General features: G+C 68.5%; 38 protein-coding genes and 12 pseudogenes. 30 read left to right on the top strand and 20 right to left on the bottom strand.

The features are described 5' to 3' along the window. Positions 1-544 precede the first annotated feature (544 nt). Together ACFVU3_RS37590 and ACFVU3_RS37585 are read left to right on the top strand one after the other, a co-directional pair. A pseudogene (locus ACFVU3_RS37590) lies at positions 545-787 on the top strand (transposase); the annotation flags it as partial. Positions 788-924: 137 nt separating this feature from the next. Continuing rightward, positions 925-1674 (top strand): transposase family protein, encoded by a 750-nt coding sequence (locus ACFVU3_RS37585; protein ID WP_390073276.1) that lies wholly within the window; start codon positions 925-927, stop codon positions 1672-1674. A 77-nt stretch (positions 1675-1751) separates the two neighbouring features. Here ACFVU3_RS37585 and ACFVU3_RS37580 read toward each other — a convergent pair whose 3' ends face one another. Continuing rightward, positions 1752-2078 (bottom strand): hypothetical protein, encoded by a 327-nt coding sequence (locus ACFVU3_RS37580; protein ID WP_390073275.1) that lies wholly within the window; start codon positions 2076-2078, stop codon positions 1752-1754. Positions 2079-2214: 136 nt separating this feature from the next. Here ACFVU3_RS37580 and ACFVU3_RS37575 point away from each other — a divergent pair, with 136 nt between their 5' ends. The 4 genes from ACFVU3_RS37575 to ACFVU3_RS37560 all read left to right on the top strand — a co-directional run bounded on the left by ACFVU3_RS37575 (position 2215) and on the right by ACFVU3_RS37560 (position 4910). Beyond that, complete coding sequence (locus ACFVU3_RS37575; protein ID WP_390073279.1) at positions 2215-2337, top strand: ATP-binding protein; 123 nt, start codon at positions 2215-2217, stop codon at positions 2335-2337. Positions 2338-2421: 84 nt separating this feature from the next. Next, positions 2422-2967: a putative immunity protein gene (locus ACFVU3_RS37570; RefSeq protein WP_390073274.1), complete on the top strand. Its 546-nt coding sequence runs from the start codon at positions 2422-2424 to the stop codon at positions 2965-2967. A gap of 232 nt (positions 2968-3199) precedes the next feature. After that, entirely contained in the window at positions 3200-4117 is a 918-nt protein-coding gene (locus ACFVU3_RS37565) for a hypothetical protein (protein WP_390073273.1), read from the top strand. A 358-nt stretch (positions 4118-4475) separates the two neighbouring features. After that, positions 4476-4910 carry an SMI1/KNR4 family protein gene (locus ACFVU3_RS37560; protein ID WP_390073272.1) on the top strand — a complete coding sequence of 145 codons (435 nt, stop codon included), beginning with the start codon at positions 4476-4478 and terminating at the stop codon, positions 4908-4910. A 116-nt stretch (positions 4911-5026) separates the two neighbouring features. On the opposite strand, the gene ACFVU3_RS37555 is transcribed toward ACFVU3_RS37560, so the two are convergent. The 4 genes and pseudogenes from ACFVU3_RS37555 to ACFVU3_RS37540 all read right to left on the bottom strand — a co-directional run. Beyond that, entirely contained in the window at positions 5027-5311 is a 285-nt protein-coding gene (locus tag ACFVU3_RS37555; protein ID WP_390073278.1) for a transposase, read from the bottom strand. A gap of 291 nt (positions 5312-5602) precedes the next feature. Further along, positions 5603-5940 (bottom strand): annotated as a pseudogene (locus ACFVU3_RS37550) (transposase family protein); the annotation flags it as partial. A gap of 791 nt (positions 5941-6731) precedes the next feature. Then, the gene (locus ACFVU3_RS37545; protein ID WP_390073271.1) at positions 6732-7601 is read right to left on the bottom strand and encodes a DUF1963 domain-containing protein; all 870 of its coding nucleotides are present in this window, start codon (positions 7599-7601) and stop codon (positions 6732-6734) included. Between the two features lie 876 nt (positions 7602-8477). Next, a pseudogene (locus ACFVU3_RS37540) lies at positions 8478-9237 on the bottom strand (DNA polymerase III subunit alpha); the annotation flags it as partial. Between the two features lie 82 nt (positions 9238-9319). On the opposite strand from ACFVU3_RS37540, the gene ACFVU3_RS37535 reads away from it, so the two are divergent. Continuing rightward, complete coding sequence (locus tag ACFVU3_RS37535; RefSeq protein WP_390073270.1) at positions 9320-9556, top strand: hypothetical protein; 237 nt, start codon at positions 9320-9322, stop codon at positions 9554-9556. Between the two features lie 17 nt (positions 9557-9573). Here the strand turns inward: ACFVU3_RS37535 and ACFVU3_RS37530 are convergent, their stop codons facing one another. The 3 genes and pseudogenes from ACFVU3_RS37530 to ACFVU3_RS37520 all read right to left on the bottom strand — a co-directional run. Then, the gene (locus ACFVU3_RS37530; RefSeq protein ID WP_390073269.1) at positions 9574-10773 is read right to left on the bottom strand and encodes an IS110 family transposase; all 1200 of its coding nucleotides are present in this window, start codon (positions 10771-10773) and stop codon (positions 9574-9576) included. 158 nt (positions 10774-10931) lie between these two features. Next, a pseudogene (locus ACFVU3_RS37525) lies at positions 10932-11666 on the bottom strand (DNA polymerase III subunit alpha); the annotation flags it as partial. Positions 11667-11680: 14 nt separating this feature from the next. Continuing rightward, positions 11681-12559, bottom strand: a pseudogene (locus tag ACFVU3_RS37520) (IS701 family transposase); the annotation flags it as partial. Between the two features lie 248 nt (positions 12560-12807). Between ACFVU3_RS37520 and ACFVU3_RS37515 the strand changes: the two are divergent. Then, positions 12808-13395: a hypothetical protein gene (locus tag ACFVU3_RS37515; RefSeq protein ID WP_390073268.1), complete on the top strand. Its 588-nt coding sequence runs from the start codon at positions 12808-12810 to the stop codon at positions 13393-13395. A 222-nt stretch (positions 13396-13617) separates the two neighbouring features. On the opposite strand, the pseudogene ACFVU3_RS37510 reads toward ACFVU3_RS37515, so the two are convergent. After that, positions 13618-14361: pseudogene (locus ACFVU3_RS37510) on the bottom strand (transposase family protein). Between the two features lie 497 nt (positions 14362-14858). Between ACFVU3_RS37510 and ACFVU3_RS37505 the strand changes: the two are divergent. Continuing rightward, positions 14859-15410: a hypothetical protein gene (locus tag ACFVU3_RS37505; RefSeq protein WP_390073267.1), complete on the top strand. Its 552-nt coding sequence runs from the start codon at positions 14859-14861 to the stop codon at positions 15408-15410. An 8-nt stretch (positions 15411-15418) separates the two neighbouring features. Continuing rightward, a complete protein-coding gene (locus tag ACFVU3_RS37500; protein ID WP_390073266.1) occupies positions 15419-18259 on the top strand; it encodes a M56 family metallopeptidase in 2841 nt (946 codons plus the stop codon). Positions 18260-18424: 165 nt separating this feature from the next. Here the strand turns inward: ACFVU3_RS37500 and ACFVU3_RS37495 are convergent, their stop codons facing one another. Then, positions 18425-18817, bottom strand: coding sequence for a hypothetical protein (locus tag ACFVU3_RS37495; protein ID WP_390073265.1), 393 nt, complete (start codon positions 18815-18817; stop codon positions 18425-18427). Between the two features lie 163 nt (positions 18818-18980). Next, positions 18981-19883, bottom strand: coding sequence for a hypothetical protein (locus ACFVU3_RS37490; protein ID WP_390073264.1), 903 nt, complete (start codon positions 19881-19883; stop codon positions 18981-18983). A gap of 137 nt (positions 19884-20020) precedes the next feature. On the opposite strand from ACFVU3_RS37490, the pseudogene ACFVU3_RS37485 reads away from it, so the two are divergent. Further along, a pseudogene (locus ACFVU3_RS37485) lies at positions 20021-20548 on the top strand (transposase family protein); the annotation flags it as partial. 604 nt (positions 20549-21152) lie between these two features. Beyond that, entirely contained in the window at positions 21153-21437 is a 285-nt protein-coding gene (locus ACFVU3_RS37480; protein ID WP_390073263.1) for a hypothetical protein, read from the top strand. Between the two features lie 209 nt (positions 21438-21646). On the opposite strand, the gene ACFVU3_RS37475 is transcribed toward ACFVU3_RS37480, so the two are convergent. Then, complete coding sequence (locus tag ACFVU3_RS37475; RefSeq protein WP_390073262.1) at positions 21647-22738, bottom strand: HEAT repeat domain-containing protein; 1092 nt, start codon at positions 22736-22738, stop codon at positions 21647-21649. Positions 22739-23156: 418 nt separating this feature from the next. On the opposite strand from ACFVU3_RS37475, the gene ACFVU3_RS37470 reads away from it, so the two are divergent. The 11 genes and pseudogenes from ACFVU3_RS37470 (at position 23157) to tpg (ending at position 30198) form a co-directional block, all read left to right on the top strand. Then, entirely contained in the window at positions 23157-23483 is a 327-nt protein-coding gene (locus ACFVU3_RS37470; RefSeq protein WP_390073261.1) for a PadR family transcriptional regulator, read from the top strand. 144 nt (positions 23484-23627) lie between these two features. Continuing rightward, positions 23628-23888: a hypothetical protein gene (locus tag ACFVU3_RS37465; protein WP_390073260.1), complete on the top strand. Its 261-nt coding sequence runs from the start codon at positions 23628-23630 to the stop codon at positions 23886-23888. Then, complete coding sequence (locus tag ACFVU3_RS37460; protein WP_390073259.1) at positions 23888-24370, top strand: hypothetical protein; 483 nt, start codon at positions 23888-23890, stop codon at positions 24368-24370. The genes ACFVU3_RS37465 and ACFVU3_RS37460 overlap by 1 nt, the downstream gene beginning before the upstream one ends. Positions 24371-24512: 142 nt before the next feature. Further along, complete coding sequence (locus ACFVU3_RS37455) at positions 24513-24752, top strand: hypothetical protein (protein WP_390073258.1); 240 nt, start codon at positions 24513-24515, stop codon at positions 24750-24752. A gap of 344 nt (positions 24753-25096) precedes the next feature. After that, positions 25097-25906 (top strand): annotated as a pseudogene (locus ACFVU3_RS37450) (IS5 family transposase). A 47-nt stretch (positions 25907-25953) separates the two neighbouring features. Beyond that, complete coding sequence (locus ACFVU3_RS37445) at positions 25954-26451, top strand: DinB family protein (RefSeq protein WP_390073257.1); 498 nt, start codon at positions 25954-25956, stop codon at positions 26449-26451. 209 nt (positions 26452-26660) lie between these two features. Next, positions 26661-26990, top strand: coding sequence for a hypothetical protein (locus tag ACFVU3_RS37440; RefSeq protein WP_390073256.1), 330 nt, complete (start codon positions 26661-26663; stop codon positions 26988-26990). Positions 26991-27606: 616 nt separating this feature from the next. Continuing rightward, on the top strand, positions 27607-28098 hold the full coding sequence (locus ACFVU3_RS37435; RefSeq protein ID WP_390073255.1) for a hypothetical protein: 492 nt from the start codon (positions 27607-27609) through the stop codon (positions 28096-28098). Between the two features lie 194 nt (positions 28099-28292). After that, positions 28293-28518, top strand: a pseudogene (locus tag ACFVU3_RS37430) (IS5/IS1182 family transposase); the annotation flags it as partial. Between the two features lie 184 nt (positions 28519-28702). Next, the gene (locus ACFVU3_RS37425; RefSeq protein ID WP_390073254.1) at positions 28703-29686 is read left to right on the top strand and encodes a hypothetical protein; all 984 of its coding nucleotides are present in this window, start codon (positions 28703-28705) and stop codon (positions 29684-29686) included. Between the two features lie 7 nt (positions 29687-29693). After that, a pseudogene (gene tpg / locus ACFVU3_RS37420) lies at positions 29694-30198 on the top strand (telomere-protecting terminal protein Tpg). Positions 30199-30360: 162 nt separating this feature from the next. Here tpg and ACFVU3_RS37415 read toward each other — a convergent pair. From ACFVU3_RS37415 to ACFVU3_RS37395, 5 genes are all read right to left on the bottom strand, one after another. Next, positions 30361-30807 carry a DUF4259 domain-containing protein gene (locus ACFVU3_RS37415; RefSeq protein WP_390073253.1) on the bottom strand — a complete coding sequence of 149 codons (447 nt, stop codon included), beginning with the start codon at positions 30805-30807 and terminating at the stop codon, positions 30361-30363. A gap of 150 nt (positions 30808-30957) precedes the next feature. Further along, complete coding sequence (locus tag ACFVU3_RS37410) at positions 30958-31461, bottom strand: SMI1/KNR4 family protein (protein ID WP_390073252.1); 504 nt, start codon at positions 31459-31461, stop codon at positions 30958-30960. A 60-nt stretch (positions 31462-31521) separates the two neighbouring features. After that, a complete protein-coding gene (locus ACFVU3_RS37405; protein WP_390073251.1) occupies positions 31522-32172 on the bottom strand; it encodes a transposase in 651 nt (216 codons plus the stop codon). Next, positions 32169-33116, bottom strand: coding sequence for an ISL3 family transposase (locus tag ACFVU3_RS37400; RefSeq protein WP_390073277.1), 948 nt, complete (start codon positions 33114-33116; stop codon positions 32169-32171). Before ACFVU3_RS37400 ends, ACFVU3_RS37405 begins: the two co-directional genes overlap by 4 nt. Positions 33117-33485: 369 nt before the next feature. Then, positions 33486-34061, bottom strand: a complete 576-nt coding sequence (locus ACFVU3_RS37395) for a hypothetical protein (protein WP_390073250.1) — start codon at positions 34059-34061, stop codon at positions 33486-33488. Positions 34062-35612: 1551 nt separating this feature from the next. On the opposite strand from ACFVU3_RS37395, the gene ACFVU3_RS37390 reads away from it, so the two are divergent. The 5 genes from ACFVU3_RS37390 to ACFVU3_RS37370 all read left to right on the top strand — a co-directional run bounded on the left by ACFVU3_RS37390 (position 35613) and on the right by ACFVU3_RS37370 (position 41430). Beyond that, a complete protein-coding gene (locus ACFVU3_RS37390) occupies positions 35613-37811 on the top strand; it encodes a protein kinase (RefSeq protein ID WP_390073249.1) in 2199 nt (732 codons plus the stop codon). Positions 37812-38954: 1143 nt separating this feature from the next. Beyond that, the gene (locus tag ACFVU3_RS37385) at positions 38955-39227 is read left to right on the top strand and encodes a hypothetical protein (protein ID WP_390073248.1); all 273 of its coding nucleotides are present in this window, start codon (positions 38955-38957) and stop codon (positions 39225-39227) included. Between the two features lie 97 nt (positions 39228-39324). After that, on the top strand, positions 39325-39528 hold the full coding sequence (locus tag ACFVU3_RS37380) for a hypothetical protein (RefSeq protein WP_390073247.1): 204 nt from the start codon (positions 39325-39327) through the stop codon (positions 39526-39528). Between the two features lie 217 nt (positions 39529-39745). Beyond that, positions 39746-40255: a hypothetical protein gene (locus ACFVU3_RS37375; RefSeq protein ID WP_390073246.1), complete on the top strand. Its 510-nt coding sequence runs from the start codon at positions 39746-39748 to the stop codon at positions 40253-40255. Between the two features lie 488 nt (positions 40256-40743). Then, positions 40744-41430: a hypothetical protein gene (locus tag ACFVU3_RS37370; protein WP_390073245.1), complete on the top strand. Its 687-nt coding sequence runs from the start codon at positions 40744-40746 to the stop codon at positions 41428-41430. 737 nt (positions 41431-42167) lie between these two features. Here the strand turns inward: ACFVU3_RS37370 and ACFVU3_RS37365 are convergent. After that, a pseudogene (locus ACFVU3_RS37365) lies at positions 42168-42479 on the bottom strand (SMI1/KNR4 family protein); the annotation flags it as partial. A 209-nt stretch (positions 42480-42688) separates the two neighbouring features. Between ACFVU3_RS37365 and ACFVU3_RS37360 the strand changes: the two are divergent. After that, positions 42689-43645 (top strand): annotated as a pseudogene (locus ACFVU3_RS37360) (site-specific integrase). A gap of 134 nt (positions 43646-43779) precedes the next feature. On the opposite strand, the gene ACFVU3_RS37355 reads toward ACFVU3_RS37360, so the two are convergent. Beyond that, complete coding sequence (locus ACFVU3_RS37355; protein ID WP_390073244.1) at positions 43780-44274, bottom strand: hypothetical protein; 495 nt, start codon at positions 44272-44274, stop codon at positions 43780-43782. Between the two features lie 329 nt (positions 44275-44603). On the opposite strand from ACFVU3_RS37355, the gene ACFVU3_RS37350 reads away from it, so the two are divergent. Further along, entirely contained in the window at positions 44604-44927 is a 324-nt protein-coding gene (locus ACFVU3_RS37350) for a hypothetical protein (RefSeq protein WP_390073243.1), read from the top strand. 611 nt (positions 44928-45538) lie between these two features. Here the strand turns inward: ACFVU3_RS37350 and ACFVU3_RS37345 are convergent. Beyond that, positions 45539-46033, bottom strand: a complete 495-nt coding sequence (locus tag ACFVU3_RS37345) for a hypothetical protein (RefSeq protein ID WP_390073242.1) — start codon at positions 46031-46033, stop codon at positions 45539-45541. Positions 46034-46153 lie beyond the last annotated feature (120 nt).

The following is a 46153-nucleotide window of genomic DNA, read 5'->3' as shown; positions in this document are numbered from 1 at the left end:
CACGATCCACGGCCGCGACTGACGTTTCCCCACGGCTGGACCAACGACCAGCCGAACCGAAAGTCACATGATCAACAGCTTCTGTTAGGACCTCTTAGGGCTGACGAAGTCCTCGCTGCGCCTGCCCCTGGTCACCGGGCTGCTCGTCATCGGCGTCCCCACGCTGCTCATCGGGGGCTGGGCCTCCGCGGTGTTCGGTAGTTCGGACGAAGTGCTGCAGGCTGAATCGGCCCCTGGCCGCGGCGACCGTCAGCTGGTCGTGGTGGCGCGGAATGGCTCTCTTGACCCTGTCTGGTGCGTCTTTGTCCACCAGGGGAACCCGCCGCTGGAACGCCGCTGGAGTGTCGGCTGCTTCAACGGCGACTCCGAAGACAACGCACTCAGCGAGACCGTCTGGACGGCCCCAGACCGGATTCGTATGACCACCGAGGGGGGCGCGGTCCACAAAGTGACCATCACTTCGGATGGCCGTCCCGACCGGGTTGTCTCCGTCGGCTGGCGACCTGATTTGAAGTCACAAGAGCACTTCTGACACACGGCCTAGGACTACGACAAGTACCGGCGCATCCTCAGAGCCCGCGGCATCACACCCAGGATCGCCCGACGAGGCGTGCCGCACGGATCAGGTCTGGGCAAGACACGCTGGGTCGCCGAGCGGACCTTCGCCTGGCTCCACCAGTTCAAACGCCTCCGGATCCGCTATGAGATACGCGCCGACCTTCACCTCGGTCTGCTCCAACTCGCCTGCAGCATGATCTGCTTGCGACGCCTACGAACCTCACTCTGAAACGATCAGTGAGCTCTTTCAGCGTGGCCACCGATCGGGTGACTGCGGCGAGCCCGAGGTGAGGGCCGCAACGCACAAGGCTCCCGTGCCGTTGGGGGAGGTGTTCGAAGTCTCAACCCACCGGCACAGGAGCCTCGTTGGTTCCCCATCCTGCCGCACTCGACCTCCCGCATGCCCTGGTCGAGTGGGTCACCATGCTCATCGTCACCCGCGAGGGTGACCGCAGGTGCAAGCTCCCGCCCCACCAGCGTGCGCTCGTCGCTCTGGTGTACCTGCGCCGCCACGACACACTCACCCGGATCGCGGCCGGCTTCGGGATATCCGTCGGCACCGCCCACGCATACGTCACCGCCGTCACCGGCCTGCTCGCCGACCGGGCGCCGGGCCTGCTCAAGACTCTGCGCGAGCACGATCCGGACTTCGTCCTCCTGGACGGGACCCTCGCCGAGTGCGACCGCGTCGGCGACAGCCGGGCCGACTACTCGGCCAAGCACCGCCGGCACGGCGTGAACGTCCAGGTCGTCACCGACCCCGCGGGCGAGATCCTGTGGATCTCGCCCGCGCTGCCCGGCCGCACCCACGATCTGACCGCGGCCCGCACCCATCGCATCATCCAGACCTGCGAGCGTCAGGGCGTCCCGGTCCTCGCCGACCGCGCGTACCAGGGCGCCGGCCCCTGGGTCACCACCGGACTCAAACGACCACCGGGCGGTGAGCTCACCCTCACCCAGCGCACCGTCAACCGGGCTCTGGCCGCAGCCCGGGCACCAGTCGAACGCGGCATGGCACGGCTGAAGTCCTGGCAGATCTTCCGCAGATCCCGCATCAGCCCGAACCGCATGACCGTCATCACCAAAGCCGTCCTCACCCTGGAGAGACAACGCTGAAAACGCTCAGTAAGGGATGACACTCCGGAGTCGGTGGCAGCGTAGCGAACTCGGTCTCCTGCCCTTGCGGGCTGTCCTCAGGTGAGGTCGAAGGTGACGTTGCCGGACCCGTCCCAGTCCGATGCCTCCGTGAGCCTGAGGGTTCCGTCCCCTGCCTCGACGACTAGCACCATGATCCCGCCGCGGTCCTCACCGGGAAACACAATGGAGAAGTGGGGGTCCATCTCCATAAGGAAGTCCCAGCCGTCGCGCTGGATCGTGTCAAGGGCTTTGGCATGACGCCCGGTTGCCTGCCACTGGCCGACCACGTCGACAGTGACGGTGATGTCGATGTCGTACTCCCCAAGGCACGTCGCGTGATTGGCCCACCATTCGAGGCGGGCCTGACCCGCGAATCGATCCATGAGCACACTATGCACGGCGCCCGGACCGGACGGGCGAGTCTGTGCGGCTGCCGCCCGCCGTGGGGGCAGGCTACGAGTCAGAGCCGCAGGGGCAGGCCCTCGCCGCCTCCGGATCTCATTCTGAAAACAGCAGACCATTACCGACCCCCGACTCTGCACTGCGATCGTCGACCGGGTCACCTTCAACGCGCACATCGTCGAGACCGGCACCGAGTCCTACCGGTTCACCCAGACCCAGCGCAGGCGGCGCCGCAACTGACTCTTGACTTGGTCCTCGGCACGGATGTGTCCCGGAGTCTGCGTCTGCGACCGCCGGTGACCGCCCGATGGGAGGATCGCGTCCATGACGATCGGATCTGGGGACTTTGAACTGACCATGGACGAATTGCGCGTCGTCACGCACTACGTGCTGGAGAGCGCTGAGGAGGTTCTTCCTGTGTTCGAGGATGCCAACCCCAGCGATCCTCGGCCTCGTGCAGCCATCGACGCCGCACGGGAGTTCGTGAACGGCGCCAGAAGGACCAAACTTCAACGCGTCACCTCCTTGGATGCCCACCGGGCGGCAAAGGAAGCGCCCACGGAAGCCTCACGGCTAGCTGCACGCGCTGCCGGAGACGCCGCCTCAGCGGCCTACCTCCATCCGATCGCGAAAGCCACTCAAGTGGGTCACATCCTCAGAGCCGCCGCGAGCGCCGCGCGCGTTGGAGAATTGAACGCGGACGGTGATTTCGGCGTCGGACTTCGACTGATCGAGGAGGCTCGACAGCGCGCTACACCCGTTCTGATCGATGTTCTGAACAGGTACCCGCTTGCGCCGGCCGGGAAGAGCCGTGCTGCACAGCTCATGACCATCCTGGACGCGTCCTTGCGCATGCCCCGCCAGGGTTAGCTACGGCACCATAGCTAACCCTCGTCGACAACTGCGGCCGGCCTCCCTGACGGGAGGCCGGCCGCTGGGCCGGGAGTTTTTCGTCCGGTTCTGTTGCGGTCTGTTCTGATTGTGGTGTCGACTTCCCATGGCGGTTGAAGTGTCTGGTCATCGTCTCGGTACGCTCGTCGTCGTGTGTGCCGGGGCGGTGTCGTACGTTCACGGCGGGAGATGACGAGAACGCGGGGAGCCGATGCCGGACGCCGGGAACGACGTGGACGCCGCCGAGCCCTGGGACGCCCCGGGGCCGCTCGAACCCCGCGTCCTGCCGGAGGGCGCCCAGAACGATCTGGTGGCGGCGGCACTGTTGATGCTGTGCCGCTATGGTGCCCTGCTCGAGCCGCCGGTCGCCTCGCCCTGGTACGGGTCGGTGCGCGACGCGCTGTGCAGGGCCCGGCAGACGGCCGGCGCCATGCTGCGCTTCGGGTACGGGGAGGGCGAGGATCAGGTCGAGCCGTACCAGGTCGGGTTCGTGCGTCAGGACCTCGCGGACGCGCTCGGGGAATTCGCCGGGGTTGCGCACCCGCAGGAGGAGAGCGTCGCACTCGTCCTGAGCCTGGCGAGGGCCGTGTACGACTTCGCGGCCGCCCCCGGGGAGCCGGCGCTGTTCGACGCTGCCTGCGCCCTGGCCGAGCGGCTCGGGGGCGAGCCGGAGGGCGCGGCGCGGTCGAGGGACCTGGCCGAGCTGGCCGCCGCCCGCGCGGCAGGCCGTACGGCGGATACGGAGGCCATGCGGGAGCGCGACGAGGCGTACGCGCGGGCCTTCGCGGACCGGGCTGTGAATGCCCTGCGGGCCTGCGGCCACCGCTTCGGCGCTGTGCTCGCCGGGCTCCCGGTACCTGTTTCCGGGGACGGCCTCGGCTTGATGCGGGAGATCGCCGCGGCGATGGGCAGCCGCTTCGGTATCGCCGACGAGGAGGCGGCGGCCCGCCTCGCGCACTACTTCGCGGACTGGGACCTCACGGACGAGTCCGAAGCAGGGGCCCTCGACTACATCGGCCACCAGAAGCCCGGGGAATGGGCTGGCAGCATCTACCTGGGCCTGGACTTCCACCAGGTCCAGCCGGGTGCCGACCTCAGCGGCCACGCGCCCCGGCCGCTGCCCGAGTAGCCCCCGGAAACAGGCGGAAGGGCTTCGCTCCCCGAGGGGTGACTGTCCTTCGCCGTGATTCAGCGGCGCCCGATCAGAAGATCTGGACGGGGCCGCAGGAGCGTCCCGGTCCGGGGAGCGCTCGACGCCTTTGGTGGACGGGTTCTGTGCGCCGGTGAACTCGCCGCCGACGCAGATCGCCACGTGGCGTTCTTGTATGTGGACCGCACCGGCATCCAGTGGCGCTACTGAATCTGAACTCGTGATGTCGGTGTGTAGGCGGGCGGAGTATCCGACTGGCGATGGTCCGTCTCGGCTCGGCGAGTGGGCCAGGCACCTTCGTTCAGGACCCGGTCGGCCCCTGGGTAGTCTTCGGTTCATGTGGAGAGAAGCGGCTCTTGAGGCATTTCCCGAGGCAGAGTTCCGGAGTCCTGCTCAGGTGGCGGCCCTTGCCGACGCAGAGCACAGTCTCGGACGCGAGCTGCCTGCAGAGCTGAGGCAGTTGCTCCTCGAGAGCAACGGAATCATCGGCCGTGCCGCGGTGGACACCGTCTGGCCCGTTGAACAGATCGTCAAGCAGAACCTTCTCTTCTGTTCCGACACCGCCTTCGCCCAGCTGTACATGCCCTTCGATGCTCTGCTCTTCTTCGGAGACAATGGGGGTGGAGACCAGTTCGCGTTCGTGCAGACACCCCAGCGCCCGGACATCTTCGTCTGGGAGCACGAGACCGACAGTCGCCGATGGGCGGCACGAGACCTCAGGGACTACCTGGGCCGTTCACTCGCCGAGGGCGGCGACGACTGGTACCAATAGGCCGTCAGTGTGGCTCGGGATCTGCCCGGGCGGCTCGCGAGCACAACCTCGAAGACAAGGAGCTGGTCGGCGAGCAGGCTCATGGAGCCGCTCTGGGCTTGAGTTTGTGTCGCCGGTCAGCCGTCCATGATCTGGCCGGTGCCCGTGAGGCAACCGTCGACGAGGTGGGGGCGGTACTGGATCTGCTTGAGCTTGAGCTTGGCCGCTCTCGTCAGCTGTCCGAGGTCGGCGGCGGCGAGGTTGCCGAGGTCGCGCTTGACCAGCGACCAGACGCCTTCCTGCGGGTTGAGGTCCGGCGCGTAGGTGGGCAGCTGGAAGACGATGAGCCAGTGGGAGTTGGCCTCGAAGAACGTCTTGAGCGGCGGCACGAGGTGGGTGCGGGCGTTGTCCCAGACGAGCACGATCGGTCCGCCGAGCTGGATGCGGGCGCGGACGATCAGATCCCGGAAGTCACGCCAGGTGAAGCCCTCCGGCTCGCTCTTGCGGCTCGATACTCGCGGATCGTGTAGATCAGCCGGGAGCGTTCCCCCGGTTTGTAGCAGGCCATACCCGCCATCGAAACCCGACCCGCTCCCGGCCGCGCACGCGAACGATCGGTGTGTGCCACCGGAGCTTAGGGAGGGCGTCGAGCATTTTGTGCCGGTACTGCAGCCAGTGATGGCGCTGAGGGCCGGTTTCGGAGGGGGCGACGGCTCGCGGTGATGGTAATAGGGGTTCGGAAGGTGGCGCCGGCGACCTGATGGGCCCGGTCCGCGAGAACGAGGATCTGCCGGGTCAGGCACGCCTGGACGATGCCATTGGCCCGGGCCGAGGTCAGATCGTGGGTCCTGCCTGGTGTCGCGCGAGAGAACCAGAGCGGTGTGCCGTCGGGGCGGGCGATGACCTGCACGTTCATGCCGTGCTTGCGGTGCTTCATCGAGTAGTACGGCTCGTCCGCGCCGATCCGGTCGATCGGGATGAGAGTGCCGTCAACGATGACGTGGTCGCCTTCACCGAGCCCGGTGAGCGCTTCGTGGAAGCCAGGCGCCCAGGCATCCCCTGCACTTCGCCGGCATCCAGCCCGGCGGAAGAAGCCGAGCGCTTCCATCACGCGGCGCTCCTCGGGCAGGTAGGGGAACTGCTCGAGGTCGTAGGGCTTCACGAAGCGGGAAGCGATCATGCTGAAGAGCTGGCCGAACTGGGCGGCCGACTCGACCGGCTCGAAGCGGCCTACGAAACAGGCCGGTACGACGACGACCTCATGCAGGACAGCTACTTCCGCAGCCTGCTCAGCATCACCGGTCAGATCAAGCAACTGGAGGCCACCCCGTCCCGCCCGGCGCGCACTTGGTTCGAAGCCACCCGCCGCACCGTCGGACAGGCGTGGGACGCCATGGACACACCCCCCACCGGCGCGAGTACCTGAACGACGTCGGCGTTCGCGTCGTCCTGTGGAAGTCGGGTCACGACCCAGACCGGGCCGGGATCGCCGTCCGTCTCGGCGAGATCAGCGCCATGGCCGAGGGCCTCCGCGGCCTGCCCCCTCGGAGCATCCGCGGCCGACCCCGATCGCCGCCCTCAAGAACGTGACCCGCCCGATGTACCTCGCCGCCGCGAAGGCCGGGCGCCTTGACGTCGCGCCGGCGAGGATCCGTCTGTGAGCGGGGGAGCGCCGTGGTCCTCGAACATCATTGTGGCCACGTCCTCCTCGGAGAGGGCACCCTCCTTGTACGCCTCGTGCGTGGCCTCCATACACATCACGCGCCACAGCGGGAACAGCCGTTCGTACAGGCCGCGTTCCTTTGTGATGCGCTCCGCCGCCTGCTCGTCTAAGAACCCTGGTCACGGGGAGTCGGAAATGGTCACGGATAGTGCTTTGTCCCACCGAGCGGTGGCCAGGTCGTCGTGGCGAATCATAAATTTCGTGTAGTACTCCCCGTAAACCCGGGATTCACTGGCGAGTGGTATCCATTCGCTCGCCAGCCGGAGCGCGTCCTCGTCCAGATAGGAAAGCCATTCTCCCTCCGGGAGGGTCTTCGCCGTAATACTGTCGACCGTCATCTCGTCATCGGCGTACCCGCCGATGACGAGATGAGCGCCGGACGACCAGAGGCCGTAGGCCAGGGACCGAAGCTCGGTCAGGTGCGGTATTTCACGCTCGATGTACCGGGCCAACTGCTGCTGGAAGGGTGACATGTCGTCCCACTCGAGATCCTCCCAGAACTCGTGCCAGTCCTCGTCCTCGTCGCCCTCCTTGAGCCAAAGGGGCAGATCGGCACTGAGCTCTGCGCAGACATCGATCCGCTCGCCGACACACGCGGAGTTGGGGGGTTCCGCGACCGCGGTTTCGGTGCCGTCCGGCACGTACACAACTCGCGCGTATTGGCCCGGATCGGCCCGCGATTTGCCGAAGTCCATCTCTTGGTGAACGAAGAAAAGCAGCGTCCCGTCCGCCGGCAGGTCGAAGCCCTCGACCCTCGGCAGCGCCCCACAATCGACGGAAAGGAGCAATGGCAACGGAATGTCCCCGGTGGAAGGCCACTCCATTCCCACCGGCAGCCGGGGCAACCCGCCGATGTGCCCGACCGGAGAACCGTCGCCGCCCCCGGACAGTCCGATCGCCAAACGAAGGTGCTGGCCAAACCTGCTGATCTCGTCGTCCGGGATGCCCAACTCAAGCGCTGCCCGGCGAAACTCTCCCTGATGATCCATACCCGAGAAGGTAAACCCTATCTAACCCTGCTGTACTACCAGGGTGTTGACGGGCATGGGTTGTACGTGGTGGATGCGAGCGGTCGATCACTTTGGATCAACCCAGTGGATCCGCCTCCAGGAAGCCGCGCAGTGGCCCTCGTCCTGAACCTGGGCGGTGCTGAGGCATTCCTCGCCGGTCAAACGGGGGAGGAGCCGGCGGGGGCGTTCCGGTCGCCCAGCCTTCTTGGCGCGCAGGTAGTCCCCGTACGTCACGGTGTTTACCGCCTCCCTCCGATTGAGCACTGCTTCATCGCGCTGCCCGTGAACTTCAGCAGCAGCTCCACCATGACCAGGCTCTTCCAGTGCCGCAGTTCCGCCTCGTTCAGCAGCTCCGGGCCGCCGGCCTCCATCATGTCGACGAGCCGTTCACGGGCCCGTCACTCCCGGCCGCGACGCCACTGGCTCCCGCCCGGCCGGTTCAGGTCCCGCAGTTTGCGGATCTGGTCCACGATCTGCGTCTCCTGCTCGGGTGCCCGCTACGGCATGGCCGCCAACCACACCGAGACCCTCAGCCGGGTTCAGACGCGCGGCATCCTCGCCGAGGGGGTCAACGCCGCGTGCCTGGTCGATCCAGGGCTGAGCTCGGCCTCGACTGAGCCGGACGGCTACACGAATTTCCGCCGTCGCGTGCCGTCTTCTTCGCCGCGGCCTTTTCGGCTGTCCAAGCTGTCGATGTACTCGACCAGGGGGGGCCGATGTCCTGTGCCGAAGCAGCCCATCGGGACCTCTGCGTGAACTCTGCGTTCTGCAGGCTGGGCTCGACGTGGAAGCGGATGTGGGCGATCGCTCGCCTTCGGGCGGCCGGAGCGGAGGCTGGGCTGACGCTGTTGGTGTTCATCCGGCGCTCCCGGGGGAGCGGTGGGCGAGGCGGGTGAGGTCGGCGGAGCGGGTGCCGGCGCTCTGGAGGTCGGCGTAGGGGTGGAGGGGGGCGCCGGCGGTGCCGTCAGCCAGGGTCCGTGCCGGTGGTGCCGCGGGCGGGGCGGAGGCGAGAGTCTGGCCGAGGAGGTCGAGGACGGCCTGCGGGCCGTGGGGGGAGCGGGCGATGGCGAGGGCGTCGAGGTCCCAGGCCATCTCGCCGACGACGGTTCCGCGGACCAGGAGGAGGCCGTGGTGGAAGACGGTGTGCGCGGGCATGACTCGTGGGAGTGTTCGAAGAACGCGATGTCGATCAGCCCGGAGCCGTCTTCGAGGGTGACGAAGATGATCCGTTTGCCCGAGGCGATGGGCGGGGTCTGCGTGGAGGCGCGGACACCAGCGACGAGGACCTTCTGCCCCGGATGCATCGCCTTGGGATGGGCGGCGTCCGTCGCCCCGATCTCCCGTAGGAGCCGGTGGTGGTCCTCCATCAGATGCCGCGACACATCGATCTTCAGTACGCTGAGCTCCGCGCCTCCAGCTGCTCACGGGCCGTCATCTCCTGGAGCCCGGCCGGGGCAGGGGCGATGAGGCGGGTGTCGAGGGGGAGCTGTCCAGTGCCGGGCCGGGCGCGGGTGTGGCGGTGGAGCTCGGTTGCCTGGAGCAGCAGGTGGCGACGTGTCGCTCCACCTTTCAGCGGGTCGAGCGCGCCGATGCGGATCAGGCGTTCGGCGGTGGGGGGGTGCCCCTATGTGTTTGGTCAAGGTCGAGGACCAGTAGGTTCGTGCGGTCGAGGGTGGGGCCGAGCCGGAGGGGTGTGCATGGGTGATAGCCAGGTCACGATCAAGCTGACGAGTGACGAGGCGCTGGTGTTGTCGGACTGGCTGGAGAAGCTGCAGATGACGGACCTGAGCCGGGTTGTCGACGATCCGGCGGTCTGGGCGCCGATCCATCGCATCGCCGGGACGCTGGACAAGTCACTTGCGGGGCTGTTCGCGCCTGACTATGACCGGCGGCTTGAGGCAGCTCGCCGACGGCTTCGGCCGGAGGAGGACTGACCGGTGAGTCTGAACCGTCACCTGGCCCCTGCGGGTTGGGGTTCGTAGAAGGTTCCGTCGCGGAGCATCGCGAAGAGGACGTCTGCTCGTCGCCGTGCGAGGCAGAGCAGGGCCTGGGTGTGGTGCTTGCCCTGGGCGATTTTCTTGTCGTAGTAGGCCCGCGAGGTCGGGTCGCCCAGGGCAGCGAACGCGGAGAGGAAGAAAGCCCGTTTGAGCTGCTTGTTTCCCCTCCGGGACGGCTGTTCACCGCGGATCGATGAACCCGAGCTCCGAGTCGCCGGGGCGAGGCCGGCGTAGGCGGCGAGGTGGCCGGCGGTCGGGAATGTGCCGCCGTCACCGACCTCGATCAGGATCCTGGCTCCGGTCCTGACGCCGATGCCCGGCATCGACGTCAGGACTTTCGAAAGAGGGTGATCCTCCAGCAGTTCCTCGATCCGCCCGGCCAGCAGCTTGCGCTGATCGAGCACGGCGAGCGATCCGGCCAGGCTCGGGACGATCAGAGCGGCTGCCTCGGTCCCCGGAACGGTGACGGTCTGCTCGTCCAGCGCGGCGAAGACCTCCTTGACCAGCCGCTCGGCCATCCGCGGAGCCTTCGGCCGCAGCAGCGTCACCAGCCGCCGACGGCCCGCCTTGCGTATCTGAGCCGCGGACCCGAACCGTTCCAGCAAGGCGAGGACGGCCGGGTGCTGCAACCGCGGTCCCAGCACCCGTTCCAGAGACGGATGGATCTGGGTCAGCAGACCGTGCAGCCGGTTCGCGACCCTGGTCGCCTCGCCGGCCAGATCGTCGTCGAATCCCACGATCATCTCCAGCTCGGCGATCGTCTCGTCCTCGCCGTCGATCGCCCGCAGCGTGTGAGGCATCGCCCGGGCCGCGTCCGCGATGATGAACGCGTCCCTCGCGTCCGTCTTGGCCTCGCCCGGGTAGAGGTCGGCGATCCGCCGCATGGTCAGCCCCGGCAGGTAGGTGACCGGGCAGCCCATGTCCCGGGCCACGGCCAGCGGCAGGGCGCCGATCGAGGCCGGCTGATCGACCACGACCAGTACGGTTCCGTGCTTGGCCTGGAGTTTCGCGAACAGCTCGCGGAGCTTCGGCTCGGTGTTGGGCAGTCGTTTGTCGAACGCCTTCTTCCCGGCCGGGGTGACGGCGGTGGCGTGGTGCTCGCCCTTGCCGACGTCCAGGCCGAGGAAGACGTCGATGTCGCCGGTGTCGATCACGCGCAGGCCCCTCCATCACGCTTTCGTCCGGCCTGGCACGGCACCGAGCTGCCACATCCACGTCCCGGTGACACCACCCCCCGGATCATCAACAACAAGGCAGGAAGTCATGCCGGACCCGAAGGCCGGAGGCTCCATTGCGGAGCGACGAAAAAGGTAACGGGGGGGGTGGGGCGGGTGCGTGACCAGAAGGCGTGGAGGCTGTCGTAGTGCTGGCCGGCGGTGATCCGGGCGACCTCGTCCTCGGAGATCCCGTGCACGGACGCAAGTGACATGCGTACGCCCCAGCCGTGCTCGGTCTCCTCGACCGAGTAGTGGGGGCGGGAGAGGTTGATGTCGACCGACAGGACGGGGACGTCGTGGCGGCTCGCGTCGGCGACGATCAGCCTCAGCGGCGACATCCCCCGATCATGCTCAAGCAGACCTGCATACAGGGCGGCTGGGGGGTGAGCTTTCAGCCAGGCGGACTGCAGGGCGGGCACGGCGAAGGCGACGGCGTGCGCGCGGCAGAAGCCGTAGGCGCCGAAGCTGGCAACGATGTTCCAGACCTCGTCCAGGACTTTCGCCGAGTAGCCGCGGCCGCCGGCGAGCGTGCAGTACCAGGTTTCGATCGTCGGCAGCCGCTGCTCGTCGGCGAGCGTGCGGTCGCAGCCGGTCATCACGGCGAGGACGGCGATGATCGGCTCATGCCAGATCGTCACCCCGTAGGTGTCGCGCAGGACGGGCTCGAGGTCGGGGTGGGGGTAGGTGGGGGCGGCGCCGTGGCGGGCGGCTATGTACATGGCGGGCATGCCGCCCTGGACGGGACCGGGGCGGAAGAGGCTGATGTCGGCGATGACGTCCTGGGGGTCGCGGGGCTGGAGCCGGCCGACGAGGTCCTGCTGCCCGGGTGATGGGCGGCGGTGACGAGGGTGACGTGCCGGTGCCGGCCGGCGAACGAACAGCCCTCGAAGTGGTCCAGGCCCAGGGCTGTTTTCAGCTCGCGGTAGTCGTGCTCGATCCGCCAGCGGGCTTTCGCCGGCCGGACCAGATCCCTGGCGGGGATATCGGGTGGCAGGTTCGAGATCCAGTACTGCACCTGTTCGCGCTCGCCCTCGGGCAACCGGGCGATCAGCCAGGACGAACCGATCGTGCCGTCGGCGGCCGGGTTCGGCCGACGACCCGCGAGCCGGACACGCAGGAACACGAAGTACGAGCTCTTCGCCGCTTTCGATCCCATGCGCCAGGTCACGGCCCGGCCGTGTCCGCGACCCGCGGCCAGCACGTGCTCGCGCCATGACATGGGCCGGGTCCGATAGCGGGGCAGCGGCCTGGGGCCGAGCCCGCCGTATTCGGGCTGGTGCGGCACCGCGTCCTGGCCGTGGGCGGTCATCTCGCCCTTGGCCTGCAGCACCCAGGCCAGGCCGCCTTCGTCCAGGCCGTGGCGGAAGCCGGCGTTCGTGCCGTAGCCGGTGTCGGCGACCAGGGCTGCGGGCCGCAGCCCGGAGCGGGCGAGTTCGTCGAGCATGTCCAGGGCGAGCTGCCACTTGGGCCGGTGGCCCTCGTCGTCGGGGATCCGGCAGGGCCGCCCGCGGGCCTGGGCGTCGGGACCGTCCCAGGCGGCAGGCAGGAACAGACGCCAGGACAACGGGCACGAAGCCTCCTCGGAGGCGGCGTGGACACTGACACCGATCTGGCAGTTCCCGACCTTGCCCAGGGTCCCCGAGTACTGCCGGGCCACCCCGGGCGAAGAACGGGCCGTCGGGTGCGAAGGGGCGTTTCGTGGCGACGCCGTAGGCCGCCTGATCCTCGACGGCCTCGACCCCGGACCTGGGCAGAGCTGATGAAAGGCGGGCAGTGGCGTTCGAGTCGATCACCACCCGGGATCACGGCCGCGGCCGAACTGGTTCTGGTCCTGGCGCCCATGGTGAGGGCTCCACGTCGGTGCGGGCCCGGCGCGGGCTCGCGCGCGGCGCCGCGGGATGCGCTCTGCCCCCGGTCTGACCGGCTGAAACGTGGTGGCGTGGGCTCCCGGGTGCGTGTGAGGGTACGGGCATGGGCGACTCCACGGCGTATGCCGTCTTCCGTACTGGCGACGCCGTCACCGCGTACGCCAAGGCCAAGCAACTGTGCGCGCTGTTGTCGTACCCCGAGGACCGGATCTGGCTGTTCACCGAGCTGTTGACCGTGGAGGATGTCCGGCGGATGGCGACGGTCCTGCCCGAGGCGAGGTTCGAGTACACGGGGATGCGCACCGGGCCTGAGGGCGAGGACCTGTGGTTCGACCTCGACGTCACGACGGCGGATGACCACGTCCTGGAACCACACCTGCCCCTGGAGATCCAGGTGGAGCCCTTTCCGGCGGAGGTGGCGGACCCGTTCGTGGCGGCCCTGGGCCGGGGCATGGCCGCCATCGAGTGGCACGGCTCGTGGCCGGACGAACCGGAGGCAGGCCGGTACGGGAACCCGAAGCACGACGGGGTCCAGGTCATCTTCCACGGCGACAACCCCGGTCTGGACTCGCCGGCCCGTGATCACACCGTCTTCGTCCACCTTGGCAGAGCCGACTACCTGCCCCGGGCCCGTGACCTGGCCACCCATATCGGCGGCCAAGTCCTCGGCGGGCCGCAGCACGGCTGGTGACAGAACCCGGTCCGCCGAATCGGAGCAGACAGCGGCCCGGGGGCCGTTCGGTCTGCCGGGACCCGGAAGCGACGGCCTGCCAGGCGTTGATCGTCGCGCACCAACCTCCGCTTTAGGTGCCAGATGTTCTGCGACTGCGGGCCGGTGACTATCTCAAACGATCTGGCTCTCGAGGAAGGGACGAGGGCGCCAGGTGGCCCGTTCGTAGTCAGCGAGCCCTTTTCATCCTGAATAGTTGCAGGTCGGCAGTATGTGGACGGCCTGTACGGCGGTGCCAATGCGGCGGGTGGAGCATCTGGCCCGTCGGAGCGGTCGTCAGGGCTTCAGCTGGGCGAAGGCGCGTTTGCCGGGCGCTCTCGGACGGGCGTGGTCGCGGGTGAACTGCCGGTAGTGATCGGGCTGTTCGCGGTGGTGGTAGTACGGGGTGCGGATGGTGGCGCCGGCGCCCTGGTGGGCGGTCCGCGAGGATGAGGATCTGCCGGGTGAGGCAGGCGTGGACGATGCCGTGGGCGCGGGCTGCGGTCAGGTCGTGGGTGTGTCCCGGTGTGGCCCGGGAGAACCAGAGCGGTGTGCCGTCCGGCCGGTCGATGACCTGGATGTGCTTGCCGTGCTGTTTGTGCTTTTGGGAGTGGTACGGATCGTCCGCGGCGACGCGATCGGTGGGGGCCTGAGTGCCGTCGAAGATGACGAACTCGCCCTTACCCAGCCCGGTCAGGGCTCGTGCAGGCCCGGCGCCCACGTCGCGAGGACGTTCAGGGTCTCGTCGAGGTAGCGCCAGGCCGTCGCGGTCGAGACGCCGAACCCTGCTGCGAGCTGGGCAAGCGTCTCGTTCTTCCGCAGGTGGGCCAGAACGAGCAGGGCCTGTCTGAAGCAGCTGAGTCGTCGCCAGGGCCAGTTCAGTTCACGCCTTCGGGCGTAGATGCGCCGGGAGACATGCTCGACGAGCTCGTACGGGACGTCGAGCATGGAAGGGTACGGAAACCTTCAGGGCCCCTCGGTCGCCGGTGTGACGAGTGAGATCACCACGCCAACGACCAGGGGCCCTGCCCTGTCACACCCCCGTCCACCAGCCCGTTTCACCCTCACGGCACAGGATGAAAAAGGTCTACTGAGCCTCTTCCATCCTGAGGTTCCGAGAGTGAAGATCACGCCCTGTTACGAGCCGAAGGAGCCCCCGTCCCTGCACGCCGGCAACCGAGGGGATTACTGATCGATACGGAGCCACCGCTGTGTGACGCGACGGCCGGGCGGCCAGAGACATGGGCAGCACCAGGTCGGCCGAAAGCGTTCATGGCGTGGGGCCCTAACCACTATCGTCGAGTGTTGGACCTGTTCGGCCCACAACCTGGGCGTACCTCACACCGTGGGTACGGTCCCGGGCCTTGGCTTTGACGGGGAGGGGAGCCTCCGGTCTCCTTCCCTGTCCTGATGACACGGTGTGTGACTGACTCAAGGGGGGCGTCATGGAATCGGAAACAAACTTATCCGGCATCGGCATGAGCGGATCGGGACAGCTCAGGGTACGTTCTGTGGTCCGCGAGGTGGTCGCGGAGGTCGCCCCGGCGGAACTGGTCCTGGTGGACGGCCTAGCCCAGTTCGACGACGCAACGGCCGTACGGCGCCTGGGCGGCAGCGGGGGGCGACGGGAGCCGCTCGGGTTCGGCCTGGGCGAGTTGGCGGCGCTGGTCACACCCGTGGTGTGGCTGGTGCTCGACCAGACCGCGAGAAAGCTTGCGGAGTCCGCCGTCGACAGCTCCCTCAGCGGCACACGGAGCTGGTTGCGCAGGATGCGGCGCAGAACGGAGGAGCCGCTCGCCATCCCCCCTCTGACCACCGAGCAGCTCGCCGAGGTGCGCACACGCGTCGTTGAGACCGCGTCGCGACGCGGTCTGTCCGCGGAGGAGGCCGAGGCCGTCGCCGACGCGGTGGTGGCCAGGCTGGCGATCGCAGCCACGGAATCGCCCCCGGCGCGACGGGAGGGCCCGGCCGGCGAAGACTCCTCGGGCGAGAGCTGAGGGAGACGATGGCCGCCGAAGGGCTGCTCCGGGCACGTCTGGCGGATCGCCCCATTCCTGCCGGCACGACCATGCGCTTCGGGCTGCTGGTCGTTCTGATGCTCGCGAGCGGCGTCTGGCTCGTGCCCATGGCGCTGACCGCCGCCGGACTCAACCGCGGCGTCGACTGCTTGCGCGCGGCTGGTGTCGGCTCGGGGGAGGCGCCCGGCGACGACGTTCTGCGCAGCGCCGCCTACCGGGCCTGCGCTGACGAGTACGGGGTGGTGCACTGGTGGGTGGGGCCCGCCATGTCCGCTGTTCTGGTGGTCCTGGCCTGCGGACTCTTCTTCGTCCTGCCCTGGTGGAAGGCGCGCAGGAACCGGGTCGTCCCCCTGGAGGTGCTGGATCACGACGGTCAGATCCTTCATCAGTTGAGCCGACTGGCGCAGGTGACAGGGATCAAGCGGATGCCACGGGTCGTCGTGGATCCGTTCGCCACCTCGACAGGCGCCGCGGTCTTCGGACGCACCGGCCGTCCGACGATGTGCCTCCACGGTGGTCTCCTCGCCCGCAGAGCAGCAGCGCCGGAGGACTTCGAGGCCGTGCTGCTGCACGAACTGGCTCACATCCGCAATCGCGACGTCACTCTCACCTACGCCACGGTCGCGCTGTGGAGAACGTTCATCGCGGTCGTACTCGCCCCCTACGCGGTGGGCTTCGGACTCCTCCTCTTCAACTCGTACGCCCCGGAGACACCGCCGTACGAAGTGAGCCTCCCCGTCTGGCGTGCCATCGCGCTCCCCGTGTTCATGACGGCGATTGTCTATCTCGCACGGTCGGACGTGCTGCGCAGCCGGGAACTCCACGCCGACCTCACCGCCGCCCGCTGGGGTGCGCACCCGCGCGTCTGGGGCTTCACCGAACCGGCTCCGCCCGTGCGAGTGCTGCCCCGGGCGCTGCGCTCGTTCACGGAGCTGTGGCGTACGCACCCAAGGTGGGACTTCCGGCGAGAGACCCTGGCCGACTCCACCCCGCTGTTCGAGGCGCCCGGTCTGCTGATGTTCCTGACGGGGGCCGCCGTCAGCCTGGTCAACAGTCAACTGTGGGGGTTCGGCGCGCAATTCGGCGGTGAGGGGCAGTGGAAGTGGCACCTGGTGGCGGCGCTTCTCTGCGCCGTGCTGGTCACGGGAATCGCGGGTACCGTCCTTTGGCGCTCCACGATGCACCGGCTGCTCAACGGGCGTCGCAGACTGACCGGGGCGTGGGCCGGCCTGTGGCTCGGCGCGGGAATGATGGTCGCCGAACTGCTCGGGAACCGAATCGCGATCTTCAAATGGCTGCCCGGCGAACCCGTGGTGGTGTTGCTCCTCATCCTGGCGGGGCTGACGTTCACCTGGTGGGTGACTCAGTGCTCCCATCTCTGGGTCACGGCCTCACGGGGCCGAGCGATCCGCTCGCCGATGATGCTGACCCTGGCGGGAGGGTGCCTGGCCCTGTGCACATGGTTCTGGTGGTGGCAGAGCTCCGGCGTAATCCTCGCGAACGTACCTGGACTCCTCGGCGACCCGCTCGGAGCCGGGCACGACGGACCGTCGACGGACGCGACCGGGCAACACGCCACCATTCTCCGCGCGTCCGAACAAGCCGTGGCACTGCTGAGCACCACGGTCGCCATCCCGATCGCGCTGCCGGCGGTCGCCGTGCTGTGCATCGTGCCGCTGCTGGCCTGGACGGTCCGCCCACTTCTCCCTGCCCGCCGGCAAAGCGCCGTGGCGGGCATCGAGGAGCGGGTGATCCCCGCTGTGCCACTGCCGCGCCTTCGCCGCGTCGTGACGGCCGGACTGATCGGCGGAGCAGTGTGCTGCGCCAGCGCGGTGGCGGTCAAGGCGTACATGCACGCAGGACAGCCGACGAACCGGCTCCAGTGGCTCTCCCGAGCCCTGCTGTTCCAGGACGGGATGAGCATCTCCCTCCTGGCCGGAGCCGGAGTCGCGGCTGTTACCGCAAGCCTGCTCGCGGACCGCTACCGGCTGCTCGCCGGGATTGTCGGCGCCAACATCGCCGCGGCCGTCGGCTATGTTGGCATATGGCTCCTTACCGCTTCGGACGGCTGTGTCCCGGGCATCAGCACGTTCCTGTCCGCCTGCGACTGGCGGCCGGTCGTGGCCTGGAAGTCGTTCCAGCACCTCCTGGGCATCCTCCTTGTCCTCGCCGCCATCGAAGGCATCGTCTCGGCCGCAGCCGTCTCTGCCGTACGACGGGCATGCCGGCGGCCGACCCGCCCCCCGGCCTCCGCCCAGGAGGGACAGGAGCACCGAGGACTGCGCCCTCGCCGCCTGGCTGTGGGAGGGCTGTGCGCGGGAGCCATCGGGATGTCCGGCGCGGTTCTGTTGCTCCCGGGTCCCTCGGGCAACGCCTCCGCCTTGTCGCCAGCGCGCACCATCACGCATCCGCGCTTCACCGCCCTGGAAGCGATGCTTCAGGCAGAAGCCTGGTATGGCCTGGGTGGCCGGGACCTTCTGGTCCGCTACGGCGAGAACCTCGACAGGCTCCTGGCTCTGGGGCCGGAGGCGCAGCGGTCTTCGAACGGTGACGCACTCATCAGGTCGCGGCTTCCCGCCATCTGCGCTGAGTTCGGGAAGATCGCCGAGGAGGCCGAAGCATACTTCCCTGTCCCAGCCCCACAGATCCTGCCGAGCTGGATGACGTTCACGACGAGGGCAACCCAAGGCAGTGAGAACTGCCTGACCGGACTCAGCCAGAACGATGCCGCCCGTCTCACCGCCGGAATCAAGGAGCTCAACCAGGCGACACACGCCGCCGACACGATCAAGGCATGGGTGACCGCCGGCCGTACGGCCCGCCCCTGACCCGGCACACGGACGGAGGCCGCGCGGCAGGGGTGAGGCACCGGGCGTGTCTGGGAACAGTGGGCCATTTCCAACCTCAGGTCGAGGCGTGGTGATGGACGAGCGCGGTCTTCACGAGGCCGCTCCCGGTGGCCCGCACCAGGGATGGGCCCCTCGTCCGTTCGTTCAGGAAGCACGGATCGCCCGATCGATCTCTGCGCCGGTGCGGGCCACGACGACGGGCCACTCGTCCCTGAGAGCGGCAGGCAGACGGTAACGGTCCTCGTCCCGCTGAATCATGGTTGGTCCGCCCGGGACGACGAGCACGGCGTCCAGCCGACGCAGCAGGACGGCCAAGAGGTCCATGATTCCGCCACCCCCGAAGCGGTTGAAGGTGATGTTGCCCGGGCTGGAAAAGAACACACCCGCCTCCTCCATCTCCGCCGTACGCACCTGCAGGAAGTTCGTCCGGGGGTCCCGTGCCACCACATAGGGGTCGAGGACCTCGTGCGCAGCACTCATGTCCAACGGCGTCGGCTCACCGTTCTCGAACCGGCACACGAAGATGTCGAAACTCATGGAGCCCTTTCCAACCTCCTGCCCGTGTTGTTCATCGGCCTGCCGGCGATTGAACGCGCCGATCTGTAGTGAGGTCGTGATGAGTGGATCCGCAGTCGGTTCCCGCGGCGCGGACATTTCGCGGAGGATGGTCAGGGGCGCTGAGAGCCGGGTGGGGAAGGGCTCAGTGTTCCGGCGGCTCCCGTGGAGCGAACCAGTGGGGGAACGGTCCGGCGGAGGGCGGGAAGCCGAACGGCGGGGTGCGGTCGGTGAGCAGGCGCAGCACGAATTCACCGGTGCCGCAGTCGAAGCGTTGCCACTCGCCGCCCACGTACTGCACGAGGACCGGCCAGTCGTCGGGATCGGCCGGTCCGGTCAGCCAGTGGAACGTGAGCTCCTGCTCGGAGATCCCCCATGTGAGCACGCCGCCGGGCGCGGGGTGGACCGGGTACGGCCGGTACAGGTCGGCGTACTGCGCCATGTCCTGGCCCCAGGAGACCAGATCCGTGCCCAGCGCACCCGGCACCAGCAGGTCCAGGTACTCGTCGAAGCTGCCCGGGCCGAAGGCGTCGACGATGTCTTTGTAGTCGCTGGGCAGCGCGGTGCCCAGCGCGGCCTCCGTCGCGGCCCAGTCGACGCCGCACCGGTCGGGCTTCGTCCATCCGGTGGTCTCCCGCAGCAACGCCACCCATCTGTCACCGGGCGGAGGGGTGAACGCGCGCTGGGCGAGGATCACGATGCGGCGCGGGCCTTCGGCGGTGGCCGTCACGCCGTATCCGAACCAGTGCTCGGCCAGCACCCACCCCCGCAGCTCCAGCAGCCCGCCTTCCCCGCCGATGGGGAGCCCGCCCTCCCCGCCCACCGGCGGACCGTCGGGCACCCCTGCGGCCCTACCCCCGACGACCCACGCGCGCACGGGCAGACTCGCCCCGTCGATCACGTCCGCAGCAACGCGCTCCAGCTCGGCCAGATCCTCCGCGTCGCTGGGCACACAGACATGCCCTGCCCCGTGAGTGGGCAGTGGGCAGTGCAGTTCGGGCGCGCGCCGGGCGTCGTTCAGACGGGTGCGCAGAGCTGGGGCGTCCATGCGGCCAAGTGAACAGCACGGCACTGACATTGAGCCTTTCGTCCTGCATCAGCAGTACGCCGTTGGGCCGGCAGCAGGGTAAGACCCCTGGTGGATGGGTTTTCGACCAAGAGAACCGGCTCCACCAGAGGCTTTACGTGCTTGTCTGCCTATCGGGCGCCGACGTGTCCAGTTCCGCCCTCCGCTTCCTCACGCAGCAGTTGCGGCGCCACCGCCGCACGATTGGCTTCCGGTGGCGGCGCCTGAACGCCGGCCGTCAGGCCCTGCTCACCCTCGCCCATCTGTGGGTGGGACACACGTACGCCCAGCTCGCGGCCGGATTCGGTGTCGGCAGCACGACTGCCTTCCGTCATGTCTCCGAAGCGGTCGACCTCCTGGCCGCTCTCGTCCCGAGCCTGGCCGATGCGGTGCGGACCGCTTCGGTGGAGGCGTATCTGATCCTGGACGGCACGCTCCTGCCCGTCGACCGCATCGCCGCGGACCGGCCGTTCTGCTCCGGGAAGCACAAGAAGCACGGGATGAACGTGCAGGTCATCGCTGATCCCTTCGGCCGGCTGCTATGAGCCTCACCGGCCCCGCCCGGAGCCGTCCAGGACCTTCGCGCGGCCCGCGAGCGCGGGCATCCTCGACGCGCTGCCGAAGCTGGCATGGGCCGAGGCGTTGATGGGGTGGTGGCCTGCTGTGACGGCACTTGCTCTTGCGGGGTCTCGTGGCCGGCGCCGAGTGGGTGGTGTCGAGCAGGCGTGAGAACGCCGCGAGAGCACGGCGTCTGTCGGTTCTGTGGTTCAGGCTGGCGGAGCTCGACGCAATGGACGACTGGCAGTTCGAGTTCGCGTTGCGGGACCTGTTGATCCGGGACGGCTGGCCTGACCGACTCCGCAGGCTGCCTGTCACTGTCGGTCCTGTCCACGACGAGACCCTCGGTTCCTGTCTCCACCGCCTGGCCGTCGTCAACGACCGTCCCGCGAGCTTCCCCGCCCGTCTCCTGGGCCCGCTGCCGCCTGAGTTCTCCCCGCTCAGCAACACCACCACCGGCTGGAATTCTCACTCACCCGACCGTCTGGCGCCCCACTCGCCAGGGCCCTGCCCGTGCTTGCCGAATTCCTCAGCCCTCACGGTCCCGGGCAGCGAACGGAACGGCTGATCAGCTGTCCCTGCCGCTGCTGCACAGCCCGCCGCAGCCCCACCGCTTCCGTGGTCATCACTCTCTCGCCCGCCCGCGTCCACCTCTGCCCGCGGCATCAGCTCTGGGTCCGCTCCACTCACGGCATGCTTCTCGCCGCTCTGCCCGAAGGCATCCAGGCCCGGCGTCGGCCCGGCCGGCTCGCCCGCCGGCACCGGCAGACCGGACGAGTCCTCGGCCTGGCGCGAAGAATCGTCGAGGACCGGTCCGCTTCCGGAGTGCTGATCGACCTCGGGAAGGAGTGGACCGATCGCCTCGGCCGCGTCGGAGTTCTCGCCGTCAGCAAGAAGATCTCGGCTGAGGACCGCAGTCACCTCGCGGCGTTACCTGTGCTCGTGGTGCTGACGCACCTGATCCTGGACCCGCCCTGATCCGCCCCCAGCCCCAAGCTGCTCTGCCTGGCACGACCGCTGAGCTGAGCCGACGATTCGTTTGGAGCTGCACCACCCTCGGAACCCAGGACTTCCTCTGCCGAAGACTCTGCCTCTCTCGAGACCACGGCTTCATGGGTGATTCACACAACGCTCCAGGCCCGCGGACAGGTCTTGTTCTGGGACCGGATCAGCCTATGGCCGTGTGATCAGAGCAGGGCTCGGATGGCGTCGCGCTGCTCCGGCAGGCCGGCTTTCCTGAGCCAGCGGAATTTGTTGCCGATGTTTCCCCAGCATTCGTCATTGGCGGTGACGGCTTGCAGAAGCTCCCGTTGCGCGGCCGACAGTGGCAGGCCAGGGCTGTAGCCGGTGGGGAAGGCTTTGACGAGCAGCGGACCCCAGTCGCGGTCGACGGTGTAGTCGCTGGCGAGCGGAATCAAGGCCATGGCTGCCGGGGCCAGGTCTTCGAAGGCGTCGACGCGGTCAAGGACGGCCTTCATGAGGGTGAAGCGGAGCCAGCCGTCGATCTGAGGGAGGGGGTCGGGGAACCAGTGGTCTGCCTCGGCCGGGTTCTGCAGGGCTTCGAGCAGGACGGCGGTGGCACGGGGCAGGTGCGCGCATCCGGTGGCCAGAGCGGCGCAAGCGCGCACCGCTGGGTCAGGATCGTCGAGGAGGCCGGTGGTGTCCTGGCCCCAGGCGCCCAACGCCAGAGCTGCGGAGGAGCGTTCTCGGCGACTGCCGTCTGCTTCGAGAACGCTACGCAGGCGGTGGGCGGCGCGGGGGATGAGTTCGGCGAGTTCGGGTGCCTTCAGAAGCTGGGTGACTGTTCCGAGGGCTGCCTCTCGGGTGTGCGGATGAGGATCGTCGAGGAACGGTTCGACCGCGTCGTAGAGCTCGGGTCGGATGGTCCGGCATGCGCGGATCGCTTCGAGCTCGTCTTCGTCCTCGCACTCCTCCTCGTACTCGCCCTCGCTGCCAGGGTCCTCGCCGTAGGAGGCCGATTCGACGACCTGGCCGAGCCAGTCGAGTAGCGCGGCCCGCAGGGGCCGGGTCCGGTCGTCCCAGGGGAAGAAACTCTCGTGCTCGGCCAAAGTCCGGGGGTGAGTCAAGATCGCTGCCACGAACCGTGCGGTCGGCGGGGTGGAGCTGTAGAGCGACCCTTGATGCAGCACGGACATATCCAGCATTCCCAGCGCCCCGGCCTGCACCTCGGGGTCCTCGTTCAGGAGTTGGCCCAGGCACGACGGGGTGTCCTCTGCGCTCCCATATGCATGCTGCAGGGCATCCCATTCGGTCGCCATGAGCAGTTCTCTGGCAGCCGGAGGCAGCCCAGACCAGTTGGGGGCGCCACGATCCTCGTCTCGATTCGTCACATGCACACCCTGCCCAACAGCACTGACAACCGGTTGCACCGGCGTGCTGCCGGGGAGTTCCGCACGTACGCCCTACCTGCTGCCGGCTTCGGCGTGGTCCGCCGGGGCCGTCCGGAGCCGGGAGAGTGGCGCCCGGCCTTCGTGCGGGAGTGTCTGCCGCCGGGCCGGTGTCCGGCCCGGCGGAGTCTTTGCGGAGTGCTTTACCGGCGGGGTGGTCGTGTCTGGCCTGCGCGGATGCTCCCGGCCGAACGCCGTGCTTGTGCACGGCGTGTGACGGTCACTCGGGAGGGCATTGCGCCGCAGGTGGGCGCCATATTAGAGTTTTGATATGGCTAAGACTCCGCGTATGACGCTCCAGACACAGCTGGTGCTGCGGACCCTCCTGGAAACGCCCGCGAAGGCCCGGTACGGGCTGGAGCTGTCCGACGCCGCGGGTCTGGCGCCCGGCACGATCCATCCGATCCTCGCCCGCCTTGAGAACGCCGGCTGGCTGGAGTCCTTCTGGGAGGACCGGAGCGAGATCGAGAAGACGGACCCGCCCCGGCCGCGCCGCCGCTACTACCGCTTCTCGCCCCATGGTGCCGAGTCCTCCCGCCTCGCCCTCGCCCAGGCATACAACGGCGGCACCACGTCCGCGCGGCTTCGCCCCGCGGCGGACGGATGGGGAGGGTGAACCATGCTCGACGCCATGCCTCCTGACACGTTCACGGTGGCGCCTTCCGAGCGCACCGCGCGGTCGGATCGCCAGGCCGCTGGCGGGCAGGCTGCAGCAACTGCCGCTGGGGGAAGCGGTCGTCGCCGGCAGCGGTCCGTCGCGGTGTCGAAGAGCGTCCGGTTCTGGGAGACCCGACCGGTCCCGCCGTCCCGGCCGGCTCGCCCCCGTACCTTCGGCTTCGCCTCGTGCCTGCTGCCCCGACAGGAGCGCGAGCGTTTCGTCGAGGAGTGGTCCGGCTGGTGGTACGACATCGCGGACCGGCCGCTGCGTGCCCGCGCCGGCTACCTGGTCCGGGTTCTGTTGTGGGTCGGCCCCAGGACCGCCTGGATCCAGCGGACCCACAAGCGCCGGGGGCACGCGTGATGAACTTTACTGAAGGCCGCCCTCAAGTTCTGCGGACCGCAGCCCTGCGCACCTTTGCCCGGGCGATCGTCGCCGACCCGCGCCTCAGAGCGGCAGCGGCCTTAAGGGATCGAGCGCAGTTCGAGTTCGCCTTCGACGATCTCCTGCAGGAGCAGTTTCCTGGGCTGAAGCCGGAAGCCGTCAGGAGCACTCTCGGGAACGCCCATGACGACGCGTATGAGGCATTCCTTCGCCATCAGGCACCGGAAGGCACCGCCAGAACCCGCCGCGACGAGCGCGCAACACTGATTGTCGGCGCTGCGGTCCGGCTTCTGCCCCCAAGGCAGCGCAACCGCTGGGCCGAGGAGTGGACGGCCGAATGGCATGACATGGCCGGCGCGCCCCGGCTCGCCCGGGTGGCCTTCCTCGCCCGCCTCCTCCTGCGCAGCGGCCCGGCGCTCGCCTGGGTCCTGCGGGTCCACCGGCGCAGGGAAGCAGCATGAGCGCCGTGAAAGCACGGAAGGCGTGAACACCCGCGCCTACCTCGCCCGCAAAGCCCCACACAGCAGTCCGCCGCTCCCCTCTCGGCCTTGGAACCGTGGGAGCGGCGGAGCCACCAGGCACCACCGCAAAGGAGAGCACCGGATGTCTCTGCAGGATCCCACGGCCGGCGCCCGGCCGGAACCCGGGGCCGGCCGGCACCTCACGATCCCGCTCCGCTATCCCGCCGGTACCGGCATCGCGCTTGCCTCGGGGATCACCGCCGGCATCACCTGGCAGTACATTCCCCCGGAGGGGACCTGGCCGCTGGCCGTCCTCGGCGCGGTCGCGATGATCTGCGACACCGCGATCATCGCCATCCGCTCCCGCCGCCACCCGGCCTGACAGCGGGGCCCTGGCTCTGGGGGCGATGATGATTCGTTTCGTGATCATGAGGCTTCGGATGTGATCCGGTTCTGGTGCAGCGCCGATCGCCCACCTGCGTGCTGCTTCGCCCGGGGCGTCTTCCGTGCCGCAGGACGGACGCCCCGGCGGACCACGTCACAACGACAGCAGCATGTGGCTCTCCGCTGTGGTGATCACCCGCCTTGCGCCGGCGGCGGGAGCGTTCCCCGGCCGGGGTGGTCACCAGCCCGGGGACGGTGGTCCGCGCGGGCGGGGACGACTCACTGATCGTTTCAGAATGAGTCGAGTTGTTGATTTTGCGCTCGGCGTTCTTGGTCGGCGCTGTGTCGGGTGCTGATCTTGTTCCTGACGGCCTGTGGGAGCGGGTGGCTCCGTTGCTGCCGCTGGCTCCCGACGGCGCTTCGGCCATCCCGGGCGATTGCGGGTGCCGGACCGGGCCGCTCTGGTCGGCATCGTGTACGTGCTGCGGACGGGTGTCGCCTGGCGTGATGTCCCCGCCGAGGCCGTGGGCTGCTCGGGCGTCACGGCCTGGCGCCGGCTACGGGACTGGACCGAGGCAGGCGTCTGGCGCCGCCTGCACGCCGCTGTGCGGAGCGCACTGCGGCGCGCGGACTCTCTGGACGTGGACGACTGCGCTGTGGACGGGTCCCATGTCCGAGCCCTCAGGGGGGGGATCACGTCGGCCCCTCGCCCGTCGATCGCGCCCGCCCCGGTTCCAAGCCCCATGGTCGTCGATCGCCACGGGACTCCGCTCGCTGTGACGCTCACCGGCGGGAACCGGCATGACGTCACCCAGTTTCTGCCGCTGCTGGACGCAGTCCCGCCGATCCGGGGCCTGCGCGGACGGCCCCGCCGCAGGCCCTCGACGTCTGTACGCCGAATGGGGCTACGACTTCGACAAGTACCGCCGCCTGCTGTGGGAGCGCGGCATCAAGCCGATGATCGCCCGACGCGGCGTCGCACACGGCTCCGGGCTGGGCAGGGTGCGCTGGGTGGCAGAGCGGGCCTTCGCCTGGCTGCACCAGTTCAAGCGACTCCGCACCCGCTGTGAACGCTGCGCCGACCTCCACCAGGGCCTCCTCGATGTGGCCTGCGTCATCATCTGCCTGCGGCGGCTCGGAACGGCATCCTGAAACGACCAGCGAGCCGTGTGTCAGTGGGGCCCGATACGGTCCGGCCTATGGCTGACACTGAACTGACCACGTTGCTCGGGGTCCTGAACAGCAAGCGCAAGCACGTTCTGGACATTTTGGAGGGCCTGGACGAGGAAGCGCTGCGGCGCCCGGTGCTACCGTCCGGCTGGACGTGCCTGGGGCTGGTGCACCACCTTGCCCTGGACGACGAGAAGTTCTGGTTCCGCGCGGTTGCGGCGGGAGAACGAGCGGCGATCGAGGAGATCCTCGGATCCGGGGAGAGCGCGTGGCAGCCCACCCTGGAGATGACAGCCGAGGAGGTCTTCGCTCTCTACCGCCAGGAAGGCGAGCTCGCGGACGCCTTCCTGGCCGGCGCCGACCTGGACGCGGCCCCGGGCTGGTGGCCGGACTTCTTCGGCAGCTGGCGGTACCACAACCTCCGCGAGGTCATCCTGCACGTGATCACTGAGACCGCCACCCACGCCGGCCACCTGGACGCCGTGCGCGAACTCATCGACGGTAGGCAGCGGCTGGTTGTCACCTGACAGAAGAGCCGCTCCGCTCTGCCGACCAGGATCGTCGAGCGCAAAGTCCGGAGCTCAACTCATTCTGAAACGATCAGTATGGGCTTGCGAACTCGGAGGCAGCGGCGCCGGTCCCTTCTACGGTCTCTTTCCGCTGGAGGAGTGCAGGCTGTTCACGATGAACCGGGAGCTGGCGGACGGCGGACGGCGGACCGCGGGGATTCACCCATGTGGACCACCCGGACGCGCTGCAAGGAGACCTGTTTCTTCACATCGTCGAGATGGGCTGCAGCGATCTGTGCCTGATCGCAGTGACGGGCCCCCTCACCGGCCGTGTGGTCACCGGCAACGCGGACGGCTTCTGGCCCCCGAACGTCTCCTCCGCACAGGACTTCCTCAGCTGGTACGAGCGGTGGCTCAATCACATGCTCGACGGGAAGGACAACCACGCGCTGGGACTAACCTTCCCAGCGACCGTCGCGACCGCCCCGTGGGGTTTCCGGGCCACAGCCAGTCCTCGCTGCAGTTACTCAGTACATCGATCAAGCCGCACTCCTTGACCGCCTCGGGGAGCCCCCTCAAGGCGCCGGCCCGGCCGTCAGTGGCTTCCAGACTCATCGGCATCGTTCAAGCGATGGGGTCACGCGGTGACTCCCGAAGCCGTCGGCAAGCGACTCCCGTTCGTTCTCGTGTACCGAGCCAGTCCGTGTCGCCCGATGGTGCCGGTGGGGAGCCGTCGGCTTCGACGTCTCCCCACCGGCATGCCGTGAGGAAGTGCGACGGGCTTGAGACTGGACGTCGGCGCGCTTTGCAAATCCAGTCGGAAACCTGCTGGTCAGCGTGGAGTGGTATGCCGCGAGTCACGAGACGCTACACCTGTGTTCTCAGGCTTTGCGGCCCTGTTTCGTGGTCGTACGAGGCTGCAGGCCGGATGGATTGTGGTCGGATCGTCCGGGCTGGGAATGCACTGGGCCTGCGCGGGCGAGCGTGCTGTCATGGTCGGGACAGGGGTGGCGGCATGGGGGAGGCGCGATGAGCTGGTACGGGCGGGTTGGGGCGGCTGTGGGTGTTGCGCTGGTGCTGTCCGGGTGTGGAGGGACTGGAGGGGCGGGGACGCCGGACGTGGGCCCGCGGTCCAGCGGCGTCATCAGGGACGCAGGGCAGATGAAGGCGGTTATGCCGGAGCTGGTTCATATGTCGGTCGGCTGGTCGGTCATGAACGGCACAGGCGTGTACACGGCGGCCGAGGTCAAGGCGATGGACTCCTGCCGAACCAATTCTTCATGCGTGCCCGGGCTGCTGTTCAGCGCCGTGAACGGGTATCAGACCGAGGCCGGGGACAGAGTCTCCTTCACCGCGAACGCCTTCGACAGTCCGGGACTGGCACGAAAGATGTACGACTCGCGTGTCAGTCGCTGGGAGAAGGCACCGCATCCGTCGATCACCACGACCCCCATGGTCCTGCCTGTCCTGGGAGATGCTGCTGCTGGAAGGTGGGTGGCCTCGGTCGAGAATCCCGGATCGCCCGACTGCAGCGTGGCAGCCCTGGTGGGGAGCGTCGTCGTCGAAGTGTCGTGCTCGGCTTCCGAGGACCGGCCGGATCCTGGGCTGCCCGTCGGGATGACGCAGCTGATCGTGAACCGGACACAGCAGGCGCTGAAGCCCTGACATCGGGCCGATGGGATGTTCGCGGCCAGCGGCCGGTGATGTCTGCGCGCAGCTCTTGCCGGGGCGCCGCGGCTGATCGCCTCGGCCAGGTCGGCGCCGGTGAGGCCGCAGGGCGTGGTCGGCGGCGCGGCGGAGCAGGGCTGCATCTGCAGACCGGTGTTCGTCCACCCGCAAGCCCGGCCCCGGACCCGGCACAGGACGCCGGCGCTCCCTTCCGCGCCCCGTACTGCCACTGCCGTGAACAGCCTGCCCGCTGCCGGCAGTTCAACTGCGGCCACGCCCGCCTCGGAGCATCCGGCGAACGTGCCTTCGCCCGGCTGTCCTGGTGGGCTGCTGCGTCGGGCGAGATGCTCCGCCTGCCGTGCCGGCACCGTCGTCCAGGCTGTCCACACACTGCTGACCTGCAGCTGTTCAGGATGAAAGAGGTTCACTGAACCCCGGTGCGGCTGGCATGCAAGATCGTGTCCGTGATGTCGCGCGGGTCGTGCCCGGGAGGCCGGCCGCAGTGCAGAGCCGTGTGCCGGCGCTCCGTTCGCCACGCGGACAAGGCCGGCTCGATCAACGGAGCGTCCCTGGACGTTCTCAGGGCTGTGGCGGACATTTCATGATGATCGTGACGGCGTCCGGAAGGAGAGCGGCTGCCGATACGGTGTGGACCCGCGATTCGGCGCTGGAGGACAGGCGCTGCGGAGGGAGAACGGCTGTCGTCACGGTGCGGGCCCGCGATTGCGTGCTGGAGGGCAGGCCGCTGGGGAGATCGTCGTGCAGCCGTTCCCTTCCGGGAGGGGGCAGGGCGGGGGCCGCTTGCGTCATGATCGGCCGCATGGGCTTCATACATAAATTCAACGGGCGTCATGTGTACCTCACGCTCGGCACCGGCGCGCTCGTGATCTCGCGCGCTTCGGGGGTTTTCGCTGTCCCCCTCGCGGCCATCGCGGAGGTCCGCGTCGCCGGATCCGATGCCCGCAGCATGGAGATCGTGCTCACCGACGGAGAAAGTCACCACGTCGAGGGCATCAGCCCGGACGCGACCACCGCCTTCATCACCCGGCTCGTCAGCGCCCTGCCCGAGCAGCGTGACCCGGCCGGCAGTGCCCTGATCATCAGGGACCATGCTGCTGCCCCCGAAGGCGTGCCCTGGGTCCGGCTCACCGTCCTCGCGCTCGTTCTCCTCGCGTGCGCCGGCTACGCGGTCTGGGTGGGCGTCACCCATGGCGCGCGCGTGGTCGGCGTGGTCGCCGGGTTCATCGTCCTCTTCCTCGCACTGGTCACGGCCGGCGTAGCCATCGAGAAGGTGGCCCTTCGTATGTATCTGGCCCGGCACGGCGTCACCGTCGATGCCGAGCGAGTCGGGCGAAGCGGTGAGGGCCCCCTGTACTACTACAACGACGCCGCCGGCGTCCCCCGCCAGTACTCCGGCGGGTCCGGTGCGCCCACCATCCCGGTCACCTACGACCCGGTCCGGCCCCACCGGGCCGCCCACGTGAGCGGGATGGTCGCGGTGGTCTGCAAGACGGCCCTCGCGCTGATTGCCGGGGCTCTTTTGCTGGTGCTCGGCGTGTGGATGTCCTTCGGCCTGCTCTGGTAACGGCGCTCTGCCCCGCCCCCGCCGAGGCCCCGGAACCGGCAACAGGAGAATGAAGGGCGCGTGGGCGGTTGCCGAGAGGCTGCGGGTCTCGCAGCGCATCGCCGAGCGGTACGTGAGGGACGAGATCGTAAAGTCCTGTGGCGATCTCGCCGTGTGCCTGGAGTGCGGGGTGGAGAAGCGGTGGCAGCCGCAGATCAGGGCCAAGGCCAGGGCGGAGGTCAGGGTGAAGGCGGTGTCCACGGGCGGCATCGGCACCCGGGCCCGCGTGGGCTGCACCGCGCCGGTCGGGCCGGCGGGCCAGGGCCGCATCCGGCGCCCGGCCGTCGTCCTGCCCCCCGTCCTGCGCGGCCTGCCTCTTCGGTGTGCAGGAGGCCGGCGCAAGCGGCGGCGGACTGCGGGAGATCGCGGAAGAGGGACTCGGGGAGGTCTGCTTCCAGGACGGCGGCCGCCGTGCCGGGTCTATGGAGGAGGTCTGGTTCCCGGACATCGGGCACGTCGAGTCCGGCCTGTAGATCCCTGGACGGCGAGCGGGCCCGGACCAGACGGTCCTGTGACCGAGCGCTTGCGTTGGCGAGTGAGCGTGCGAGTCGGCGACTTGCGCGGGCAGCGTCGACGGCTTGGCTTTGTTCGCGAGTCGTGGTTCTGACTCAACTTCCGTGCTGAGTGACGCTCCGTTACGGCTGGACATCGAAGAGAGCAATGGAAGGGGGTGGCGGGGCAAGCACTGCGCGAAGGCGGGTGAGTATGGCTCGCCACTGCTTCCAATCCTCCGGGTCGACCCAATTTGAGGCCGGCCCATCCTCGTCGCCGACTATGCGGGCGAGGGCTTCGTCGGCGAGTGCCCGAAGGTCGGAAGGGAACTCGGGCATCGGTGTTTCCGGACCGTAGGACATGTCGACGGGTTCGTCTCCCGGACATTGCGCCGCGATCAAGGCGGCGGCGGCCACCGCCTCTTCTGCTTCCGTGAGATAGCCGGTTGCGTCGATTGTCCGGATGAGGACGCCGCGGATCAGGGCTTCACGCTCCTCGGGCTCGGCGTCGTCAAGCGCGTTGGCGAAGTCCGCGGCTGTGTCGTTGTCGAAGGGACCGGTATCCCAGGTACCCATGCTGATCTCCCTCACGCAAGGTCGCCCGGATCCTCGCATCAGGGACTGACAGTGAGGATGTCCCTGGCGTCGTTCGGGGGTCTGACTCCGGGTCTGACTGACGTTTGGGCTGTTCGTGTGTTGAATTGTCGGACCCGGGCGACGCTGACCCGTCTGCCGTCCCCGTCAGCCGAGGTCGAGCGACTCAGACGCAGTCAGCCGCTCGACGAACGTGCGGAAGTCCGCCGCCAGCGGGAGCTCCGTGCCGTCATCCACGTCGAACCACGTCACGGACGGCTCCCCGCGCTTCCCGCACACCCGGTAGTCGAGAGCGATCCAGCAGTGACCATCACCGGACAGCAGGACCACAGGGGACGAAAGACCCCACTCCTCAACCAAGTAGGCCGTGTCCAGCAAGGACAACTGGCCGTCGCGGCGACCGATGCCCATCAAGTCGTCGAGCGGAACGTGATTCTCGCTCCACGACGTCGGCACATCGGTCGGGAACGCGTTCCACAGCTCCGCCACGACACCACCGTTCTGGACCCGTAGGACCTCCAGCAACGAAGCCGGCAGACGGACACCGAGCCGACGCTCGGCGTCTTCAATCACTGCGCTGGTCAACGGTGACTGAACCCCGTACCGACCCTCGCCCCAGAACGTCGCCTTGACCTCATCAAACCCCGCCACGAACGCATCCTACGGACCCCACCCGCGGGCTTGACGACCTATAGGAGCTTCAACACATGACTACGGGGCGAGCAGGACCCGTTTGCGAAGTAGGTCGAAGCCTGCGCGGCCGAACATCTGGCGCTTGAGCATCTTGATCCGGTTGACGTGGCCTTCGACGACTCCGGAGTTCCAGGGCAGCGTCAGGCCGGCGATGACGGCTTCGCGGTCTCGGTCGATGCCGGCCGCGAGAGTGTGGAGGCTGGACAGGTCGTCCTGGCGGACGGCGTCGAGCCACTGCGGGAGTCGTTCACCCTGGCGTTCGGTGAGCGTGTGGGCGAAGGACCGGACGTGACCGGTCAGGGCGTCGAGTTCGGGGCAGTTGGCAAGGACGGCCTTGAGCCTGAGCTGTTCGATCTCGGTCAGTGTCTCGGGTCGGCTCAGGATCCATCTCGTCACCACGCGGGGTGCCGGCGGTTGCGCGGTGACCGGCCGTGGCGAGGTGCGCTTCTGGCGCAGGTAGGCGCTGACCCGGCCGTAGCTGCCGCGATAGCCCAAGGGAACGCTCTCCTCCCAGAGCGTCCAGGCGTTGGTGCAGCCCTCGTCCCAGCGTTCGTCCAGGTAGGGCTTGTACTCGTCGAGGACGGAGGTCCTGTTGTGCTGCCACTGGCCTCGGAAGAGGTCTTCTGGCTTCGCAACGTCGGCGAGGCTTTTGACGGTGCGGTGGGTCATCTGGAGCTGACGCCCGATGGAACGGCGGCTGTGGCCGGCTTCCAGCAGCGCGTGGACCGTGGCGTGCCGGACTCGGACGCGGTTGGCGAACCGCTCGCTCCGCCATGGAGGGTCCACCTTCTCCTCGGGCGGCGCCGATTCATCGGCCTTCCCCTCGCGATCGGGGACCAGGACGCGAAGGCACTGGCGGTGGCGGGCGACAGCCCGCTCGGCGGCCTGCCCGAGGTTGTGCCACAGATGCCAGCGGTCGGCGACCTGCGTCGCCTGGGGTGCCCCGGCTGTGGCGCGCCTTCCGCGAAGAACAGGGCGCGATCCCGGCAGACGATCTCGATGCCGGGTCGCTTCGCCAGCCATGCGGCCAGGCTGGACGCCTCCCGGTCAGGCAGCAGATCCACCGGCCGGCGGGTCTCGACGTCGACGAGCACCGTGCCGTAGACCCGCCCTTTGCGTGTGGCGTACTCATCAACACCAACCACCCGCGGGGCCGGGACATCCGGTTCGGGCAATGCATCGAGCAGCCGCAACACCGGGCTGCGGCTGATGGGCACCCCGAAGACCCGTGCCGTCCGGGCGCCGGCCCGGCCGGCGAGGGCGAGACCTACCGCGGCGAGAGTCGACCGCAACCGCTCGGTCCACCGGCTGTGCCGCCGGGTCAGTCCCGGCAGTTGCTCAGCGAACGTCCGCCGAGCACAGGACGAATCCGGACAAAAGAACCGCCGGACTCGCAGTCGGAGGAGCACCAGGCGTCCCCCACTCGGCACGTCTGCAGGAAACCGCAGGTAAGAGCTGTGCACCCGGCTTGACTCGCTCCCGCAGTCCGGGCATGCCGCCCCGGCCGCCGTACTGCACAGGTCGAGGCGTATCGCCTCGTGGCTCACGTCCAGCGACAGCACCGACACGTCCGCGATGGACGGTAACAGCAGGCCCTCAAGGCGGGGCGACATCTCTTCCACGACGCCGCACTGTCGACCACACCAAGATCGGCCCTGATCATTTTCAGGCAACTTCCCGAAGCCCCATCGGAGATCCCGAACGGGGCCCGGGCGGCCTCCTGGCACCAGTCGTAACTCAGCGTGCATACATCACGGAAAGCGAGCCAGAACCCGAGAACGGGCAGCAGATATTCACCCCATCGGGAGGCGCTGCAGTTGGCGGTTGTTCGATTGCGGGATACAAGGGCGAGGAGATCGTGGCCGACTGTGAGCCTTGAGCCGGTTCGCGACTGCCGCTCCGAGCTCCGCCGGCGCTGCTTAGGCCGGCGACGACGGCGCCCCGCCGGCCTGCTTCGGGGGCGGGGCGTCGTGGGGAAGGCGTCAGTCGGCGATCATGGCGTACTGGTAGGAGGTCTGGCCGTTCTCGTCGCCCGAGTGCTGCCGGCCGACCATGAGTTCACGCTCGCCGGCCTTGGAGTAGCTGTTGCTCTCCCTCTGTCCCGGGGTCCAGCGGAAGTCCTTCAGCTCCACCGCTTGCCCTCCGGCACTCAGCGACGCGGTGGCGTACCTGGTGGTGCCGTTCTCGTCCCCGGTGTGCTGCCGGCCGACCAGAACCTGGTTGGCCGGAGCCGAGAAGTACGAGTTGCTCTCCCTCTGCGACGCACTCCAGGCGGGCGCGCTCACCCTGGCCACCTGCCCGTCGATGAGGATGATCCCGCAGTAGTAGGTGGTGGAGCCGTTCTCGTCGCCGGAGTGGGACCGGCCGAGCAGGACCTGGTCGGTGGGACACAGGACGGGGGTGCCGTCCGATTCCCTCACGGTCTGGGTGTATCCATCGATGATGAGGACCTCGGCGGCGTATGCCTCGGTGGCCGTCGCCGTGATCAGCCCACCCGACAGCACCGCGGTGCTCACCAGGGCCAGGGAGCGGCGGGTCAGGCGTGAGAAGCAGTTCATGACCATCCCTACGTAACAGTGAGTGACTAAAGATCACGTTACGTGCTGGCCGGGGTGGCGAACCAAACCCGACGCGGAGAGAGCACCCGGGAGGGTGAAAGGCCGGGGGCGGTTCCACCTGACGCGATGGACAGGAGACCCGTGGAACGTTCCCTACGCGCCCGAGGGTTCCCCAAGCCGCCGTGTTCGATTCCGGCGCTTGCTTGCGCCTCCCGATGGGGTGAATATCTGCCGCCCGTTGTCGGTGAACAAAGCCAGGCTGGGCATCGATGTGGTGGAGCGTCGTTGGGGGTGTGGTGTGGATCGGCGTGTATGCCCGGCAGCAGTCGGTGGCGTGTCTCTCGTGCGGCGCGACTGCGTTCCGGGTGCGCAGCACGTGCATGCGGGGCTTGGCGGACTGCCCGCTGGGCGGGCGGCGGGCGCTGCTGCGTCTGCGGATCCGCCGGTCCTTCTGCGGCAACGGCCTGCGCTCCTGCCGGACCATGGCGGAGCAGGTGCCGTGCCTGACCATGCCGTACCGGCGCTGCACTGTGGCCCTCGCCCCGGATGGTGCGGGCGATCTGGCCGGCTGTCGGCGGCCGGGCCGCCGTCCGGCTCGCCGGCTGCCTGCCGGTGACGGCGAGGCGGGACGTGGTCCTTTCGGGAAGTCCGCCTGCTCCCGCTCTCGCCCTTGAGCCGCCCTTCCTTCCTTTCCCCGGGGCCGGTGAGCTGAAGGCCACCCGCTCGGGGTGAGCGCCCGATGCGGGGGCAGGCGGCGTGGTGGAGCGCATGGAACGCCTGTGCCGTCTGCCGTGGTCACCCCCTCTCCGCGTGCGGCCGGCACCGCCCCGCCCGGACCCCCTTCCGGTGCGGGGCGGCTCCATTGCCCGGACCGACCGGTCAGGGCGCACGTTTCGAGCGCCGCACCGTCGGCCCGTCCCGGACACGGCGGTGCCCCGTCCACTGCAGGGACGGGGGCACCGTGGTGCGGTGACTGTCTGCGGATGGTGATCGTCACCAGAGGACCGCCCGCAGCAGACGCCGGGGCAGCCCTCCTCGGGGCAAGGGAGCTGTTCCCCGCGGCAGTCCTGTGGACTCGGGCAGGGCCAGGAGACGTGGTTGCAGGCGGGCTGGCCGGTCAGGACAGGGCCGGCGACGCGGGTGGTGAGGGGCTTGCGGTAGTCGCCGGTGCCCGCGTTGAGGTACGCCGTCTTGTTCGGGCCGTACGCGAACAGGCCGGGCCGCCCGTCGCGATTAGCGTCGCCGATACCGATGCCGATGGTTTCGGTGCAGGCGCTCCAGCAGCCGCCGATCTGCTTGCGGGCGGTGAAGGTGCCGTTGCTCCTGTCGAGGTGGAGGCAGCGGACGCCGTCCTTGTCGCGGGCGATCAGGCCGCCGCCGGCGGCGCCGCCGATGCTGCCGGTGAGGGTGATCTGGTTGCAGACCCCATCCGGCCACCCGTCCCGATCTTCTTCCACGTGGCGAAGGGCGCGGCCGCGTGCCGCCCAGCCTGGCTGGAGGTCGGTTCGACGGGCCCGGCGCCTCCGCGATACGCCGAGATCACGGAAGGCTATGCGACGCCGTCGCCCGCCTCGTACAGTCGATCGACCGCTAGAGATGTTGAAGGGGGCACCTGTGTCAGGGCGTGTGTTGTCCGGGCGCTATCTGCTGGGGGACCGCCTGGGGGCGGGCGGCATGGGCGTGGTGTGGCGAGCCCAGGATCTCGTGCTGCACCGTGAAGTCGCGGTCAAGACGGTCTCAGGGCCGGGTGTGACGCTGGAGGCAGCTGCCCGTTTGGAGCGTGAGGCACGGGCTGCGGCCGGTCTGTCCACCAACGCGCACGTCGTCACGGTCCACGACTTCGGGCGGGACGGCGAGACACTGTTCATCGTGATGGAGCTGGCGCCCGGCCGCACGCTGGACCGCTTCCTCGCGGCCGACGGCCCGCCGGCCCCGGCCCGGGCTGTCGACTGGGCCCGCCAGGTCTGCGCGGCGCTGGAGGCCGCGCACGAGCGCGGGATCATCCACCGTGACATCAAGCCCGCGAACGTCATCCTGACGCCCGACGGAACGGTAAAGGTTCTCGACTTCGGCATCGCTTGGTTCCACCCAGACCTGGGTCTTGACCGGCTGAGCCAAGCCGGGGGAGTCCTCGGAAGTGTGCCGTGGATGTCACCGGAACAGGCGCGGGGCACCCAGGTCGGGCCCGCGTCCGACCTCTACTCCCTGGGCTGCCTGTTACATCACCTCCTCACGGGACAGCCTCCGTTCGCCGACAGGGAGGCCCTCTCCCAGATCGTCGCCCACGCCACCGAAGTCCCTGAATCGCCCTCCCGTACATGCCCCGGGTTGCCCACGGAACTCGACCTCCTGGTCGCCGACCTCCTGGCCAAGTCCCCCGATCGCCGCCCCACGTCAGCGGCCGGGACCGCGGCCCGCCTCGGCGCGATCGCCGAACTGCTGGGGAACGCGGCGACCGCCGGCCGCGCCCGCCCTCGCACTCCGCCCGAGCGTCCCACCGGGCGGCCGGTCAGCCGCCGTACCCTTCTGATCGGTGTCGGGGTGGTCGTCACGGGCGGGACGACCACGGTGATCGTTCCCAAGATGCTGGACCGCCGTGAAGGCGGGACCGGGCCGGGCCCCGTCAAGACGAAATGGAAGGTGCCCGGGGAATTCCACGTCTTCGGGCAGGTCGGATCGGTTCTGCTGACAGCGACGTCGGAGGAACCCGTGTTCCGGGCCAAGGACGCGCACACCGGCGAGGAGTTGTGGCAGCTTCCCGAGAAGACGGAGTTCGTCCATAGGGCCCTCTCCTTCTCCACGGACTCCCTCCTCGTCAAACGCTCCTTCGACACGGCGCAGTGCCTCGACGCGAGGACCGGCAACGTCCGCTGGACCCACCGCCGAGAGCCGGACGTCGACGAGGTGACCTCCGGCGGGTACGCGGTCTTCACGGACGGCGCCCTGTTCACCGCCTTCGGAGCCTGGGTGTACAGGCTGGACCCCCGGACAGGAACAGAGATCTGGGCCCGCCGGATGAGCTTCGACCTTCCCACGGTCCACGGCCTGGAGCATCATGGAGGACTGCTCTTCGCCCAGGACTGGCAAGGATGGTGGGCAGCCATCGACCCGGCCACCGGCACACCACGCTGGACGCACCGGTCCGGGGCCCCAGGTCGCAACGTCCCCCTGTCCTTCGCCGGCGCGGCCAACGGCAAGATCTACTTCCACGACGACAAAACCCTTCGCGTCGTCAGTGCCGCTGACGGCAGCGCCCTGCCGCCCCTGAAAGCGAACGGACAGATCCTTGCCGAGCACGGAATCGCTCTCGGCTCGAACTCGGCAACAGAAAGGACCGCCTGGTCGCTGACGGACGGCCGACGACTGTGGAGCCTGCCCGACACGAGCTCGGACCTCGCCATCGTCGGCACGACCGTCCTGTTCCAAAGACCCGACCGTGACGAGGCCGTGGTCGCAGCCAAACTCCGCACCGGAGCGGTCCTGTGGGAGGCGGACGACCTCTTTCTCATGAGCGACACAGAGGAGAGCAAGAAGCAGCCCTGGCTCTTCCGCCTGACGAGTGACCCCACCCGCATGGTCAGGGTCGAGCCGGAAACCGGAAAGCGGAGCAGCATCGGCACCTTCCCCCAGAACCTGTCCACGGCTGCCTGGTACGACGGGACTCTGTACGCCACCTGTGGCGACGTCACTCAGTCCGGGTCCGGCGAGAACCTGAACCTGTACGCGGTAGACGCTCCACGCCTCCCATGACCTGTCAGAGCGTTCACACGGTGAGTGTCCTGCCTGGTGACCGAGCACGGTGGTGCTCTACCCGTCCGGTTCACATGATCGCGTTGTGCCCGGACCGCCATGCGGTCAAGACCCGGGGACGCGAGCGCAGGGCACCACGTGAACTGCCCGGTCCGCGGTGAGCCCCTGGGCGCCCACGCACCTGGCTCCGGTCCGCCCGGACGGCGGCGTGTCTCTCCTCGCCTGTGCCAGCCGGGTCGGCCGAGGAGGGAGCCCGGGCCTCCGGCCCTCTGCCCGTACCTCCTCGCCCCGGTCCGGCCCACCAAGTCGCGCCGGGTGCAGGCGTGTTCAGGATGCGCCCGCCCGCGTCCACGCTCATGTTCTCGGCATGAGCGGCGGACCAGTCTCCTTCTCTGAATCGCGTTCAAGGGGGCCGGTCGGAAGAGAGCCTGTGGGTGCACGACGGAGACTCGCTCGGAGTTGGCCGCCCAGGCAGACGTCTTGGTCCGCTTGCGGGAGGTAGCTGTTCGGATGGGTGAGAACTTTGTCCTTATCTTCACGCCGGAGGGCCACCCCTACGAGCCTCTCATCAGGAACTGAGACGCACCGCGGGATCAAACACGCGCTGTCCTGGGCAACAGGGATCAGCCCACGGTGAGACAGCGCTGAGGTGGTAGGACGTCGAAGGTTCGCTGGTCGCGGATGAGGGCCCACCGGACGTCGAGACGTCGCCGGGCGTGAGCGAGGACCGTATGCGCTTCTGGCGGTTCGCTGGCTTCCCTGGTGGCGGCTTTCCTTAGGCCGGTAGGTCAGGCGCCGGCCGGCCCAGCGGCCACGCAGTTTCCGGCCAGGTGTGCACATCGGCCGCCGGCATCGGGTCCTGGCAGGCAGGCTGTCGGTATGGACAGCCGTATAGACACAGACAAGTCCCAGGCTCGGCTCTGGAGCCAAGCTGAGCAGGCGGGACCAGCCGGTGCAGCGCCATCGACGGGGACATGACAGGGGCAGGCTGCAAGAGAGCCTCTGGAAAGCTTGAAGTGCTTTCTGCGGCGCCTTCGGGTGCAACAGGGTCTCGGTATGGGAGGGCGCGCCCGGCTCGGACGTACCACGACGAGCCAGGCGCTCAACGGGGGGACCGTACCGAGCGAAGCCACGCTTGTCTCCTTGGCACAAGCCCTCAGGACGTCGGCAGACCCGCTCCTCGAACTCAGGACGCTCGCCTGTGCGGCTGGCGATGCACCAGCCGTACCGGTGACGGCTCGTTCCGAGCGTGTGGCCCGGCTGTCCGATTTCGCCACCGTCCTGCTCGGCACCGTCGTGGCTCTCCTCCTGGCTGCCTTGGTCGCCGCTGCTGCGGGCAAGCTCGCCCGCCTGGACGGGGCCGCCTATCCGGCCGCGCAGCGTTCGCCTCGGTCGGGACGCTCACAGCCGCCGTGACCGCTGCCCTGGACTGGATACGGCTGCCGGACACGTCCGCGACTTCGGTGAGATCCTCGCCGGCCGTCTCGGCGCCACGCTCCCTGCCTGGATCGACGTGGTCGACGCCAGCCGGCTGCCCGGTTTCACCGGCTTCGTACTCCACCTGTTCCGAGACCTCGACGCCGTGACAGCCGGGCTCACTGTCGACTGGAGTTTGGGCAGCATCGAGGGGGCCGTCATCCGCATCAAGAAGGTCAAGCGGCTGCTCTGCGGTCGAGCCGGATTTCAGACTTCTCCGCAAGATGATCCTGCCCAGTGATGCTCCGCGATCACTTTCCAGGATCGGCGGCAGGACCGAGAATCGGCAGCATCGGGGTCGGGCAGGCAGTCGTCGTTCGAGATCTGGTCACTCGGGGCCTTCGGTACCGAGCTGGACTACTGGGTGCGACCGGATCTGAACGGAGTGAACGCCAGGCTTCACCGTAGGCCGGGCCCGGGGCACAGAAGGGGCTGTGACGCCTCAATATGCTTGTCCCATGACGCATCCTCGCTGGGGACTCCAGTTCCACTGGTGGGCGGTAGATCCGTTCGACCGGGTCGGGTTGTTCTGCTCCGCATTCGGACCGGTGCCCTCGGCGGCAAACGCCCATGTGCAGGTCCTGGATGAGGCGACGGCCTGGGCCAGGACGCGGCACCCGGAGTGGTTTGACGCGGGGTGTGCGGAATACGACTGTCCTCAGCACTGCGTCATCGAGCTGGCACGGGCGCCGTATCTCTTCACCTGGGACGAGGAGCACGACGATCGCTACAGCCGGTACGGCGTGCCGACACAACCGATCTTGCTGTCCGAGCTGCCTGCGGCAGTGGCTGCTGCCGTGGGGCTCATAGAAGTCGACTTCCCCTTCGACCAGGCCGCGCGGATCGACCTGGGACACTCCACAGGCCGAGAGACCATCTCGGCCTCGGCTCTCACCCCCTGGACGTACTGCCAGCGGCACCCGGACGGGCGGGAGCCGCACACCGCAGGAGAACCCGGCGCCCCGTAGAGCTGTGAGTCTGCCGGCACGCAGCTGGCCGGGGGACTGGCCGCTCTCCATACGAGCTCAGGTACGCCGTGAGTGTGTGACAGGACGATCGTGCAGGCGAATCCAGAACCGATCTCATCCTCGGGGAAGCGTTCGGGTCGGGCAGCCGCGGCTCGTGACCACCCTCTGAAACCGAACAGGATCATCACCCTCCGCGACCGCTCCCCAGGATCTGTGCCAGAACCCGAAACTCGTGAACATCTGATGCGGGCCGCTGCCCTCAGATGCCTCCCAAACCTCTGCCGAAGTGCTGTCCGTGCTCGACGTTCTCGTGGACAAAGCCAACGGCTCGGGTGAGCTGGGCGGTGCGGGGATCGGGGAGTGGTTTCGTCTGCTGGTAGGGCTTGTTGTTCCGCCGGATCCGGTGGATGGGCTCAGTGCGCTTCTTTCACTGTCCAGCACAGGATGGAAGAGGTTCGGTGTGCCTCTTCGATCCTGTGGTTCCGGGGGTGAAGTTCAAGAGCGTCGTCGCGGGTCAGCGGTGTTTGAGGGGTGGTGCCGGGTCCGGGGTGGATGAGGTTTGGTGTCGTGGTGTCGGTGGTTGCTTCTACTGTTGTTTCATGGGGAATTACTTTCAGACGGTCGTTGATCTGGACGCCACGGATGCGGACGCCGGCTTCCTGGCGGTCAGCGGACTCGACTGGCTGGTGGGGGAGGGGATAGTGCGGGCCGAGGTCACCGATTGTGTTCTCGGGGTGCCGTCGGGGTATCCGCCCGGTCCTTCCTGGGCCAGGGCGGTCGGTCAGGGGGACGGGGAGCCCGGGGGCGGTCTGAGGATTGTGACCGGCCGCACGGTGTTCGACTGTGGTCAGGGCGATCCCAGGTTCGCGGTGTGCCCTCATTGTGCCGGGCGGGCGGATTTCTGCACCGACCGGCTGGAGGAGATCGAGGGGGCGTGGGAGCCCTTCGGTGAGGCCATCGGCGACTGGAGCGACACAGGCAGCGCGGAAGCCGCCTGCCCGCGTTGCCGGCGTTCCGGTGACCTGACCGCGTGGACGTGGTCGGACGGCTACTTCGCCTTCGGGTATCTCGGTTTCGAGTTCTGGGACTGGCCCGGCCTCGGCCCCGGGTTCCTCGAAGGTCTCTCCCGCGCGCTGGGCGGGCATCGCACGGTTGTGATGGAAGGCAAACTCTGAGGGAGCCGGAGTGCGCGTGTCCCCCCTGCTCGCCTCGGGGGGACTCGGCGCATGGCGGACAGCCGCTGACGCGCTGGCGGGCCCGGGCCCGGGCGTGGGCGTGGGCGTGGGTGGTGAGTGTGGGTTGGGGTTTGAGGAACATCGGTGTCAGATCGTGCGCTAAGCCTGCGTCGGCCCTGGTGGGCGGCCGATGGGTCATCGATGGCGGGGCGGGTCTGAAGTCGTTTCGCTTCTCGCCCTGGCCTGAGTACGGCCGCGAGCCCGGACTGGCCGCTTGGTGTTTCCCGGACGTGTGCCCGGGCGGACGATGCACGTCTACAGCGTTGCGGCGATTTTCCGTGGATCCGGGATCCCGGCCATGGCCACGCGCTCCAGAGCCTGGATCCAGATGGTCCGCCAAGCCCCGCCGACCGTCCTGGCAGACGTCCTTGGCGTGAACCCTCAGGCAGCGATGCGCTACGCCGAACGAGCCGGAACGGACTACCTGGGCTACGCGGCCCTGCGAAGTCCCCGGGGACCCGGGGACGCTTGAGGCGAGCCTCCAGATCAGGGGGTGGCCCAGGCTTCCTCCGCCATGTCGGGGTCGATGAACAGGCTGTCGAGGTAGGCGTCGAAGTCGTCGGCGACCTTCGTGAAGACATGGTTCCCCAGATACCCCGGCCAGCCATGGCATGGACGAACGCATGGAGCTGGCCATGAGTGGACGGGTTCAGGTCGAGGAAGAGGGTGTCGCTGCCACCGTTGCGGGCGATGGGCAGCAGGCCCGTCAGGGGCACGCTCTCGGCGAGCCACCCGTCGCGCCCGCGCCGGTACTCGCCCAGGAGAGTTCCCCAGCCGTACTCACCCGTATCGTCCCGGCCCAACTGGTAGAGCTCGTCGAAGCCCTGGACCGGTTCTGGTTCACAGGCCGGGAGGCGGACCGAGTAGTCCAGCTTCTCCCCGCCGGCGGATTCGAGGAACGAGCGGTACGCGGAGGGCAGGGGCAGCCCGAGCTCCTGTTCCAGCGCGGCGCACTCACCTGGGTCGAACGGCCTGAACGGACCGCCCACCAGGCGACCCTGATACCAACGTGAGAGCTCCTCGGACACGGATAAATTGTCGCACCCCGCTACGACAGGCCCGAGGGGCTATCCACCCCTCATCAACAGCCGTCCTTACCAACAGCTTGATGCGTCACCTGCGATGACGTTCTTTGGCTGCTGCACGAAGCGGCCCCGTTGTCTGCGGCAAGGGGAAAACGGTGCTCACGCTCGTTTAGCTGCCGACCGGGAAGGCGTTGACCGTCCGGGCGGCGGCCGGCCTGTTCCTCGACTCGCTCGGCAACCCGAACACCGTCCGGACCTACGCCATCGCCGTTGGAAAGACTGCCGAGCGCCTCGGCGAGGGCCGATTGCTCGCCTTGGTGGAGGACGCCGAGAACGGCGAGGCGCTGGAGCTGCTGTGGGGCCGCTCGATGGTGAACACCTGGAACGCCCGCGGCGGCGCCGTGCTGTCGTGGACGGGCTGGTGCTCCGAGCGCGGTGACGACGGCCCGACGGTCCTGGCCTGGGCGAAGCGACTGGCTGTGCCGGAGTCCGAGACCTCGGCCCGCTCGAAGATGGCCATCGGCCGGCTGATCGCCCGGCGTGAGGTCCACCTCGGGGAGTAGACGCTGTGGCGGATGCTCTGCGAGTCCTCGGGGCGGGCGGAGGAGCTCCTCGGCGTGAACATCGAGGACCTGGACTTCGCCGGGCGCCGCTGCCCGGTCAGGGCGAAGGGGGGCCGGACCAAGGCCCGCCGCCGGGGCCAGGCCCGCGAGGACTATGTGCTGGAGACGGTGTATTGGGACGCCGGCACCGCCCGGCTCCTGCCGCGGCTGTTGAAGGGCCGCACCCGCGGGCCGGTGTTCGTCACCCACCGCCGCCCGGGGCCCGGCAAGGTCGTCAGCGCGCGCGGCGTCTGTCCGGACACTGGGTTCGCCCGCCTGTCGTACGGGCAGGCCCGGGCTCTGCTGGATGAGCACACGGCCGTACGCGGACTCGGAACGGGCTGGGATCTCCACGAGTACCGCCATTCCTCCCTGTCCCACATCGGAGAGCAGGGCGCCTCCCTGCTGATGCTGATGGCGAAGTCGAGGCACAAGAGGCCGGAGAACGTCCGGCGCTACTTCAAACCGTCCCCGGAGGCGATTGCCGAGCTCACCAGCCTGCTCGCACCGGGAGGCGTTGCGCGCTGAGCCTGCCTGATGTCGGGTCTTTGTGTGTGTTCTGCTGTTGCAGACAGCTGGGGCGCAGGAACGGACCGAGGCCCGTCGCGTGGTGCGGCGGGCCTCGGTGGATTTTGAGGTGTGGCGGCGTGCGAGCTCAGCTGCTACTCAGCCGTCGGCTCGGCGTAGGTGCTGTCGAACCAGTCGAGGAACTCGCGGACGGTGCCGATCTTGGCGACGCGGGCGTGCAGCGCCTTCTGGTCGTGCCCGGCCAGGAACCAGCCGCCGGCGACCGGTTCGCCACAGCCGCACCCGCACAGGCGGGTGTCATGCGGCGAGTCAAAGTAGGTGATCGGGTTCCGGGCCGACTCCACAGGGGTGCCCTCGCCCACGTAGGCGTCGTAGACCGCGTGACCCGCCTTGAGGAACCGGCCCTCGATCGCCTTGCGGCCCCCGGACACCGGGACCAGCTTGTCGATCTCGATGGCCATGCGCACCTTCCCGCCGTGCGACAGCAGCGCGTACTGCTCCTTCTCCGCCCGCTCCCCCAGGACCCAGCAGCCCCGGTTGGCCTGGAAGAGCGCTTCGTCGCTCATGCTCTCGTGCCAGCCGACGTAACCACGCCCCAGCTGGTCCTCCTGCGGCTCAACAGGCCGCATGGCGCCGAGAGTAATGTGGATCATGATCCGCCCCCCATAGATGGATACCCAGGGATCCTTACCCTGGCGTCTATTGGCATACTGTCAGGAAAAGCCGGATACCTTCAACCCCTTGGATGTAAGGCTTTTGATTAAGGGCTGCCGGGTGAGGGGGCTCTCAACTGCACCGTGGCCCTTCGGCACTCCTGCTGGGTCGTACGAAGCCTTCAGCGGTCGAGCCCTCGGCCGCGGTGTCCTCGGCGGTCGTCCGGGGGCGGTACGACATGTTGCCGGCGCGGCCGCTGGGCCGGGCGGCGGTCGGCGCTTGTGACCGCTCTTTCCTGCGGGAGGTGTTCGCGATCCGGATGCCGGCAGGACACAGGGTTCCACCGGCGGGCGAGGTGGTTGTGATCCGTCGGCTGGGCGCCAGGAACGGGGAGGGGGTCTGGATGTCCGGCGGACGCACCTTCTGCTACGCCGGGATCCGGGAAGGCCATAGTTCGCTCGGCTGTGGCCGGCTTCCCGAGGAGGTACCGGCGTCCGGAGTGCTCTTCACGGTCTGGGGCGAGCCTGACCGGGTGACCAGCGAGGACAGTCTCGGCGAGGTCTGTGTCGTGGGGTTCGTGATCGCTGAGGGTGGTCCGGCACGGTTCGGCCACGTCAAGCGGAGCTAGGGGATGGGGCCGGTGCATCAGGCGGTCGCGAGGTTCCCTTCCGGTCGCATGGTCACTTTCCTGACGATCGACCGTGCCTACGGGCTCATCGACCCGGAGGCGGAGATCTGCCGGAGCGGCTGGAAGGTCTGCTTCCCGTCCGGGGACCTGCCGCACTGACCTGGCGGCGGTGCGCGGCTTTCAGTCGTGTACCGCTCCGCCGGAGCTGCCGGAGCGATCGGAAGATCTGTTTCCTGTCCGGGGACCTGCCGCACTGACCCGCAAAGAGATCTGCCGGAGCGGCTGGAGGGTCTGTTTCCCGTCCGGGGACCTGCCGCACTGACCTGGCGGCGGTGCGCGGCCTTCAGCCGTGTACCGCTCCGCCGGAGCTGCCGGAGCTGCCGGAGCTGCCGGAGCTGCCGGAGCTGCCGGAGCTGCTGGAGCGGCTGGAAGGTCTGTTTCCTGTCCGGGGGCTTGCCGCGCTGACCTGGCGGTGGTGCGCGGCTTTCAGCCGTGTTCCGTCCCGCGAGGGTTTGTGGTCTGGTTCGGTCCCATCGGAGCGACCGGATCGTCGGGCGGGCCGTCGTGTCACCGGTCTTCACCGCGTCGTCCATGGTGTGTGTTCTTGTGTGTCATGTGCGGGAGCCGGGTGGGGAGGTTCGTGGTGACTGGTCCTGTCGGGTGATGGCCCAGGTGACCTGTTGGATGGTGTGGTGGAGGAGGTCGTTGTAGGGATTTTGGGGTAGGGCGGTGGCGTGTGTCGTGGTCGCGTTGATGTGTTCGGTGGCGGCTTGGAAGGTGCCGGGACGGCGGTAGTTGTCGGCGAGGTTGAGGTGCAGTGAGGGATGGAAGCCGGCGGGGTGGTTCTGGGGGCGTTGTTCGGTCATGGCGTCGGCAGCGTCCAGGGCTCGGATGTCCCAGGCGAGGGCTTGGGCGGGGTCTTTGTAGAGGTCTGCCGGGTGGTGGGCGAGCGTGCGGCGGTGCAGTGGGTCACCGGTGAAACCGATTGCGGACCATAGGTTCAGCAGTGTCTGGCGGGCGGCGGTGCGGTTGCCGGTTTGTCCTTCGGTGACGGCGTGGCTTGTTGCTTCCATGGTCGGGTCGGGGCCGGCGGGTGTGGTGGTCATGGGGTGTTCCTTTTCGTCTTTCTCAGGCCGGGTGGCCGGGTGGCCGGGTGGCCGGGTGGCGGGGTGTGGTGGGTGTGGCCTGGGTGGTGAGATCGCCGCGGTCGGTGGAGCGGATTGTGA

It is taken from the genome of Streptomyces sp. NPDC058052, assembly GCF_042885515.1.
GTDB lineage: Bacteria > Actinomycetota > Actinomycetes > Streptomycetales > Streptomycetaceae > Streptomyces.
This window is presented reverse-complemented; position numbering and strand designations above follow the sequence as displayed.

Coding starts and splice junctions, on each gene's coding strand:
- ACFVU3_RS37580 (WP_390073275.1), bottom strand. CDS start 2,078: ATGGATCGATTCGCGGGTCAGGCCCGCCTCGAATGGTGGGCCAATCAC.
- ACFVU3_RS37570 (WP_390073274.1), top strand. CDS start 2,422: ATGACGATCGGATCTGGGGACTTTGAACTGACCATGGACGAATTGCGC.
- ACFVU3_RS37565 (WP_390073273.1), top strand. CDS start 3,200: ATGCCGGACGCCGGGAACGACGTGGACGCCGCCGAGCCCTGGGACGCC.
- ACFVU3_RS37560 (WP_390073272.1), top strand. CDS start 4,476: ATGTGGAGAGAAGCGGCTCTTGAGGCATTTCCCGAGGCAGAGTTCCGG.
- ACFVU3_RS37545 (WP_390073271.1), bottom strand. CDS start 7,601: ATGGATCATCAGGGAGAGTTTCGCCGGGCAGCGCTTGAGTTGGGCATC.
- ACFVU3_RS37535 (WP_390073270.1), top strand. CDS start 9,320: ATGGGTGATAGCCAGGTCACGATCAAGCTGACGAGTGACGAGGCGCTG.
- ACFVU3_RS37515 (WP_390073268.1), top strand. CDS start 12,808: ATGGGCGACTCCACGGCGTATGCCGTCTTCCGTACTGGCGACGCCGTC.
- ACFVU3_RS37505 (WP_390073267.1), top strand. CDS start 14,859: ATGGAATCGGAAACAAACTTATCCGGCATCGGCATGAGCGGATCGGGA.
- ACFVU3_RS37500 (WP_390073266.1), top strand. CDS start 15,419: ATGGCCGCCGAAGGGCTGCTCCGGGCACGTCTGGCGGATCGCCCCATT.
- ACFVU3_RS37495 (WP_390073265.1), bottom strand. CDS start 18,817: ATGAGTTTCGACATCTTCGTGTGCCGGTTCGAGAACGGTGAGCCGACG.
- ACFVU3_RS37490 (WP_390073264.1), bottom strand. CDS start 19,883: ATGGACGCCCCAGCTCTGCGCACCCGTCTGAACGACGCCCGGCGCGCG.
- ACFVU3_RS37480 (WP_390073263.1), top strand. CDS start 21,153: ATGCTTCTCGCCGCTCTGCCCGAAGGCATCCAGGCCCGGCGTCGGCCC.
- ACFVU3_RS37475 (WP_390073262.1), bottom strand. CDS start 22,738: ATGGCGACCGAATGGGATGCCCTGCAGCATGCATATGGGAGCGCAGAG.
- ACFVU3_RS37470 (WP_390073261.1), top strand. CDS start 23,157: ATGACGCTCCAGACACAGCTGGTGCTGCGGACCCTCCTGGAAACGCCC.
- ACFVU3_RS37460 (WP_390073259.1), top strand. CDS start 23,888: ATGAACTTTACTGAAGGCCGCCCTCAAGTTCTGCGGACCGCAGCCCTG.
- ACFVU3_RS37455 (WP_390073258.1), top strand. CDS start 24,513: ATGTCTCTGCAGGATCCCACGGCCGGCGCCCGGCCGGAACCCGGGGCC.
- ACFVU3_RS37445 (WP_390073257.1), top strand. CDS start 25,954: ATGGCTGACACTGAACTGACCACGTTGCTCGGGGTCCTGAACAGCAAG.
- ACFVU3_RS37435 (WP_390073255.1), top strand. CDS start 27,607: ATGCCGGAGCTGGTTCATATGTCGGTCGGCTGGTCGGTCATGAACGGC.
- ACFVU3_RS37425 (WP_390073254.1), top strand. CDS start 28,703: ATGATGATCGTGACGGCGTCCGGAAGGAGAGCGGCTGCCGATACGGTG.
- ACFVU3_RS37405 (WP_390073251.1), bottom strand. CDS start 32,172: ATGACCCACCGCACCGTCAAAAGCCTCGCCGACGTTGCGAAGCCAGAA.
- ACFVU3_RS37400 (WP_390073277.1), bottom strand. CDS start 33,116: ATGTCGCCCCGCCTTGAGGGCCTGCTGTTACCGTCCATCGCGGACGTG.
- ACFVU3_RS37395 (WP_390073250.1), bottom strand. CDS start 34,061: ATGAACTGCTTCTCACGCCTGACCCGCCGCTCCCTGGCCCTGGTGAGC.
- ACFVU3_RS37390 (WP_390073249.1), top strand. CDS start 35,613: ATGCGACGCCGTCGCCCGCCTCGTACAGTCGATCGACCGCTAGAGATG.
- ACFVU3_RS37375 (WP_390073246.1), top strand. CDS start 39,746: ATGACGCATCCTCGCTGGGGACTCCAGTTCCACTGGTGGGCGGTAGAT.
- ACFVU3_RS37355 (WP_390073244.1), bottom strand. CDS start 44,274: ATGCGGCCTGTTGAGCCGCAGGAGGACCAGCTGGGGCGTGGTTACGTC.
- ACFVU3_RS37345 (WP_390073242.1), bottom strand. CDS start 46,033: ATGACCACCACACCCGCCGGCCCCGACCCGACCATGGAAGCAACAAGC.